This is a genomic window from Arthrobacter sp. 1088, assembly GCF_031455315.1.
GTDB lineage: Bacteria > Actinomycetota > Actinomycetes > Actinomycetales > Micrococcaceae > Arthrobacter.
Map to the genome: position 1 here is coordinate 1 of NZ_JAVDSM010000020.1, position 44,562 is coordinate 44,562.

General features: G+C 62.2%; 40 protein-coding genes. 15 read left to right on the forward strand and 25 right to left on the reverse strand.

Features of this window, described 5'->3' with window-relative positions; genetic code table 11:
* A partial coding sequence (locus J2Y41_RS21835; protein WP_309931677.1) for a SpaH/EbpB family LPXTG-anchored major pilin occupies nt 1-695 on the reverse strand: 695 nt, incomplete at its 3' end.
* A 148-nt stretch (nt 696-843) separates the two neighbouring features.
* Complete coding sequence (locus tag J2Y41_RS21840) at nt 844-3,456, reverse strand: GEVED domain-containing protein (RefSeq protein ID WP_309931678.1); 2,613 nt, start codon at nt 3,454-3,456, stop codon at nt 844-846.
* A 315-nt stretch (nt 3,457-3,771) separates the two neighbouring features.
* Between J2Y41_RS21840 and J2Y41_RS21845 the strand changes: the two genes are divergently transcribed.
* The gene (locus J2Y41_RS21845; protein WP_309931679.1) at nt 3,772-4,503 is read left to right on the forward strand and encodes a hypothetical protein; all 732 of its coding nucleotides are present in this window, start codon (nt 3,772-3,774) and stop codon (nt 4,501-4,503) included.
* Nucleotides 4,504-4,684: 181 nt separating this feature from the next.
* On the opposite strand, the gene J2Y41_RS21850 is transcribed toward J2Y41_RS21845, so the two are convergent.
* The 4 genes from J2Y41_RS21850 to J2Y41_RS21865 are packed head-to-tail and all read right to left on the reverse strand — an operon-like array spanning nt 4,685 to nt 10,033.
* Nucleotides 4,685-6,529 (reverse strand): IucA/IucC family siderophore biosynthesis protein, encoded by a 1,845-nt coding sequence (locus J2Y41_RS21850; RefSeq protein WP_309931680.1) that lies wholly within the window; start codon nt 6,527-6,529, stop codon nt 4,685-4,687.
* Complete coding sequence (locus tag J2Y41_RS21855) at nt 6,526-7,116, reverse strand: GNAT family N-acetyltransferase (protein WP_309931681.1); 591 nt, start codon at nt 7,114-7,116, stop codon at nt 6,526-6,528. Before J2Y41_RS21855 ends, J2Y41_RS21850 begins: the two co-directional genes overlap by 4 nt.
* Nucleotides 7,113-8,474, reverse strand: coding sequence for a lysine N(6)-hydroxylase/L-ornithine N(5)-oxygenase family protein (locus J2Y41_RS21860; protein ID WP_309931682.1), 1,362 nt, complete (start codon nt 8,472-8,474; stop codon nt 7,113-7,115). The genes J2Y41_RS21855 and J2Y41_RS21860 overlap by 4 nt, the downstream gene beginning before the upstream one ends.
* Nucleotides 8,471-10,033 carry an aspartate aminotransferase family protein gene (locus tag J2Y41_RS21865; RefSeq protein WP_309931683.1) on the reverse strand — a complete coding sequence of 521 codons (1,563 nt, stop codon included), beginning with the start codon at nt 10,031-10,033 and terminating at the stop codon, nt 8,471-8,473. The genes J2Y41_RS21860 and J2Y41_RS21865 overlap by 4 nt, the downstream gene beginning before the upstream one ends.
* 230 nt (nt 10,034-10,263) lie before the next feature.
* Here J2Y41_RS21865 and J2Y41_RS21870 point away from each other — a divergent pair, with 230 nt between their 5' ends.
* Complete coding sequence (locus J2Y41_RS21870) at nt 10,264-10,620, forward strand: hypothetical protein (protein WP_224094736.1); 357 nt, start codon at nt 10,264-10,266, stop codon at nt 10,618-10,620.
* A 2-nt stretch (nt 10,621-10,622) separates the two neighbouring features.
* Here the strand turns inward: J2Y41_RS21870 and J2Y41_RS21875 are convergent, their stop codons facing one another.
* From J2Y41_RS21875 to J2Y41_RS21900, 6 genes are all read right to left on the reverse strand, one after another.
* A complete protein-coding gene (locus tag J2Y41_RS21875) occupies nt 10,623-13,358 on the reverse strand; it encodes a hypothetical protein (protein WP_309931684.1) in 2,736 nt (911 codons plus the stop codon).
* Between the two features lie 215 nt (nt 13,359-13,573).
* Nucleotides 13,574-15,136 carry an RNA polymerase sigma factor gene (locus J2Y41_RS21880; RefSeq protein ID WP_309931685.1) on the reverse strand — a complete coding sequence of 521 codons (1,563 nt, stop codon included), beginning with the start codon at nt 15,134-15,136 and terminating at the stop codon, nt 13,574-13,576.
* A 171-nt stretch (nt 15,137-15,307) separates the two neighbouring features.
* Nucleotides 15,308-15,664, reverse strand: a complete 357-nt coding sequence (locus J2Y41_RS21885) for a GNAT family N-acetyltransferase (protein WP_224094728.1) — start codon at nt 15,662-15,664, stop codon at nt 15,308-15,310.
* Complete coding sequence (locus J2Y41_RS21890) at nt 15,661-17,076, reverse strand: acyltransferase (protein WP_309931686.1); 1,416 nt, start codon at nt 17,074-17,076, stop codon at nt 15,661-15,663. Before J2Y41_RS21890 ends, J2Y41_RS21885 begins: the two co-directional genes overlap by 4 nt.
* Before the next feature lie 90 nt (nt 17,077-17,166).
* Nucleotides 17,167-18,378, reverse strand: coding sequence for a M20 family metallopeptidase (locus J2Y41_RS21895; RefSeq protein ID WP_309931687.1), 1,212 nt, complete (start codon nt 18,376-18,378; stop codon nt 17,167-17,169).
* Nucleotides 18,375-19,793 (reverse strand): MFS transporter, encoded by a 1,419-nt coding sequence (locus J2Y41_RS21900; RefSeq protein WP_309931688.1) that lies wholly within the window; start codon nt 19,791-19,793, stop codon nt 18,375-18,377. Before J2Y41_RS21900 ends, J2Y41_RS21895 begins: the two co-directional genes overlap by 4 nt.
* Nucleotides 19,794-19,914: 121 nt before the next feature.
* Here J2Y41_RS21900 and J2Y41_RS21905 point away from each other — a divergent pair, with 121 nt between their 5' ends.
* Both J2Y41_RS21905 and J2Y41_RS21910 read left to right on the forward strand, forming a co-directional pair.
* Entirely contained in the window at nt 19,915-20,934 is a 1,020-nt protein-coding gene (locus J2Y41_RS21905; RefSeq protein ID WP_309931689.1) for an Lrp/AsnC family transcriptional regulator, read from the forward strand.
* A gap of 64 nt (nt 20,935-20,998) precedes the next feature.
* Nucleotides 20,999-21,415: a VOC family protein gene (locus tag J2Y41_RS21910; RefSeq protein WP_309931690.1), complete on the forward strand. Its 417-nt coding sequence runs from the start codon at nt 20,999-21,001 to the stop codon at nt 21,413-21,415.
* A 43-nt stretch (nt 21,416-21,458) separates the two neighbouring features.
* Here J2Y41_RS21910 and J2Y41_RS21915 read toward each other — a convergent pair whose 3' ends face one another.
* The 5 genes from J2Y41_RS21915 to J2Y41_RS21935 all read right to left on the reverse strand — a co-directional run bounded on the left by J2Y41_RS21915 (nt 21,459) and on the right by J2Y41_RS21935 (nt 26,818).
* Entirely contained in the window at nt 21,459-21,845 is a 387-nt protein-coding gene (locus J2Y41_RS21915) for a DUF1304 domain-containing protein (protein WP_224094716.1), read from the reverse strand.
* Between the two features lie 51 nt (nt 21,846-21,896).
* On the reverse strand, nt 21,897-22,772 hold the full coding sequence (locus J2Y41_RS21920) for a class II fructose-bisphosphate aldolase (protein ID WP_309931691.1): 876 nt from the start codon (nt 22,770-22,772) through the stop codon (nt 21,897-21,899).
* Nucleotides 22,772-24,238, reverse strand: coding sequence for a GntP family transporter (locus tag J2Y41_RS21925; RefSeq protein WP_309931692.1), 1,467 nt, complete (start codon nt 24,236-24,238; stop codon nt 22,772-22,774). Before J2Y41_RS21925 ends, J2Y41_RS21920 begins: the two co-directional genes overlap by 1 nt.
* Nucleotides 24,239-24,336: 98 nt before the next feature.
* Complete coding sequence (locus J2Y41_RS21930) at nt 24,337-25,239, reverse strand: NAD(P)-dependent oxidoreductase (RefSeq protein ID WP_224094706.1); 903 nt, start codon at nt 25,237-25,239, stop codon at nt 24,337-24,339.
* Nucleotides 25,240-25,318: 79 nt separating this feature from the next.
* The gene (locus J2Y41_RS21935) at nt 25,319-26,818 is read right to left on the reverse strand and encodes a four-carbon acid sugar kinase family protein (RefSeq protein WP_309931693.1); all 1,500 of its coding nucleotides are present in this window, start codon (nt 26,816-26,818) and stop codon (nt 25,319-25,321) included.
* Nucleotides 26,819-26,949: 131 nt separating this feature from the next.
* Here J2Y41_RS21935 and J2Y41_RS21940 point away from each other — a divergent pair, with 131 nt between their 5' ends.
* Together J2Y41_RS21940 and J2Y41_RS21945 are read left to right on the forward strand one after the other, a co-directional pair.
* On the forward strand, nt 26,950-27,753 hold the full coding sequence (locus J2Y41_RS21940; RefSeq protein ID WP_309931694.1) for an alpha/beta hydrolase: 804 nt from the start codon (nt 26,950-26,952) through the stop codon (nt 27,751-27,753).
* A 79-nt stretch (nt 27,754-27,832) separates the two neighbouring features.
* Nucleotides 27,833-28,534 (forward strand): FadR/GntR family transcriptional regulator, encoded by a 702-nt coding sequence (locus J2Y41_RS21945; RefSeq protein ID WP_309931708.1) that lies wholly within the window; start codon nt 27,833-27,835, stop codon nt 28,532-28,534.
* Nucleotides 28,535-28,605: 71 nt separating this feature from the next.
* On the opposite strand, the gene J2Y41_RS21950 is transcribed toward J2Y41_RS21945, so the two are convergent.
* On the reverse strand, nt 28,606-29,034 hold the full coding sequence (locus tag J2Y41_RS21950) for a universal stress protein (RefSeq protein WP_224094701.1): 429 nt from the start codon (nt 29,032-29,034) through the stop codon (nt 28,606-28,608).
* Nucleotides 29,035-29,208: 174 nt separating this feature from the next.
* Between J2Y41_RS21950 and J2Y41_RS21955 the strand changes: the two genes are divergently transcribed.
* Nucleotides 29,209-30,015, forward strand: a complete 807-nt coding sequence (locus J2Y41_RS21955) for an SDR family oxidoreductase (RefSeq protein ID WP_309931695.1) — start codon at nt 29,209-29,211, stop codon at nt 30,013-30,015.
* Nucleotides 30,016-30,122: 107 nt separating this feature from the next.
* Entirely contained in the window at nt 30,123-30,332 is a 210-nt protein-coding gene (locus J2Y41_RS21960; RefSeq protein ID WP_224094697.1) for a dodecin, read from the forward strand.
* Between the two features lie 54 nt (nt 30,333-30,386).
* Here the strand turns inward: J2Y41_RS21960 and J2Y41_RS21965 are convergent, their stop codons facing one another.
* Nucleotides 30,387-31,271 carry a helix-turn-helix transcriptional regulator gene (locus tag J2Y41_RS21965; RefSeq protein WP_309931696.1) on the reverse strand — a complete coding sequence of 295 codons (885 nt, stop codon included), beginning with the start codon at nt 31,269-31,271 and terminating at the stop codon, nt 30,387-30,389.
* A 231-nt stretch (nt 31,272-31,502) separates the two neighbouring features.
* Here J2Y41_RS21965 and J2Y41_RS21970 point away from each other — a divergent pair, with 231 nt between their 5' ends.
* The 5 genes from J2Y41_RS21970 to J2Y41_RS21990 all read left to right on the forward strand — a co-directional run bounded on the left by J2Y41_RS21970 (nt 31,503) and on the right by J2Y41_RS21990 (nt 36,393).
* Nucleotides 31,503-32,324, forward strand: coding sequence for an aldo/keto reductase (locus J2Y41_RS21970; RefSeq protein ID WP_309931697.1), 822 nt, complete (start codon nt 31,503-31,505; stop codon nt 32,322-32,324).
* 37 nt (nt 32,325-32,361) lie between these two features.
* Entirely contained in the window at nt 32,362-33,333 is a 972-nt protein-coding gene (locus J2Y41_RS21975) for an aldo/keto reductase (protein WP_309931698.1), read from the forward strand.
* Nucleotides 33,330-34,364: an NAD-dependent epimerase/dehydratase family protein gene (locus tag J2Y41_RS21980; protein WP_309931699.1), complete on the forward strand. Its 1,035-nt coding sequence runs from the start codon at nt 33,330-33,332 to the stop codon at nt 34,362-34,364. The genes J2Y41_RS21975 and J2Y41_RS21980 overlap by 4 nt, the downstream gene beginning before the upstream one ends.
* Nucleotides 34,365-34,479: 115 nt before the next feature.
* Complete coding sequence (locus tag J2Y41_RS21985) at nt 34,480-35,310, forward strand: aldo/keto reductase (protein ID WP_224094692.1); 831 nt, start codon at nt 34,480-34,482, stop codon at nt 35,308-35,310.
* A 33-nt stretch (nt 35,311-35,343) separates the two neighbouring features.
* Nucleotides 35,344-36,393 (forward strand): beta-propeller fold lactonase family protein, encoded by a 1,050-nt coding sequence (locus J2Y41_RS21990; protein ID WP_309931700.1) that lies wholly within the window; start codon nt 35,344-35,346, stop codon nt 36,391-36,393.
* Here J2Y41_RS21990 and J2Y41_RS21995 read toward each other — a convergent pair.
* Nucleotides 36,390-36,620: a hypothetical protein gene (locus J2Y41_RS21995; RefSeq protein ID WP_309931701.1), complete on the reverse strand. Its 231-nt coding sequence runs from the start codon at nt 36,618-36,620 to the stop codon at nt 36,390-36,392. The two genes, J2Y41_RS21990 and J2Y41_RS21995, sit on opposite strands and share 4 nt — an antisense overlap.
* Entirely contained in the window at nt 36,617-36,814 is a 198-nt protein-coding gene (locus J2Y41_RS22000; RefSeq protein WP_309931702.1) for a hypothetical protein, read from the reverse strand. Before J2Y41_RS22000 ends, J2Y41_RS21995 begins: the two co-directional genes overlap by 4 nt.
* A gap of 321 nt (nt 36,815-37,135) precedes the next feature.
* On the opposite strand from J2Y41_RS22000, the gene J2Y41_RS22005 reads away from it, so the two are divergent.
* Nucleotides 37,136-39,901 (forward strand): alpha-amylase family glycosyl hydrolase, encoded by a 2,766-nt coding sequence (locus J2Y41_RS22005; protein WP_309931703.1) that lies wholly within the window; start codon nt 37,136-37,138, stop codon nt 39,899-39,901.
* 67 nt (nt 39,902-39,968) lie between these two features.
* Here J2Y41_RS22005 and J2Y41_RS22010 read toward each other — a convergent pair whose 3' ends face one another.
* Entirely contained in the window at nt 39,969-40,967 is a 999-nt protein-coding gene (locus J2Y41_RS22010; protein WP_309931704.1) for a hypothetical protein, read from the reverse strand.
* 1 nt (nt 40,968) lies between these two features.
* Complete coding sequence (locus tag J2Y41_RS22015; protein ID WP_309931705.1) at nt 40,969-41,478, reverse strand: sigma-70 family RNA polymerase sigma factor; 510 nt, start codon at nt 41,476-41,478, stop codon at nt 40,969-40,971.
* Between the two features lie 137 nt (nt 41,479-41,615).
* Between J2Y41_RS22015 and J2Y41_RS22020 the strand changes: the two genes are divergently transcribed.
* The gene (locus tag J2Y41_RS22020) at nt 41,616-42,593 is read left to right on the forward strand and encodes a serine hydrolase domain-containing protein (protein ID WP_309931706.1); all 978 of its coding nucleotides are present in this window, start codon (nt 41,616-41,618) and stop codon (nt 42,591-42,593) included.
* A gap of 21 nt (nt 42,594-42,614) precedes the next feature.
* Here J2Y41_RS22020 and J2Y41_RS22025 read toward each other — a convergent pair whose 3' ends face one another.
* Nucleotides 42,615-43,676: a nickel transporter gene (locus J2Y41_RS22025; RefSeq protein WP_309931707.1), complete on the reverse strand. Its 1,062-nt coding sequence runs from the start codon at nt 43,674-43,676 to the stop codon at nt 42,615-42,617.
* Entirely contained in the window at nt 43,676-44,374 is a 699-nt protein-coding gene (locus tag J2Y41_RS22030) for an urease accessory protein UreD (RefSeq protein ID WP_309931709.1), read from the reverse strand. Before J2Y41_RS22030 ends, J2Y41_RS22025 begins: the two co-directional genes overlap by 1 nt.
* Nucleotides 44,375-44,562: the final 188 nt, after the last annotated feature.

Here is a 44,562-nt window from a genome sequence, read left to right on the forward strand (position 1 = left end):
TCCAGGACGTCCACGATCTTGTAGCCATCGATGACGGCTTCGTTCGGGATGTCACCGGTGATGGTGAAGTCGATCTGGTCCCCGAGCTTCACGTCGGGGGCATCCGTGACGGTCTTTTCCGCACCGGCTACCGAGTTCTTCGGGTAGACGTGGACGTCATAGATCCAGTTGTCCTTGTTATCCGGGTCGGTCAGCGGCACGGATACCAGGAACGGGGCCGAGGGCGTCACACCGGCCGGGTAGTTCGTTTCTGTCACCAGGTACAGGCCCACAGGCAATGACGTGAAAGCTGCGGTGCCCGCAGCATCGGTGGTCTTCGCCTGGGCGGCGCCCAGGGTGTAGCCCGCACCGGTGATCGAACCTGCAGCGTTGGCCGGAGCGAACACGCCCGAGAGGTTGTGCGCCGCGTCCCAGCCGGCATTGGTGGACAGGTCAATGGTGTTGACCTGCTGGATGGTGAACTCGATACCGGCCAACGGTGTCAGGCCGGTGGTGTCCACCGACGTGCCGTTGTTCGGCAGGCCCGTCGGGGTGGCGGGACGTTCGAACTTGTGGACCGTGATGGAACCGGTCTGGTCCCCATCAACCAGGGGCGCAGCCGAAGCCGGGGCCACGGAGAAGGACATCGCCAACACCGCCCCGGCGATCGTGGCGGCGGCGGTCTTCCAAAGCCGCCCGGTGTGGTGATTACTCACTGTGTTTTCCTCTTTCATCGTGATGGTTTTTCATCGTGGTGGTACTCGGACATGGACATGCACCGACCCGCCCCGCAACACGCACGGGGCTTGGGGGTAACTCTTCTTAGGTACTGACCGACTCGTGCCGGGTAGTAATGGGCCGGTGTCAGGTAGTGATGGACTCCTGCTGGCGTCGGCGGTTGGCGGCCATGGTCAGTGCGAGGGCACCGGCGAGCAGGACGGATCCGGCCGTGGTGAAGGGCCACCAGCCGATGCCGCCGGACTCGGGCAACTCCAGCGCCGGGACGTCGCGGACTGTGAGGAGGAAAATCCCGTCGCCGTCGGCGTCGGTGCTGGTCACTACCCCGCCGCCGGTGCCCTGACCTTGGGAACCCTGGCCCAGGGACACGGCACCGTTCGCTGCGATGGTGAATTGCACGGGCTCGGCCAGCAGGCTGAACCCGTCCGGCGCCGTGGTTTCTTCGAGCCAGTACGTTCCTGGCTGGATTCCTTCGAGTTGGAACCGGCCTGTTTGCCCGGCCACGGCGGTGACGACCGGGCTGGCCAACACGGCACCGGGTGCGCCGTTGTTGTCGGTATGCACGGCCCACGTGGAGCCCGCCATCGGAACCCACGTACCGCTCGAGGACTCGCCGATCTTCTCGATCAGCACCTTGCCCGGGGTGTGATGCGTCGTGGTGCAGTCAGGTCCCGGCCCTGCCGAGGCTGGCGCGCACGTCTGCGGTGGCGTGGTAGACGCTGTGCCCGTCACCACGTTGACAAGCTGTGCGTTCCAGGCGCCCGTTTTGACCACGACGCTATACTTCAGGGTGGCTGTCTGACCGGCAGGCAGCGTGAACGCTGCAGTGCTCAACAACGTGGACGGCGGCACAGGATCGGCCACAGCCACCGGTGATCCCGTACCAATCACCAGGGTCGCCGAACCGGACACGAACGTCGCGTCATCCAGGACCTCCGCCAGGTCATCCTTCAGCACGACTCCCGTGATGGTGCCGCTGATACTGGTCGCCGTCACGGTGTACACGATGGTCTGCCCCGGGCTGACGGACTGGTCCGCAGGAACCGACCCGTTGACGGTGGCGCTCTTTTTGATCTTCCACGCCGGAGGTGCGGTGACCTGGGCATCATCGGTTGCCGAGACGGGCAAGCCAAGGGGCGGGTTCCCGGTGACCTTCGCCGTGTTGGTCAGTAGCCCCGTGGTGACGTCCGCCGGGGTGACCACATATGTTGCGGTGGCAGTCACTGACTGTCCGGGCAAAAGGACCCCGGGAAGGCCAGGCCAAGTGTAGGAAAGGGCGGACATCGTGCCCGTTCCGGAGAACTGGGTCTCGGTAATGACCACCGAGGTCAGCGTCACATTGCCCGTGTTCTTCGCCACGAACGTGTAGGTTGCGGTTTCACCGGCCACCAGGGTGGTCTTGTCCACTGTCTTGACCAGCGTGATCGCAGGAGCGGACGCCGGAGCGATCGTGAAGATGTAGTCTTCCACCTCGCCGGAATTCGAGGCACCGATCGGGACCTGGATCTGGCTGGCGGTGTAGCCGATCCGGAACCGCGCATACGTTGTCCCAGCGGTGACCCCGGCAGGGACTGTCCAGGTAAGTGTTGCGGTCGTGGCGCCCGCAGCGAACGTGGCGCAGGCGCGCTCCGCGGTGTTATTGAACAGGCCGTCCTTGTTCAAGTCAATCCAGCCACAGGTCGTTCCGGTTTTGCTGGCCCCGCTGATCGCCACGGTGGTTGAGTAGCTGGTAGCACCTTGCGTCATGGGCGCCAGAGCCACGCCGTCGTCCATCAGGTCCTGGGCCGCCGTCGCACCCGCATTCGGCGACGCGGTGCCGTTGGCGACCTGAGCGTTATCCTCAGTCACGTTCGCCCCAAGGGTCACATCCGAAAGAACAGCCCTTGCGGCATTGTTTTGATCGTACGAAGCAGGCGCGTCACCGAAATCCTGCGGAACGGTCATCGCCATCAGAAAGTTGTCGGCGTTATGGCCCGAGTCCTGTGGGTCGTTGATCGTGTTGGGCGGCATAGTGCTGGTGGTTTGGGTGAAGATGGCGCTGATGTTGAACGTCAGGGACGTGACAATGCCGTTGATCCGGACGGAGCCGCACGCTGCCGTAGCCTCTGCGTCATGCTGAGGAGGCGTGCCACCGTTAACATTCGTGTCGCAGCGAATGCCAGTGTTGTCGTTAGTGGCAGTGATCGTATTTCCCACTACCGCCAGGTTTCCACCGGAAAGCCGGGTCATGGACAAACCTGTCGTTGCCATGTCCAGCACGACGTGGAATTCGGACTGTTGGTCGATCGTGCCGTCTTTGCCAATATCAAGCCATGAGGTGGCCCCGATTCCTGCAACGTTGAGCACAGGATTCCTAACTGGCTGGCTGAACGCGATCGTGACAGTCCCCAAGCCGCTACAAGGACCAGTTGCTGCGCAATTGTTGATTGCGTTGGTGGCGAATTCGACAGCTGGCGACCCGGCTGGGATTGCCGGTGAAAAGTCGCTTGCGACATAGCCTCGACTATCCATCGTTGTCCGGCCCACGAGGTCGGTTAGCCCCGATTGGTCGTAGGTCGCGGTCAGGCCCGACCCCGGCATCGTCAAAGTGGCGTCACCGCCAGTGATGTTCGCCGGGCTGGTCGCTATCTCATAGGCCTGAGCCGGTGCAGTCAGGCCGAGCGCCACCACTGAAAGTGCCCCGAGGACCACCATCAACGCGGCAACGAACGCCGTAATCTTCCCTAGCGGATACTTCAAGGGGTTCCTTCCAAAGAACAGTGACCGGCCGACCCCACAGCCGACGAGCAAAACGTTGAAGCAACGGAGGCCTCCCACTTGCGTCCTTCAAGGTGGATCTCCAGTCAATGAGTGCGGGGTGGGAAAAATTCGTGTCGCAGAAAACGAAAACTTTTTGAGAGGCAGCTCTCGGGGTCTCACAGGAAGATGGTGGCCAAGGCCCGGACTGCGCACGGAACGATGCCGAGCGAGACCAATGTCCAGTATTTGGACCAAATTGCGTCACGACTTCCGCATCCCCGGCACTTATTGGACATGGAAGATCAACTCGCTCACTTGAGAATCGAAAGCAGATCCTTACAGCTCCGTGGGCGCTGGCGACAACGTAGTGAGCAGGCCGGATGGCTGTTCCCGGGTGACTGGCTGGTTCCTGAAGTCGAGGACATGCTGAAGGCTCAAGCGGAGGGCGGAGAGCTGCAAATGTCCGCCAAAAACCTCGGGGCGTCCCGTGCCTATCATGGCGTTGGAGTCCGCGAAACCATGCAGGACCTCAGTGCCTTTTTCGACGCGGCGGGGGTACCTGCTGACGATGGCTCCATGCGGGATCTCGTCGAGGGATGGGCCATGGAAAATGAACGTCTTGAACCGTTCTCCTGCACCGACGTCTATACAGGGCTTGCAACCATGGCGCACTTTGAACGGCTGATCCATGAGATGTCGCAGTACCCCCGCGCCCGGCGTAGAAGCCACACGATAGCGACTCTTCATCTGGGATGGTCCAAAGACGGCAAGCTGCTTAGCTGGGAAATGTTGGCCGAAATGGGTCAGATATGCCGAGGGGAACTTGCGGCAGTGGAAGCCACTGCGGCCTATCATCGCGGAAGCATTCACACCATGATGACCCGCAAGCGGGAGAGCTACGAGGCACTGTTCCGCTGTCTGCAACTCATCGACGGGCTAAACCTGGGCGTTGGACGGCGAACGCTCGTGGAATTTTTGGATTTTCCGGCCTCGCCGGCAGAATGCGACCGGGCAATCGCCGGCCTCCGGCACAGACGGTCAGCCTGATGAAAGGAAAGGCAAGGGAATAGGAAAATGCCGTAATCCGCGTGCTTTTTGCAACACGATTCAGGGGTAACCAGTACTACATGGGCGTGGCAGCTGCCTGGGGTCGGATCAGGCAGCCAGCCACGAGGAGGCGCCACCGGATGAAGCAATTTTTCCCGGCGGCGCCTCCGCCAATTTTCCGCTAAGCGAACTTTGCCAGCGGGTTGGCCAGACGGCCAGCCATCTGCAATCCACCGGACGGATCCGAGATATCGAGCATCTGCTGGTTGTTCCGCAGTTGCAGCCTGTTAAGGCAGGACAACTCGAAGTCCGCAGCGAACAGATCATGCATGGCGAATTGGTCCGCTAGCTCCGGGTGGCGTTCCTGATATTCACGAACCACGGCAGCGGCAGTCCCCCAGAATTCGTCTTCCTGCAGCGTCCCTTCCTCCACAAGGATGGCCCCCAGGAAACGGAAGATGCAGTCGAACACGTCAGTGAAGATCGCAAGCACCATCTCTTCAGCGGGAATCTCGGCCTTGACGCGGGAGACTTCCGCGGGCAGGTCCAGCCGGTCCCCCATGACCACAATCTCCTCGGCGATATCCTTCATAATTGCCCGGACGGGTACACCGTCTTCCAGGATCAGGATGACATTTTCGCCGTGAGGCATGAACGCGAGCTCATACTCGTAGAGACAGTGGATCAACGGAACGAGGTAGGCCTCGAAGTAGCGGCGCAGCCACTCCGTTGGAGCCAACCCGGAGCGCTGAATCAGCGCTGAGGTCACGGAGGCGCCGGAGGAATCCACATGCAACAAGGAAGCCATGGTGGCCAACTGCTGACCGTCCTTAAGCATCGGAAGGGGACTTTCCCTCCACAGAGCCGAGAGCATCTTCCGATAAGGCGAGCCCTTCGCCGACGCAGCCTCGTAGTAGTGGTTGTGGTAGCCGATGGCCGCCGTTTCACGGATCATGGCCAAGCCCCGGTCCTGGAGCTCCTGGTCATTGCAGATCAGTTTCTGAAGCCAGTCATTAATGGCAGGCGTTGCCTTCATGTACTGCGGAGACAGGCCGCGCATGAAGCCCATGTTCAGCACGGACATTGCCGTTTTGACGTACGCCTTCTCCGGTGACGTGGTGTTGAAGAAGGTACGTATGGACTGCTGTGCCTGGTAGGAGTCCTCGCCGCTGCCCAGGTTCACGATGTGGCGCTGGGCGATTTCTGCCGCGAACGTCACGGTGAGCTTGTTGTCCCACTGCCAGGGGTGCACCGGCATTAGCAGGTAGTCCTCAGGATCAAGGCCGGAAGCGGCAAGTTCCGCGTTGAACCACGCCAAGGTTGCGGGTCCGAGTTCGGCCTCAAAGTGCGTCCGGTAATCCAAGCCTGCGCTGGACGTGAACACGGCCTTGCTGCGATGCACTGCGATCCACTGAAGCTTCACCACGGCACCGGTTTCCGGCGCGAACGCATGGTAATCGGCGATGCCGAAACCCAGCCGGCCGTTGTTGGCAACGAAGCATGGATGCCCCTCGGTCATGCTGTGCTCTATAGCCTGGAAATCGGCCGCCCGGTCCGCGCCGCGGGTGATGCCCGCAGCCAACTCGGCAGAGCTGAAAGGCTTGCCCTGCTTGTAGGCGTGGCTGGACAGCGTGCTGCTGATTTCCTCGAGGTAAACGGGCAGCATCTCCTGGCGAATGGCCAGTGACTCGTGGAACTCGGTGATGAAGTCCAAGGCATCCAGCGGCAGCTCTTCACCGCCGCGCAGCCGGGCGATCGACCCAGCGTCAACGGACCAGTGCTCAAGCTGCAGGATCCGCGCATGGAACCGGTACTCAACGGCGTCGTCGTCGCTCACAACCTTGTAGAGCCCGACGCCGTCGCCCTCCTCCCGGATCAGCTTCGGCGCCAGGATGCGCTCGTGCGAGAACTCGGCAATGGCTTTCCGGATCACGTGCCTGTTGGCGACGGCCCAACGCTCCGGGGTCAGGTGGGATACAGGTTCGGCTGCCTCGTGGAGGGTGGTGGTTTCGGCAGTAGTGGTCACAGGGAATCTCCTCTGGTCGCCGCGGCAGGCGCGGCCAGAATCGGGGTCAGGGTTGCGAGGAAATCCTCGCGCGTGCAGAAGCTCAGGAGTCCCTGCTTGTGGTCTTCGGCAGGATCGACGGCGGGAAGGGTCACCACGCCGTGCGGGCGGAAGCCCACCTTCTCGTTCAGCACATGGATCTTGTGGTTGCGGGCGTCAGGCTCGACGACGACGCGTTGGGCTGCGGGGTCAGCGAAGAGTTCCGTCATCACCGACTGCATGACGGCCGTGGTGTAGCCGGGCTGCGGGTCGCCACTTGGCGGGGACACCAGGAGGTGCATGCCCACGTCGCCGCCTTGGACCTCGTAAACGTCTGCCAACGGCGACGATTCGGGACGGTACCGCTCCATCAGGAACGCGGGCGCGCCGTCGTCGAGTCCCAGGAACGCCAGGTGGTGACCCGATTCGGCGATCCGCGAGTACTCCTCCACAACGTCCTGCTCGGTGGTCGAAACCATCCCCCAGAACCGTGCGTACTCCTGGCTGACCCAGCTGTGGAGGAGGGGTGCGTCCGCTATGGGGTCGACTGGCCGGAATGTGAAGCTCATACGGTTGCTCCAGCCGTGACCGGAATGGCAGAAGGCACTGCAGCGGGTGCACCGAACTGCTGGAACGCGATGCTCCGCTCGATCGGATAGACCTCGCGGCCCGTGATTTCCCGCAGGATGCAGGAGTTGCGGTAAGCGGCCATGCCGAGGTCCGGCGTGACGAAACCGTGGGTGTGAAGCTCAGCGTTCTGGACGAAGATTTCGCCAGGTTCGACGCCGGTTCCGTAGTTGCGCTCGACATCGAAGCGGCTCTTGGCGTCGCGGCGGATCCGGTCCTGGATGCCGGCCAGGAAGGCGGGCTCCTTGTAGGTGTAGCCGGTTGCGAGGACCACGGCTTCGGACTCCAGGCTGTAGTCGCGGCCGTGTTCCTCGTGGTGCAACTCCAGCGTGTGGGTACCCGTGGTCGCGTCCCACCTGGACGCTGTCAGCGACGAGTGTGTGTGCAACTGCGTATCCACTATGCCGGAGAGGCTCTTGGTGTAAAGGAGATCGTAAATGTCGTCGATCAGGTCCGAGTTGATGCCCTTGTACAGGTTCTTCTGGTTCTTGATCAGACCGTCGCGCTGCTCGCCCGGGAGCGAGTGGAAGTAGTCCACGTACTCGGGCGAGGTCATCTCGAGCGTGAGCTTGGTGTATTCCAAGGGGAAGAAGCGGCCGGAACGTGTTACCCAGTTGAGCTGGTAGCCGTACACGTCGATTTCCTGAAGGAGTTCGTAATAGAGCTCCGCGGCGCTCTGCCCGCTACCGACGATGGTGATGCTGCGCTTGGACTGCAACTCACTCTTCCTCGACATGTACTCGGCGTTGTGGAGGACAAGTCCGCCGCCGTCCACAATCCCTGCACACGAGTCCGGAATGTACGGTGACGTGCCGGTGCCCAGGACCAAGCGGCGGGCGCGAAGCACCTCAGCGCCTCCAGGACCCCCGCCTCCTCCAGGACCCTGCACCGAAAGGCGGTACACGCCGTCGTCGTAAGTCACATCCAGCACATCTGTGCTAAAACGGACGGACTCCAATTGGCCGGCCACCCACTGGCAGTACTGGTTGTATTCCGCCCGCAGCGGGTAGAAATTTTCCCGGATGTAGAAGCGGTACAACCGTCCGGTCTGCTTGAGGAAGTTCAAAAACGAGTACGGCGACGTCGGATCGGCCAACGTGACGAGGTCAGCCATGAACGGGACCTGCAGATGCGCGGGCTCCAACATCATGCCGGGGTGCCAGTCGAAGGATTCGCGACGTTCAAGGAAGATGCAGTCCAGGCCTTCAACCGGCTCGCTTAGCGCGGCGAGGCCCAGATTGAATGGCCCGACGCCGATGCCGGCGACGTCGTAAATCTTGCCGTTGTCCTGGGTGCTCATGCTGCAGCCTCCGTGGTGGTCGCGAGCAGGCTGGCGCCCGTCCGGCGGATAAGTTCGATGATTTCCTGGATATCCCCCAGGGAGGCCTCGGCGTTGAGGAGGGTGAATTTGAGGTAGTGGCGGCCGGCAACCTTGGTTCCGGCAATCACGGCTTCGCCCGAAGCAAAGATCGATGCGCGAATGGCCGGGTTGAGGACATCTGCTGCGTCCTCGTCCAATGCCACGCCGTCAATGGCCGGGCGGTAGCGGAATACCAAAGTGCTCAATTGGGGTGCGGCGGCGAGTTCGAACTCGGCGTCATCCACCAACAGGGCTCCAACGCGGCCAGCAAGGTCGATCGCCTCGTCGAACAACGCGCCGATAGCGTCGGCGCCCATGATGCGCAGGGTGAGCCAGAGTTTAAGGGCGTCGAAGCGCCGGGTGGTCTGGATGCTCTTGTCCACCTGGTTGGGGATTTCGGCCTTCGCGGCGCTCTCCGGGTTCAGGTAGTCGGCGTAGTAGGTGACGTGGCGCATCATTGAGCCGTTGCGGACCAGGACTGCGCTGGAGCTGACGGGCTGGAAGAAGGTTTTGTGGAAGTCGACGGTGACGGAGTCGGCCAGGTGGATCCCGTTCAGGAGGTGGCGGTAGCGGCCGGAAACGATGAGGCCGCCACCGTAAGCAGCGTCCACGTGCAGCCAGGAATCATAGGCGCGCACCAACGCCGCCAGTTCGGAGAGAGGATCGACCGAGCCGAAGTCAGTGGTTCCAGCAGTAGCCACGACCGCCATCGGTACCAGGCCGGCGTCGTGCGCTTCCGCCAGAGCAGCCGCAAGTGCGGTGGGGTCCATTCGGTGGTCGGCAGCGGTGGGCACGGAGATCACCGCGTCGAAGCCAAGCCCGAGCATGGAAGCAGACTTCTGGATGCTGAAGTGACTGTCAACGGAGGTGAAGATCCGGAGTCGATCCAGCAGGTGCGGCAGTCGCGCGTCGCCGTTCGTGGCACGCAGCCTGGCCACGGCGTGATTGCGGGCGATCAGCATCGCCTGGAAGTTGGACTGGCTCCCACCCGAGGTGAAGACACCATCGGCCGCGGCGTCAAAACCAATACGGCCGGCAGTCCAATCGATGAGGCGCCGCTCGATCATGGTGGCGCCGGCGCTCTGGTCCCATGTGTCCATGGACGAATTCACTGCCGAGAGCACGGCTTCACCAACCAGCGCGGGAATGACCACCGGGCAGTTCAAGTGTGCCGCGTAACGGGCATCGTGGAAGTAGATCGCGTCCTTGAGGTAGAGCCCGTCAAGCTCCTCAAGGGCAGCAGCCGTATCCGGCAGCGGACGTTCGAGGTCGACGGCACCAACACGGGCCTTCAGTTCTGCATGCGCGACGCCGGTGAACGGACGGGCCGTTCGCTGGACTTTGGTGGAGACAGCGTTGACTCCCTGAAGAACCTGCGCCACATAGCTGGGCGAATTTCGAGCGTTGAACAGCTGGTTTGTGGCAGCGAGGGCCAGTTCCACCTTGGAGCCAAAGTCCTGCTCCTGAGCGATCCGCTCTTCGACACTTGGTGACGTCACGTCAGCTTCCTTCCATCATTGGGCGCTAGTTAGCAAAGGCAAGCCTTACTTAGGCTTGCCTTTTCGTCAAACTTTTGTGACCTATTTCGCCCAACGTACGTATTCTGGCCGTTTTGTGAACAGGGGAAGCGTCATTGACTTTCATTGGAAGCTGACGCCGTGGAAAATACCCCGGCTCTTGCCAAGGGCTGTAGAGTCAACGGCACAGAAACTCTACGGTTGGGGGACCAGTGGCTGACGACATCCACGAGCGGATCGGATTCCGCGAGATCGATGAACACGGGAATGCGGTGCGGGCAGTGAATCCGCATGCCCCTGAAGCCCCCGAACGGGCACGGCGCCGAGTACTCGTGAACCCGTTCGTCGCGGCCCTCTGGGTGCTGGACGCTGGGTTGGCGTGGTTTTGCATCTGGGCTTTCGACTCGGTAGCGGCAATGACCGGTCCGACGGCGACAAGTCCCCCATCCCAAGTGAATTTCATGGTCCTGCAGTCCGTGCCCTACGTCCTTCCTGGCGCCATTCTGGTCACGGCCGCCCTTCTGTTCTGGCATGCCGCGCAGTGGCAGAAGAAGCACGCCACTACCTAGGTCTACGGCTGGTTCCGGACAGTTTTGCGGCGTCCCATCAGGTAGAGGACGAGACCCGAAAAGATAAGGACAGCGACCGGCAGAATGGAGAACGCGACTCCCGTGTTGGCCAATGCTCCGGCTGACGAATTCGAAGTAATCACGGACTCGCCGGGCTGAACCGACCCGCCGGGCTGATTGGGAACGGGCCGATTCGAAGCGGGCTGATTCGAATCGGGCCGCGAGGAGGCCTCGTGTCCCGGTTGCGGTGCTATCCGCAGGAAAGCCTCTTCGATCTCCTTCTGCCCTGTCCACGGAAAGGCCACGGCGGTTGTGGCAGGATGCGTTGATACGAGCACACCTGCCGAAGACGTCCCCATAGCTGTTGCCGAGTTAGCGACGTTGCCTGCCTTGACGTCCCACCACGTGAGTTCGTAGCTTGCGGAAGCCGTCACAGATTCACCGGGCTGCAGTTCACCCGCGGCTCCGGGCCATGCGTAGACCAGTGGCCCGGGTCCTCGCGCGTGATCCACAATGGCGACGTTCTTGAGGGCGGTGTTTCCGGCGTTCTTCGCCGTGAAGTGATAGGTGATGACCTGGCCCACCTTTGCGGGATCACCCACCGCAGAGGCATCTGCGGTGGTGGAGAACTCAAGGCGCGCATCCGGTGACAACGGTGTATCTGTAGTCACAGGCAACGAGGCCGTGAGGCCGCCGGCGCCGGGAACACCGGCGAGCGCAGCGGAGTTGGCGACCCGACCGGCGTCGAGGTCTGTTTGGGTGATGCTGTAGGCAGCGACAGCACTCACTGTTTGACCCGGTAGCAGCTGGCCGGGGATCCCGGGCCACGAATATGCCAGCTCCGGGAGTCCGGCAAGAGTGTTGTTGATGACCACATCAGTCAGTGGCACGTTCCCACTGTTCGTTGCCCTGAAGATGTAGCGAATCACATCCCCTGCCTGCGCTGGCGAGTGGACAGCGGAGGCATCAGCGCTGTGGGTAAACCCCAGGCCGGGAAGGGGCGCAGCGGCGCCAGTCAAAATGCACTGGATGTTTGCGCCGGCGACGGGCGTCAGCGCAAAGGGTCGGTCAACCGCCGCTCCTGCGGGCAAATTCGGCTGCAGGCCAGCTGTGTCCGTACAGGTGATGTTCCGGTGGTAATTGGATGGGATGCCGCCGGCTTCCGTGAGGTAGTAGGTAGTGCCTGTGTTGGCCGTCGTCTGACCCGTGACACCAGAGCCCGCTGCGATACCTGCTACAGATCCTGAGGTAGTGGAATGATTAGTGGCATTTATCACTGGACCGGTGGGAGACCCTGCACGGATCTCCATGGTGAATTGGTCGGAGACCGCAGCGCGGGCGGTGGTCAGCGCCTTGCCCAGCGTAATCCTGGGAGCCCGGACCACCAGGGAAGCCGCTGCCGGAGGGTTCAAGTTGGTTGCAATGTCGGTAGGTGCGCTGGAATACGTGCCCTCGGCCGAAACTGTCACATCCACCACCACCGTGCACGAGGCCTGGCCTCGGCTGAGGTCGCCGCCGGAAATCGAAAGCGTTCCGCTGCCGGCATCTGCCGAGCGAAGGAATGGGTTGGTTCCGGGAACCTGAACGCACGTTCCCCCGATGTTCGGATCCCCGGCGATCGTCAGTCCGGAAGGAAGCACCTGGTTGATGGACCAGTCATGCTTCGCGTTGAGTTCGCTGGTATTGGTGACGGTGAGCGTGAGGGTGGAAATCCCGCCGGGGCCCACCACGGCAGGAGTGAAAGATTGCTTCAGTTCTGGAGTGACGTCAAGCAGGCGCACTTCGTCAAAGGCGCCATCGTTCCCGTTGGTGGTGCCGTTGTTATTCCACATTTCAAGCCCCAGGGAATTGCCATTGGCCCGGATCGCCGTGTTCGACGTCATCGAGTTGACGTTGACGGTCCTGGTGACGGTTCCCGGGGTTCCGCCGACGTCGCTGGTGACTTGTTGCTGGACCGAGTCCACGTTGGGATCGTCCCAGGTCTGGCACCCATTGAGTGGGTTTCCAACCGGTGTGGCTGTCCCATCGCTGTCAACGACGGCGAACTGATAGGACGGATCGCCCGCAGCCAGGCCGCAATTCATGTACGCGGTGTTGAGGCCAAAAGCGTAATAGTGGCCCGCTGTCACCGGGATTGGGCGGGTGGTCCTGAACATCACCCCATCAGCGGGCCCGGACGGGATGGCATCGCAAACTGATCCGGTGGAACTGGTAGACGGGCATTCGGTGTAAGAGCCGTTGACGTGATTGGTGGTGGGAGAGGCGGGGGTGAATTGTTGCCCCATGCCCAAGGCCAGCATGCGCATGTACTGATAGCTGCGAATATCCGCGAGCTCGGCACACCTGTTGCTTTTGCCTTCGGCCGCGGTTCCGGACTGTGCCCATGTGGGGGTGTTCGAATTCCGGTAGCTCAGGATGACGCCATTGCATCTGGCAGCGTCGATCCAACCTGGAGAACCTGTGTACGCCTGGCCGCCCTTGCCAATGTACTGCTTTGACCCGGGAGCCGAGTAAGACTGCGCGCCAAGGGCGGAGTTGGGGCTGCCGTGCTCGAAATTCTCCGAGAACACCACAGTGCCAGGCTGGGTAGCATCAGGCGTTGAGGATGTTGAAGGCATAGGTGGCGTTGACGGCGTTGTCGCCTGCGCAGGGGCAGGTTGAAGGCCTCCCAGCGCCGAGGTAGCAGCAAGGGTGGACAGCAGTATCACCAAAGTTCTGGCCAGGAGAGAATTCTTCACGGCTGTTGCTTGTCTTTCCATCGTCCCCAAGCGCCCCAGGCTCAAGACCCAGGCAGTTGCGCTTGGTGCTTCCGCTTCCAAGGAAGCCGATGCGCACAGATATTGTCAGCCTCTTAGTGTTGGCTAAAGCGGAATCGTGACGGAGAAAACAGAAAAAGATTGAGGCCCTATTCGAGCTGGCCGGCGCCGGGTGCGGCAGGCGAAAGGCAGCGCGACTAGTGAAAACTACTGGCGAAGGACTTGGTAAGGATGTGTTGGCCGCTGAACTGATAGTTCAGCGTGCTGCCCGCTTCTGTATTCCGAAGGGAAACGCCGAGCTCGAACGCAAGGCTGGCTGACTCGATGGACACCGTGGTGCAGTGGATCAATCGATTGTCCGCAGCGGGATCCGAGCACGACCATCCGGCCGGTGCCGAGAATTTCCCCGGGATGAACGTGGCATTCTCCGGCAGGCTGAAGATTGCTTCACCAGAGCCTGGCGCCCGATCTCCGATGAGTGAAAAGCCAACACTGACATCGCGATCGAGTAACCCGCTGCCGGCTTCCATGCCAAAGAAAGCCTCGACCGTCTGTGACGGGGCAGCCGTTGGAGGCGTCGCCTCGGTGGTTGAGGACATCGTCCCCGAGTTCGTGACAACTGCTGCCCGCTGCCTGGCAATTTCCTCGGTGACCGGAAGCGGCGGAACCTGTACGGGTGCAAAAGGTTGCGGCAATTGCACCGCAGTCGGAGCTGGGGAGGGGACGGTGGGCACGTCAGCTGCAGCACTGGACGCCGGGGGTGATGCCGAGGCACTTGGAGCATCACCGGCGTTGCTGACCTCCGCTTCAGGCTGCCCGAACCACGCGGCAAGACCAAAAATCGCCACGCCTGCAGCGATAGCCGCAGCAACCTTCCATATGTGCCCGGGCGATCGAATTGTTGCAGGGCTCTGCCCGGTGGCGCCGGACGGATTCGCTGCCGCGAGCAATCCCGCAACCGCGCCAGGAGTCAACACGATGCCCGTCACCAGGGGGAAGAGAGCCGCCCGCATGGCACCTTCGATGTGGTTAAGTTCAAAGAGAAGCGCAGTGCACTTGGAGCAGGTCTCCAGATGCGCACTGACCTTTTCGCGTGAGGTCCGTTTCAGGGCGTTCCGTGCATATTTGCCCAACTGGCCGGAATACTCCGAACACTCATCGTCGGGGGCCACCACCACGTGGTTTTGCAGATACGCCTGGCGGAGCCCCTCCCTTGCCCGGATCAGCAACGAGGACACTCCGTTGGGGCTGACACCGATGAACGGCGCAGCAGCAGCCGGCTTCATGCCCTCAATGTCCACATGCCAAAGCACCGCTTGCCAGCGCTCGGGAAGGGACCTGAATGCCGACGCCACAGCCGAGGATTCGAATTCCCTCAAGACGGGGTCGGCGTCCACGACGGCGGTATCCAACATCGCGTCGTCAGGGGCGGACTGGGTGAGCCTTGCTTTCCGGTTCCGCGCATGCGCTGTCCGCTGCACGACCGTCAGCAGGTAGGCACGAAAGAATTCCCGTGGTCCTTTGCCGCCGCTAAGGGCCTGGAACACTGATGCGAAGGCCTCGGCAACGATGTCGTCGGCGTCACTCGGGTTATCGGTATTCGCCCGTGCGACGTATTGCGCAGCAGCCAGATGCCGCCGGTACAACGAGTCAAAGGCCTCGTTGTCACCTCCTCGGACCGCCGCAATGATTTCCTGATCGCTGACAGGTCCAGCGGTGATGGTTCCGCTGCTGGAACCAGTATCAAAATCGCTCCCCATAGGCCCAGTGTGACAGCAAATTCCGGGATGACTTGAATCGCAGGGTACTTAGGACTACGGGGTTAAATTACTTGGAATTTCCGCGACACGATCCAGCAGAAACGTGCACTAATCAGTTGGGAGGCGTCGCGTATCAGGCCGCCCTGGAGGCGCCAAAATAGCCCGCGAACCCTACTCGTTGTCCGGTTCGCCTACAGGTTTCTCGGCGGGCCAGTCGACGTCCTGCTCGTAGCCCTCATGCTTCTGCAGGTATGCCGCGATGTACGGGCAATGCGGAATGATGCGCTTGCCGGACGCCACCACATCGTCCAAGGCGAAGTGGGCCAGCACCTTGGCCAGCCCTTGGCCTTTGAACTGTGGCTTTGTCTCGGTATGCGTGAAATCGATGTGACCGGGCCGATCGATGAATTGGGACATCACCGCCAACTCACCGTCTACGCGGAGTTCATAGCGGTGGAACTTATCGTTGCGCACTGTGGTGACGCCAGCGCGGAATGAGTCTGCCAATGATTCAGTGTGCTCGGTCATGATTCGAGATTGGCACGTAAACCGGGCGCTGGCAATGTGGACCGTTTTCCCCCGCGTGTTTGCCTCCCGTCCGGGCCCGGTGGCGGCAGCACCGGCGTCGGGACCCTGCCAAGCAGCAGTACCGCGAGCGCGAAGCATGCCGCTCCCCCGCCCAGGAGCGCCAGCGTCAGGCCGTTGAACGCGGCATCCGCAACGGGGACAAAGACCACGACGGCGGCCGTCACCACAGCGGTGCGCGAGGGACCCCGCGCGTGGCTGGCCGCCGTCGGACGGTCCTCGAGGCGACCGAGGAGCAGCACGACCGGCAGCAGCAGGGCTACGACGGCGAAGAAGACGGGGATTCGCGCCCACCACCATTCCGCTGTGCCGTCGGGGGGTTTGGGAAAGTCGGTGAGCAAGAGGAGTCCGGACATGCCCACCAGGAGAGGAAGATGCCAGAGGTAGACGGTCATGGACCGGCGGCCCGCCACCGCAATTGTCGCCTGGACCCAGCGGACAGAGGCGATCCAGCGTATGCCTTTGCCCAGAAGTTGGAGGGTGGCAGTCTGTGAAATCGCCAGCAGGAGCAGGCAAAGGTTGGGTGGGTTGATGTTCACCACCATGTTGCCCGGATATACGGCCACGCCGGTCACCAGCCCGAGCAACACGTTGCTGACTATGATCGCCCCTACCAACCAGGTTCTGCTGCGATGCTCAAAAAAGCCGTCCGCCATGAGGAAGCCGAGCTGCTGGACTGCGCACCAGACAAACACCATGTTGACGAAGGCAAGAACCGGGACAGCGCCGCGGAGGGAGTCGACGGTAATGATCAGCGCCACGAGGACGCCCAACGTAGGCAGCGGGGCACGTTGATGAAGCCGGGCCATGAGCGGGATGCTGAGTTGGGCCGTGAGGTAGGCAGCCAGGAACCAGAGTGGCATCGCAGCCCCGGTGGTCATCAACTGGATCACCTGGGGGTCAACGCCGCTGAGCAGAGCCAGCCAGAGCCCCGCCCACATGATGGCGAGCAGGGCCATGGCTGGCCTGACCAGACGCAGCAGTCTCAGCTGGGCGAAGTCGAAGCCTGTGCCGCCGCGTGCTTGCAGGCGTCGCCACGACTGCAACCCGGTGACGCCGCCCAGAACGAAGAACAACGGCACGATCATGAGCACCCAAACCACGGGCGTGAACCAGCTTTGCTCCATGAGGGTGTTTTCCGTGGTGACTTTCCCATCCCTGTGCAGGACGGGACTGACCATCATGCAGTGGGCCGCGACCACCAGGAGCAGGCAGATGAAGCGGACGAGGTCGATCGCTGGATCACGCTGCACAACCGGTTCACGATGCACAGCCGGTTCCAGCCGCGCAGCCGAAGCCGCCGGCACAGCCGTGCTTCGGCTGGCGCCTGGATGAACCGGCTTTCCCCGCTGCATGGCCCTCCCCACGAATACACGCTCCTGCGTGTTGACTCCATTGTCCGCCCCGGGTGCCGTGGGGACCAGCGGTGCCGGCGTTGGCAGGTGCTAGCGGCGCACCCTGGCCAGTAACCGCCCTCGTTCCTCCGGGTCCAAGGCACCGGCGCACGCTGCCGCGGCCAGGCCGTACGATCCGTCAAGTACTGCCTTGTCGGCGCCGGCCGAAGCGCCGAAGGCCGCGAACTCTGCTGTGTGATGGGCTGCGCCACGGACGTCGTAGCCAACCATGGGGTGGATGGTTGGCACCAGTTGGGAGACGTTGCCCATGTCCGTGGAGGCCACTGGCTCGGTATTGAAGACGACGTCCCGTCCGATGGCCGTCATGGCTGCCCGGTAGGCATCCGACAGGAACGGGTCTTGTCGGAGTTCGGCGTAGTCATTGCCCGCTGGCGTGACATCCAGGGTGCAACCGCTGGCGTGGGCGCCTGCTTCGAGGCAGCGCCGCACCTTGTCCTGGATGATGCGCAGCTTTTCGATGCTCGGAGCCCGCATCTCAATGCTCGCCCTTGCGCGCTCGGGGATGACGTTGACGGCGCTTCCGCCTTCGGTGACGATCAGCGAAATGATCGACCCGATCGGGAGCTGTTGCCTGGCCAGCGCGACAGCCGTCTGGGCGACGACAAGTGCGTCCAGGGCGTTGACTCCTTCCATCGGGGCGGCAGCTGCGTGGGCCGGCCTGCCTTCGAACAACACGTCCCACATGGACATCGCCAGCGACGAACCGCCCACCACGTCCTTTGCCGCGGCATGGGCCATCATTGCCAGGGACACGTCGTCGAAAAACCCTTCGTCAATGAGATCGACCTTCCCACCGGTGGTCTCCTCCGCCGGCGTTCCGAGCACCTTGACAGTGATGCCGAGTTCGTCAGCGACTGCCGCCAGGGCCAGCGCTGCTCCCATCGCGCTGGCCGCGTTCACGTTGTGTCCGCATGCGTGGCCAATGGCGGGCAGGGCGTCGTACTCAACGCACAGCGCCACAACCAGGTCTCCGGTTCCCAGCCGCGCACTAAAGGCGGTGGGTTGTAGTGGCTGGCGATCATCGAAGCGGAAGCCCGCCGCATGGAGTAGCCGCCTGATCCGCTTGACTGCACGGAACTCCTGCCCGCCGAGCTCAGGATCGGCGTGGATGGCGTGGCTGAGGTCCAGCAGGTCCGGTTTCCACCGCTCTGTGGCAGCCTTCAGCCTGGCCTCGATGTCGCTTTGGGATACGCGTACGACGGCGGCCCCGCGGCTTAGGCTGTTAAGTCCAGTGGCGGTCATGCGGACACCCCGGCGTTTTCGCGCTTTGGGTAGCGGGCGCTTGCGGCCGCCGCGACGAGTGCGGCCACAGCAAGGGCTCCCCAGATGCCCTGCAGCCCGGACTCTGAAATGTGCCCGGACTCCACGGACGCGGAGGAGATCAGCTTCACCACGGCCGCGCCCACCGCGATCCCGACGGACAACGCGAGCTCATTGAGCCCGGCAGCAGTTGAAGTTTCCTCCAATGGGACTCCTTCCACGGACAATGCGCGGGTTCCGGCCTGGTACATTCCCAGGCTTAGGTTGAACATCGCAAAGCCCAGGCAATAGCCGGCGAGGGAACTGTGGGCCAGCATCATGACCAGGAATCCGACTGCGAGCAAGACACCGGCAAACACGAGCGTGGCCCGCTCACCGAATTTTCGCAAAGCCCGGGCCGTGAGCAGCGAGGACAAAAGGGACAGCACGGAAGCCAAGGCCAGGACAATGGCGATCATCAGGGGGCTCAGGGCAAATCCGTAACCCGTCTTTTCAGGATTGGAGTGCAGGAATATCCCGTTGGTGCCGAAGTAGCTGATGGACGCGAAGCCAAAGAAGAAAGTAGCCAGTGAGATGGAGCGGATCCGCGGAATGGCCAGCATCCGCAGGTCCATGAAGCGCTTACCCTGGTTTGCGCTGTAATCACGCTTGGCCCAGTAGGCCAGCAGGGATACTCCCAGCAGGCCAGCGGCCAAGGTGCGGGCATCCAGCCAACCCCATTCGGGCGCCATCGAGAGCGCCACAACAAAACCAATGAGACCGAGCGAGCAAGCCAGCAACGGCCCAAGGGCGATGCCCTCGCGGGTCGGCACACCGGCGTCGGGCAGTAAGAAGGAAGAAATGAACGCGACCACCGCGAAAGGAACAGCCACCCAGAAACCGAGCGTCGGGCTGGTGACCCCAACGATTCCGGCAAAAAGCCCGCCCGCTCCCACCATGATCATGAGCATCCCGATCATGACGCTCACACCAGTGCGCGTATGCCCAGGGCTGCTAACGCGCAGGATGCCCATCATGAGGGGGATGAAGCCCACCACGCACGTAAGCATGACCACGCCGATCGTCACCGTCCACAGCGAGGGCCACAAGGCCATCTGAAGAACTCCTGCCGTCACAACCCCTGTGGACCAGCGCAGCACCAGCCTGTACCCGTAGCTGTCTCCGAGCCTTGAAATGATCGGGGTGAGGACTGCAAAGCTCACGTTGGAGATCAGGAAGATGCCGTTGATGGTGGGGTCGTCAATCTCGAAGACGGGTCCGAGCGCGGGGAGGATGGGGTTCAAGTACCCCTGGGTGACCCCGCTCAGTGATTCAATCAATGCCATTGCGAAGATCATTCCCGCAATGGACCGGCGCGTCGTTCCAGACGCCGCCGCTGGTGCTGTCTTGCTTCCCATGTGCTTCCTTGTGGTCTTGGCCTGTTGAGGGTGCCGCCGATTAGTGATGCGAGTCACGACGATATTGCCCTCGTTTAGACTGGCTGGGAAATTGTTTGAAATACACACAAGGAAGGCCTCAGTGAACGAATCAGCCATAATTTCCGAGCTGGACCTCGAAATCCTGAATGCCCTCCAAATCAATCCGCGGGCAGAGTGGAGCCGGATTGCCGACGCCCTTGAGCTGTCTGCGCCCACAGTGGCAAGGCGATGGAACGCTCTTGCCGGCCAAGGCCAGGCTTGGATCACACCTGCACCCGGACAGCGCTATCTCAGTGCCGGGTGGTCAGCCTTCATCCATCTGTCATCCTCGCCCAGCGAGAGCGAGGCGCTGATTGAGCAGCTGTGCTCCGAACCTGCATTCGGCACAGTTTCTCTAGTGACAGGTGCGCACGATCTCTTCATTGACTGCTTTGCATCCAGCCATGAAGAGTTGATGGATATCGTCACCGGCGCCTTTCCAAGGCTGCCCGGCGTCACGCATCGTGAGGTCGTTTTCGTCACCAAGTTGTATCGGCAGGCCTCAGAATGGCGCAGTGGCACGCTGGAACCCGCGCGCGCAAGGCTCGTGTCAGCGGAACCCCTGCCCGAGCAGTCGGCCTACGCGCCGGACCGGCTTGATGCAGCGTTGTTGGAGGAGCTCGCCAAGGATGGCAGGGCGAGCTGGGCGGAACTGGGTGCCGCCTGCCGCGTTTCGCCCCAAACAGCCCGACGGCGGGTGGAACGGTTCCTGGCAACCGGCTACATGACGCTGAGGTGCGATGCGTCCAGCTCCGCCCAGCAGGGCCTGAGGGAAGTGACGCTCGTCCTGAACGTTCCAGCTGAGTTCGTTGACGGTGTGGGCAGCTTCTTCGCGTCGTTGCCCAATTGCCGGTTGAGCGCCCAAGTCCTTGGCGCACAGAACCTGCTGGTCACTTTGTGGGTCCGGGACTATCTGGAGGTCCAGGCTTACGAACGTGAACTTGCCCAGCGGGCTCCAGGAAGTGCAGTCATCTCAAGGCAGGCGGTGGTGCGGACCTTCAAGCGGTTGGGCCACGTCCTTGACGAAGCGGGTCGCAGTCGCAGCGTGGTGCCCCTGCCGCTATGGAGGGAGACTTCGTAAGCGTTATCCACAAGGTCATACGGTGCTCTGGACGGAATGGCGAAACACCGGCAGGATCGACCCCATGACTACGTCCATTTTCGTGAACCTGCCCGTCAGCGACCTCGAGGCGTCCAAGGCGTTCTACACTTCCCTCGGTTACGCCATCAATCCAAACTTCACCGATGAGACTGCCGCTTGCGTGGTCTTTAGCGACACCATCTACACAATGCTCCTGACTCACGACAAATTCAGTCAGTTCACCGATCAGCCCATCGCGGACACCCGGAGCTCGGTCGGGGCAATTGTTGCCATCTCTGCCGACAGCCGCGAAGGTGTTGATGCCCTGGCCGCCAAGGCGGTCGAGGCCGGAGGTTCCGAGACGTACGACCCCAAGGACCTCGGGTTCATGTACAGCAGGGCGTTCCGTGACCTCGACGGCCACCACTGGGAAGTTGTGTGGATGGACCAGGCCGCGCAGAGCGGCCCGCCGGAGCACTAAGCAACCGGAGCACTAAGCAACCGGAGCACTAAGCAAGAGCGCCCTAAAGGACAGCCAGCACGCCAAGCACGACGGCGAGCAGCGGCGTTGTCCCTTGGAGAACCGCAGGGCGGAGGTACTTTTTGCCACTCGCTGCGAGCACCAGTGCCGCAAGGAGCATGGAACCGCAGCAGCTGAAGACGAGGGTCCAGCCCACCTGCGGAGCACCCATGGCCACTGCGATGATGCCTATCAATGCGCCGATGGCCAGGAAGAGGTTGTAAAAACCCTGGTTGTAGGCAAGTGGCTTGGTGGTTTCGGCGTCGGCCTGCGATGTCACGCTGAATCGCTTCCATGTAGCTGGCTTGGTCCACGTGATGGATTCCATGGTGAAGATGTACACGTGGAGCAACGCCGCAAGCAGGGCGAAAATCAGGGAGGCCAGGATCATGGTCTGATCCTAGCCTCCCCATGTTACGACGCCCGTGAGGGCGGGGTTGTGTCAGTCACTCAGCATGGCGAGTGTCGCGCCTGCGAAGGACCACGCGGATCCGTTCCATCGCGCCAGCAAGCCTTGGAGGTTCTCACCGTCGGCCCGGTGGGCGGCGGTTTCAGCTTCGAGGGTCGCCAGGATTCCGGTGCGCAGCTCGGTATTGAAGTTCACCTTGCCAACCTGCATGGAAGGAGCCTTTGAAAGCTGTTCAGCGGGGATGCCGGAGGCGCCGTGCAGCACCAAAGGAACCTCCGTCCGTGCAGCAACTTCATGGAGTACATCCCAGCGGATGTTGGGCTCGCCCTTGTACTTTCCGTGGACGTTACCCACCGCAACGGCGAGCAGTTGCGCTCCGGTCCGCGCAACGAACTCGGCCACCTGCGCCGGGTCAGTGAGGCCGGCGACTGAAGTACCGGCGTCGTGCGCTGAATCTTCGGTACCGAATGCCTTGTCCTCGTCGCCCGCCAGGCCACCCAGCTCTGCCTCGATTACGACGTCGGACGCTCCTTGCGCATCCAGCGCGGCACGGACTTCGCGGACCAAGGCGATGTTGTCCTCGAACGGCAAGGACGAACCATCCGCCAGCACGGCATCGGCACCGGCAGCCACGGAGTCGCGGATGACCTGCAGGTCCGAGGCGTGGTCCAGTTGGACGGACACGGGGATGCTGGCGTCGTCGGCGAGGCCGCGAAGTGCTGCGATGAGTCTGAGCCCGTTGGGGGTGGAGGCCGTCTTCGGAGCTACGAGCAGGATCACGCCGAGCCGGGCTTCTTCCGCCGCCGAAACAACGGCCAGCGCGGTCGTGAAGTCGTAGCAGGTGAAGGCTGGAACAGCAGAGCCGTCAGCGAGCGCGGAAATGACCAACTGATCCAGTTTGGCGCGCATTAGTGGGCCAGGCCTCCCACCAGGATCCAGGCAACATACGTCAGCGCGAAGCCGGCCAGGCCCAGGATGGTGGTGAGGACCGTCCAGGTCTTGAGGCCGTCGGTGACAGTAAGGCCGTAGTAGCGGATCACGGTCCAGAATCCTGCGTCCGTCACGTGGGACAACCCCAACGCGCCGAATCCGATGGCGATCACGATCACGGCGATCTGGGCGGGCGTGTAGCCGCCTTCCATCACTGCGGAAGTGAGCAGGCCGGTAGTCGTGACAATGGCAACGGTGGCCGAGCCCTGGGCGGCGCGCAGTGCAAGGGAGATAACGAAGCCGAGAACGATCACCGGCAGGCCCAGGCTGTCCAGGGTGTGGGACAGGGCTGCGCCGATGCCGGAGGTGCGGAGGACTTCACCGAACACGCCGCCCGCGGCGACAACCATGAGGATGGACGCAATGGGAGGAAGGGCGCCTTCGAAGATCTCGCCGGTTTCCTTGAGTGACCAGGTGCGGCGGACCGCCAGCAGGAAGAAGGAGAGGGCTACCGCCACGAGGAGCGCGAAGAACGGGTTGCCGATGAACGCGGCCACGCCGTACCAGTAGTTGTCCTTGGCAATGGTCAGCGTCCCCAGCGTGCCTACGAGGATTTGGACGATTGGAGCGGCGATCAGGAACATGATCAGGCCGGGACGCGGAGGGGCAATGGCGCGGGCGCCGGGACCGTCAGAGCCCACGTGGACCAGGGACTCGGAACCGAATTCGTCCACCTGCGCCTTGACGACTGGAAGCAGTTCGTAGTCCTTGCGGTTCATGATGCTGGCAACCCAGTAGGACAGGAAGCCAAGCGGCACGCAGATGATCAGCGAGATCAGGGTGATGAGGCCAATGTCAGCGCCGAAGACGCCGGCGCCTGCAACGATTCCCGGGTGCGGCGGGACTGCCACATGGATGGACAGCATGATGCCGGCCATGGGCAGGCCGAATTTGATGGGGTGAACGTTCGCGATCTTGGCGAAGGCATAGACAATCGGGACGAGGACGATGACGCCCACCTCGAAGAACACGGGAATCGCCACGAGGAAGCCCACGGCCGTCAAGGCGATGGCAACACGCTTGGCGCCCAGCTTCTCAGTGAAATGGGTGGCCAGCGACTGCACGCCGCCGGATACCTCGATCATGCGGCCAAGAATGGCGCCGAGGGCAATCAACAAAGCAACCTTGCCCATGGTGCTGCCAACGCCGTTGGCCACCACGGTGAAGATGTCCTTGAGCGGAATCTGGGCTGCCACGCCTACCAGGATGCTGACAGCCAACAGGGCAACGAAGGCCTGGATCTTGAAGCGGATAATCAGCACCAGCAGCAGGGCAATGCCCGCAGCAGCGATGGTCAGCAACAGGGGTGTTCCCAGTTCCACAGCCGGTTTGATGGCGGGGGCATCAGCAGCCCGGACCACCAAGGAGTTGATGAGGGGATTCATTGGGGGTGTCTCCTTTGACATACCAGTCTAGAGAAGACCGGCGGGAGGTGGCGACGACGGCGAAGGGGGGACCGCCGTCGTCGCGGGTTTTTATTGGGTTAGTTGGTGCGCTTTGTGGGCGCGACAACCTTGATGACGGCGGAGTCGTCGGCGGCGGCGAGGCCTTGGGCCTGGCCGAGAAGGTAAAGCTGTTCTGCAGCGGCGGCAACGGGTGCAGCAAGGCCGGCAGCGCGGGTGGCTTTGCCGACGATGCCCATGTCTTTGACGAAGATGTCCAGGCGGCTGAGGACCTCGGCTCCGTCCTCGGTGTAGGCCTCCAGGATGCGGGGGCCGCGGTTGGACAGCATGAAGGAACCGGCAGCTCCGGCTTCCAGCGCGGCGAGGGTCTTGGCCTGATCGAGGCCGAGGGCGTCGGCAAGGGCCATGGCCTCTGCAGCTGCGGCGATGTGCACGCCGCAGAGCAACTGGTTGACGGTTTTGAGTGCTTGGCCGTCGCCGGGCTTATCGCCAACAATGCTCAGGGTGGAAGCCAACAGTTCCAGCGCGGGCCGGGCCTTTTCAAGCGCCTCCGGCTCGGCACCAACGACGATGAGCAGATCGCCTTCACCCGCACGTTTCGGTCCACCGGACAGTGGCGCGTCCACGAGTGAAACACCGTACCCGGCCAGTTTTTCGACCGTGGCGGGGATGGCTTCGGTGCCCACCGTGCTGCCAAGGATCACGACGGCGCCCGGCTTCAGAACCGAGGCAACGCCGTTTTCGCCGAACAGGACATCGTTGAGCTGCTCACCATTGCGAACGGCCAGGAGCAGCGCGTCGGCATCCTGCGAGGCTTCGCGGGCAGAAGCAAAAGTCTTGATGCCGGCTGCCGCGGCAAGCTCCAGGCGGGGCTCGGCGATATCGAAACCGTGGACGGTCAACTCGGACGCGAGGCGGGTGGCCATGGGCAGGCCCATGGCGCCGAGGCCCAGAACGGTGATGGTGTAGTTGCTGCTGGTCATGGTGTTCTCCGATAAATAGGGGCCACGCTTGCCGGGTTCCCTGGCCGAGCTTGCGAGGTTAGGGGGCAAGTGGGGATGGTTAGAAAGTGGCGCTGAGTTTGCGGGTGACCTGGGCGAGGGACTGGTCATCGCCCACATTGCCGGCGAACACGATGTACGGGATGCCCTTCGCGGGGCCATCCACCGGTTCCCAGAGCGAGACGATGCCCGGCAGCATCGGTCCGCGGACGATCGCGTGCCGGATTTCCAGTCCGTGGGCCGCAACATCCGAGGACGTGATGCCACCCTTGGCGATGACGAACCGCGGCGGGAAGGTTTTCAGCGTCCGGTTCACTACATTGACGACGGCGGCCGAGACGGTGCGTGCGATCTTCAGGCTCGCGGCGGCGTCGTCGGTCTTGATGAGCAGGCGGCTGGTGTGGACGATCACGTCGCCCTGGCGGAGTGCGTCGACGACGTCGGACACAACGGTTGCGATGTAAGCGTCGGCCTCCGGTTCGGTTTCGGCTGCGAGGAGCTTCTCGACGTCGATCTCGATGATCCGCGCGGAGCTGTGCTCTGCCGTGAGTGCGTTGAGCTGGCGGGTGGTGACGCCAACGTGCGAGCCAACCACGATCAGGCCGCCGGCTGTGGAGGGAGTGTTGCCGGCGTAGGCCTCTTCGGAGGTGAGTGCGGTGCGGATTTCCTGGCCAATGCGGCCACGGACGAACGGCGGGCCCACGCGGTAGAGGAGCTTCTTGCCGCGTCGTTCGGCTTCTTCGAGGCCCAGGGCCAGAGCACGGAAGTCGTTTTCGGTGACGATGTCGGCCACGATCGGCGTGGAGTTGGTAGCGGAATCAATGGTGTCAGCGATGGCTTTCGCGGAAATGGCCGGGTCCTGGGCCGATGCGCCGGCACGGATGATGTTGAGGTCAAGGACGATTACATCGCTTGCCGGGAACCGGCCCTTCGACTTCTCCTCCACATACTTGGCCATCTCGGAGTTGGCGAAACCGAAGGACGCGTCCTTCGCGAATTCCGTCTCGGACACCGGGGTTAGGGTGCCGGCTTCTTCCCCGGTGCCGCGCATGTAGTGCACACCTCCGATGGTCACGCGACCGGCGTCGGGGAATGCCGGAACGATGACGACGCCGTCGGTGACCTCACCGGTTTCGGCGGCGACCGTAGCGGCGATGACGTCCGGCTCGAGCGGGTAGTGGCCGCGCAGGGTGGAGTCGCTGCGGCTGACGAAGCCAAGGCTGATCTTCCCGGCCGCTGCTGCCAGCGCATTCCGGACGATGTCCTCGTTCCGCGCCGCTGCTTCTGCAGGGTCCAAGCTGCGGGTGTTGGTGAGGACGTAGACGGCGGGCTTGGTCTGGCTCTCGCGAATGTGATTGAAGGCCCAAGTGAAGTCCGCGACGTCCCAACGGGTGAGAACAGCGAGATCCGCGACCGACTGCGTTCCCGTGGGGTCGTCGTCGAGGACTACCAGGACGCGGGGGGACGCCGCCGAGGATGTGGCAACGGCGTCCGCAACCAGCTGGGCCGGAATCTGGACCTCCGCCGGGAAAGCGGCCAGAACGTCTGCTTCAAGGGTCACGGTGCACTCCATCGTGGGAAATCTGTGTAGCGGTTTAGTGAATGTAAGATGTCAGACATCTAACATTTCATAGCCAGTGTGACACAGCGCTCTTCACCGCGCAAGATGCCGTGCGTCACTAGTCTGGAGACATGGCCGGCACCGCAATTCCACTCCCCTTCGTGGACGTGAGAACCCCCTCGCCTTCCCCCGGCGGGCAAATCCCCGTTGTGCTCATCCACGGCTGGGCTTCGGGATCCGTGTACTGGGAGCGGCTGGCAAAGCTACTGCTCGACGCCGGACGCGAAGTGTGGATCCTCGACCTCCCCGGCTATCACCCCGGCGAGGACACGCCACCGGACTTCGAGTGGACGCTGGACTCTGCCGCCGCTTCCGTCGCAGCAGCGATCCGCGCCCGCACGAAAGGGCCGGCGCACCTGGTGGGGCATTCGATGGGCGGCAGCGTGTCACTGACCTTGGCGGCAAAGCATCCGGAACTAGTGGCAACAGTGACGCTGGTAGGAATGGTTCCGGCACCTCCAAACGAGGCCTTCAAGAACCTCCTGGTGTCACAGTTGGAGCAGGGATACTTCGACGCGGGCACCAAGCTGAAGCTCATGAACGCCTGGTACGGGCACCTCTCCCCGGAAGACATGGAGTTGCTCAGCAAAGGATTCGATACGCCGTTACATGTTCTGTCCGCCAGCGCCTGGGCGGCCATGACCGGCGTCGAACCTTCAGTGCCCAGCCGCGTTCAGGCGCCGCTGCTGGTCATCGCTGGAACGGGCGACCGCGTCCGGTCAATCGAGCAGATGACGTCGTTCGTGGCGGCAAGCCCGACGCGCACCCTGAAGGCCATTCCCGACGCCGGTCACAGCGTCCACTGGGAGCAGCCGGAAGAATGCGTCACGACTTTGTGTGAATTTTGGAAAACGAGCTGGCCACCGCCAGCGTAAGATGTCTGACAACCATCCGCGCCTGGAGGAAAACATCCATGAGGTGCGGGAGGGTATGAATTACAGGAAATGGGGATACATGGCACGCAAGTCGCTGGTGGGCGTCGTTGCTGATGAGCTGCTGGACCGGATCATCGCAGGCGAGTTTCCGCCCGGGACAATTGTTCCGGGCGAACTGGAGCTCAGCGCCCGGCACGAGGTGAGCCGCATGACCGTGCGCGAAGCCATGAAAACGCTCGAGGCACAGCGGATCCTCAGCGTGGAACGTGGCCGAGGAACATTCGTCAATCCGCTGAACCAGTGGGCATCCCTGGAGGCCGTCCTGCGTGCTGCTTCCGAAGGAACAAAAGACGCGGCCGCTGCCATTCAGCTCATTGAGCTACGCCGGATGCTGGAGACCGGCGCCTGCGAACTCGCAGCGGAACGTATCTCCGACAACGAGCTGATCGCCCTCAAAGAGCACGTTGAAAAGATGCAGGCCGCACACGAAGTCAATGACGTGGCCGCCTTCGTGGAAGCCGATCTCGCTTTCCACGATGTCATCCTCCATGCGTCGGGCAACGTCTTCGTGGCCGTACTGTTCGAGCCGCTGCATCGTGTACTCGAGGCACGGCGGACGCAGACCTCAGCTTTCGCTGACATCCAGGAGCACGCGATCGGCCATCACCGGAAAATTGCGGCGGCCCTGGAGTCTCGGAATCCGCACGAGGCCCGGCTGGCCATGGACGCCCATATGCAGCAAACCCTGGACGACCTGAAGACGTACGTCCTGGAGGCTTAACCCAGGCAGGGGACAGCAACCGTGCCAATGGAAGCCCATTGGCACGTCTACTGTCCCCCGTTTAGTCGGGTTTAGTCGACGTCCGTGTTCACGATGTAGACGTCGCACGGAGCACCGTGTGCCACGCTGTTGGCGATGCTGCCAAGGACACGGCCCAGGCCCTTCATCCGCTTGTTTCCCACCACGATCAGCGAGGCGTTGTTGGTCTCGGCGTAGTTGATGAGCGCGTTGGCCGGCGTACCGCGGGCCGCGAAGTACTTGATGTTGCCGCTGGGAACATCAAGTTCCTCAGAGACCTTGCGGGCTACGTATTCTGCGGAGTCGGCCGAAGAAACCGTGATCCTGTCGCTGCCGCTGCCAAATTCTTCAATGCGGTCATCGGAGAACCCGCTGATGACATGCAACTCGGCGCCAAGGGCTGTGGCAAGCTTCGCTGCTGCCACGGCTGCGCGCTTGGCCGTTTCGCTGCTGTCAACGCCGACGACAATAACTTCAGACATGAGTACTCCTGGTTGTGGGAATTCACTGGTGGTGCTGCTAAAAATCTACACTCCATCACCATCCGCCGCCGGGATCCGCGAAGAACCGGCATCTTCCAGCCTCCGTGTTTACGATCCGGCGTGTCCGGGTAGGGATAAGTCATCGGAACCATCACGCGACCGAAAGGCAAGGACATGAGCGAGGCATCATTTTCCCCGCAAACCGCCATCGTCACAGGATCTGACTCAGGGATTGGACGCGCCACGGCGGTTGCGCTGGCCAAGGCAGGCATGGATGTCGGCATCACCTGGCACACGGACCAGCAGGGTGCCGAGGACACTGCGGAAGAGGTCCGCGGCCTGGGCCGCAAGGCGGTGGTACACCATCTGGACACCACGAACGTCTCCGAAACCGCTGCCAGCATTGACAAGCTGGCCGAGGAGCTCGGCGGCCTGGACGTGTTCGTCAACAACTCCGGAACGGGCGATGGCACCAAGTTCCTGGACCTGGATTACGACACCTGGATGTCCACTTTGGACACCAACCTCAACGGCGCCTTCGTGGCCATGCAGGCAGCTGCCAAACGCATGGTCAACGCTGGCCGCGGCGGACGCATCATCGCGGTCACCAGCGTCCACGAGTTCCAGCCGCGGGTCGGAGCCTCTGCCTACGATGCCTCCAAACACGGCCTTGGCGGGCTCATCAAGACCATGGCGCTGGAGCTCGCGGAGTTCGGCATTACTGCCAACAATGTTGCTCCCGGCGAGATCGCAACACCCATGACCGGGCAAACGGACGAGGACCCAAGGCAGAAGGAGCGGCCTGGCGTGCCGCTGGGCCGTCCCGGTGACGCACGCGAAATTGCGGCCGTCATCGCTTTCCTGGCCTCCCCGGATTCCAGCTACGTCACTGGCGCCTCGTGGCCCGTGGACGGCGGAATGCTCCAAATGGGACCGCACGCAGGATCGCACATCACAGGCAATGACTGGCGCGAAAGCTGAGCCTGCCGGACCTCTGGCCCGCACGGACGTCCGTGGGCTAGTCTGCATGAACGGCCTGCCGAGCGGGCCAGCATTTTCAAGATTCAGGGACGATGATGAGGAGCACCATGGCTGACCACACATATAGCGTTTCCGAAATTGTTGGCACTTCTTCCGAGGGCGTCGATGCGGCCGTCAGGAATGGCATCGCCGCTGCCGCCCAGACGTTGCGTAACCTCGACTGGTTCGAGGTGAAGGAGATCCGCGGCCACCTGGAGAACGGCGCAATTGCCGACTGGCAGGTAACCATCAAGCTTGGCTTCCGCTTGGAGCGCTGATCCCTTCCTCCGCGAGATGACAGTTAATGCCAATGTTTCAGACGAACATTGGCATTAACTGTCATCCCGGCGGGCGGGTTCGGGGGCCGGGATGGTCTCCGCCGATACCTCGCCAAAGCTGCTGAGCAGCGTCAAGGCGTCCGACGACGGCGAACCCACCTTCGCGGAATAGACCCTCAGGTGCTGGTCGGGATCGTCCGGGAGGCCCAGGGTTTCAAAGTTCAGTTCAAGGTCGCCCACCACAGGGTGGTGCAGGCGGACAATCCCGGCAGACCGTGTGGCCACCCTGTGTCCCGCCCACCATTGACGGAAATGCTCGCTGTGCACGGCAAGTTCGCCCACGAGCTGGTTGGTCTGGGGATCGTTGGGGTGCCTGCCCACGTCCATCCGCAAGGCGCCCACTGCCTCGGCGGCCACGGTTTTCCAGTCCCTGAACAGGTCCTTGGCCGCAGGATCCAGAATGATCCAGCGGGTCAGGTTCCGTTCGGCCGCGGGTAGTGCTGTGAAATCCGTGAACAGCAGATGCGCCATCCGGTTTCCGGCCAAAACGTCAGCGCGTCGCCCCAGGACCATTGAGGGAACATCCCCGACGGCGTCCAGCAGCTGCCGCAAGGCAGGGCGCACCTTTTGGGCGGGGCCCGGATTGCCGGCCGAACTGGCGCAGTGCTCCAGCAGGTCCAACATGTGCGCATGCTCCCCCGCGTCCAGGCGCAACGCCCGTGCAACGGAATCGAGGACGGCCTTGGACGGATGGATGTTCCGGCCCTGCTCCAGGCGTGTGTAGTAGTCCGTGCTCACGCCGGAGAGCCTGGCCACCTCTTCGCGGCGGAGGCCCGGAACCCTGCGGGAGCCGTTGGACTGCGGAGCCCCGGCGTCCTCGGGCGAGAGGCGGGCACGCATGACTTTGAGGAATTTTCCGAACTCGGCGCTTTGACCCATCCGTCCATTCTGCCGTTATCGCAGCTGGAAGGACCAGAGCAGGACCACCATTTTGGGTAGGACTACCAGACCTAGGAAAAACAGGATCAGTCTGGATTGCTGACTCTGCGACGAAAACTGAATAGGCTCGGTACAGAGCCTCCCGAAAACGCTTTCTGGCAACCGGCGCAGCAGCCGAACCCACAGGAAGCAGCGGCCAGGCCCAGAAATATCTACCTCGAAGGAGACCTCATGCCAGAGCTGACCCTAAACAACGGCGTCACCATTCCCCAGCTCGGATTCGGTGTTTTCCAGGTGCCTCCGGAAGAAACACAGAAGGTGGTGGAAGACGCCTTGGAGGCAGGGTACCGGCACATCGATACCGCAGCTGCCTACCGTAACGAGGCAGGCGTGGGTGCTGCCATCGCCGCCTCGGGCCTTCCCAGGGAAGACCTCGTCATCACCACCAAGCTCCGCAACGGCGAGCAGGGTGAGGCGTACGACGCCTTCCAGCGCAGCCGCGATGCCCTTGGCCTGGAAGCAGTGGACCTTTACCTGATCCACTGGCCCGTCCCTTCGCAAGGGCTGTACACCCAGGCTTGGAAGGAGATGGAGAAGCTCCACCAGGACAAGCAGATCCGGGCCATCGGCGTCTCCAACTTCCTCACAGACCATCTGGATACCTTGCTGCGGGAAGCGGACATAGTGCCCGCCGTAAACCAGATCGAGCTGCACCCCACGTACCAACAAGGCGATCTGGCAAACAAGTGCCGCGATCTCGGCATCGCAGTGGAGGCCTACAGCCCGCTGGGACAGGGCAAGGACCTGAACGCCGAGGTAGTGGCCTTGGTGGCCGCTGCACATGAAACAACTCCGGCACAGGTAATTCTGGCGTGGCACCTCGCGCAGGGAACCATCGTGATCCCCAAGTCCGCCGACTCTGCCAGGATGCGGGAAAACCTCGGCGCCGCCGATCTCACCCTTACCCAATCCGAACTGGCTGCCATCACCGCCCTGGAGGCCGGAGCCCGCATAGGTTCCGATCCCGCCGTCGCGGCTTTTACCCAGTTCTAAACAGACACCGTAGTTCTAAACAAAAGGACACAACAGCATGCAGTACACCCACCTTGGCCGTTCCGGCCTGAAAGTTTCACGCCTCTGCCTCGGGACCATGAACTTCGGTCCCCAGACGGACGAAGCCACCGCGCACTCCATCATGGATTGTGCACTGGATTCCGGCATCAACTTCTTCGATACCGCCAACGTCTATGGCGGTTCCGGCCACCGGGGATGGACCGAAGAAATCATCGGGCGCTGGTTCGCAAAGGGCGGCGAGCGCCGGGAACGGACAGTGCTGGCCACCAAGCTGTACGGCACCATGACGGATCGCCCCAATGAGTCCAAGCTCTCCGCCCTGAACATCCGTCGTGCCCTGGATGCCAGCTTGAAGCGGTTGCAGACGGATTACATCGACATCTACCAGTTCCATCACATCGACCGCCAGACACCGTGGGATGAGATTTGGCAGGCAATCGAGGTGGCCGTGCAGCAGGGCAAGATCCTGTATTCGGGCAGCAGCAACTTTGCAGGCTGGCACATTGCCCAGGCCCAGGAAGCCGCCCGCAGGCGCAACTACACCGGACTGGTCAGCGAGCAGTCCATCTACAACCTCTTCCGGCGCGAACTTGAGCTTGAAGTCATCCCCGCGGCGCAGCAGTACGGACTCGGTTTGATCCCGTGGTCTCCCCTGCAGGGCGGCCTGCTGGGTGGCGTGCTGAAGAAGGAGGAGCAGGGCGTCCGCCGCACGGAAGGCCGTGCGCTGGAGACGCTGCGCAAGCATGAGGACCAGATCCGTCAGTACGAGGATTTCGCGGACGAACTCGGGCAGAAGCCCGGGGACGTTGCCCTGGCTTGGCTTCTTCATCAGCCTGCCGTGACGGCGCCCATCGTTGGGCCACGCACCCAGGAGCAGCTGGACGCCGCAATCCGGGCCTTGGATGTGACCCTCAACGAGGATGCCCTCAAACGGCTGGATGACATTTTCCCGGGACACCGCCCCGCCCCGGAGGACTACGCCTGGTGAGCAGCCTCCTCCCCGTCGGTCCCGGAACGGCGGACACGGTCTCGCCGCGGAACATCCTGTTCATCGGGGGTACCGGGGTCATCAGTGCGGCGGCGGCTGACCGCGCCGTTGCGCTGGGCCACCGGTTGACCATCCTCAACAGGGGACGGTCAGCCGGTCGGCCGGTTCCCGAGGGCGCTGAGGTACTCCATGCAGACATCCGCGACAGCGGGGCAGTGCGGGAGGTGCTTCGCGGAAAGGAGTACGACGCCGTAGCGGACTTCATCTCGTTCACTCCGGCTCATGCGCGGGCCGGCTTGGAGATGTTCCGGGGAAAAACGGGCCAGTACGTTTTCATTAGTTCCGCCTCGGCGTACCAAAAGCCACCCAGTACCCTGCCCATCAGGGAATCGACTCCTTTGAAGAACCCCTTTTGGAAGTACTCGCAGGACAAGATTGCCTGTGAAGAGTTGTTGTTTGAGGCCTACCGCGAGCAGGACTTCCCTGTGACTGTGGTCCGGCCGTCCCACACCTACGATCGGACCAAGATCGCGTTGGTGGGCGGTTGGACTGACATTCACCGCATGCGCGCGGGAATGCCCGTGTTGGTTCATGGGGACGGGACCTCCCTGTGGACGCTGACGCACAGCCGTGATTTCGCCAAGGCCTTCGTTGGGCTCTTGGGAAGGCCACAGGCTGTCGGTGAGAGCTACACCATTACTTCCGACGAGTTCCTGCCATGGAACCAGATCTACCGTCTCTTCGCCCGGGCAGCCGGGGTTCCTGAGCCCGAGCTGTTCCATGTTTCCTCCGAGACCATCGCCGCCCACAGCAAAGAGCTTGGCCCCAACCTTTTGGGGGACCGCTCGCACTCCGTGGTGTTCGACAACTCCAAGATCAAGGCACTCGTGCCGGATTACCAGGCAACCATCCCTTTCGCGGACGGTGCGAGGGAGATCATCGACTGGCACGATCAGCATCCCGGGCTGCAAGTTGTTGCGGAAGACTTCATGGAACTGAGCGATCGGCTCTATGAGTGGACGGCAAGATGAGTGGTCTGCTGGATCAGTGGTCTCGGCGGCAACTGTTGCCAAGCAGCCAGTGGCCAGCGTAGAACAGCAAAGAGACCCGCCGGTCGAGATTCAAGCATTAGAGGAGATCATGCTCATGACACTTGCCCCGCTCATTGAACTCAACGACGGCTACAAGATCCCGCAACTGGGCTTGGGTACGTGGCCCCTTGATGATGCCCAGGTTGCCGATGCCGTGGTGGAGGCTGTTTCCTGCGGCTACCGACACATTGATACGGCGGTCAAATATGGGAATGAGGAAGGAGTCGGCAATGGTATCCGTGCCTGCGGTGTGGACCGGAGCGAGCTCTTCATCACTACCAAGCTCGACGGCGGATTCCAAGGCTCGGGCAAGGCAACCGCTGGGCTCGATGGCTCCCTGCAACGACTCGGGCTGGACTACGTTGACCTGCTGCTGATCCATTGGCCGCTCCCCCGCCGCGGCGAGTTCGTCTCCACGTGGAAGACGTTCGAGGAACTGCAGGCCTCGGGCAAGGTACGATCCATCGGCGTTTCCAATTTCAAGCCTTCGCACCTTGACCGGCTGTTCCGGGAAACGGATGTTGTTCCAGCGGTCAACCAGATCCAGGTCAATCCCGCCATCCCGCGTCCTGTTGCCATCGCGTTCAACGAGCAGCACGGGATTGTCACAGAATCGTACAGTCCACTGGGCGCCAGCAGCGACCTCCTGAATGCCCCGGTTCTGGCGAGCATCGGCAACAAGCATGGAAAGACGCCCGGCCAGGTGGTCCTGCGTTGGCATGTCCAGCAGGGCCTGGTTGCCATCCCCAAGACCGCCAACCCGCAAAGGATGCGGGAGAACCTTGACGTCTTCGGCTTCGAGCTGGACCAGGATGACCTCAGAAGACTGCAAACCCTCGACGCCGGTCCTGATGCCGGCGTCGACTCGGACGTTCAGGGACACTAGGGGACGGGAACACTAAACGTGGGGGAACTGAATATGGAAACAGCAGGCGCAGAAACATTGATCTGGACCGGGTCCTACACTGCGGACCGGAATGGAAATGGCGAAGGTATCGGCGCCATCACCGTGGATGCGGACGGGAACCTTACTTCGCTTGGCTTGGCTGCGGCGGCGAACTCGCCGTCCTTCCTCGCCATTCATCCAGGCCTCCCTGTGCTCTATGCCGTTGCCGAGGAAGGCAAGATGGTACGGGCGTACCGCCGTACCGGCACCGCTGAGCTGGAAGAGATGGGTAAACCATGGCCGGCAGGGGAGGCCGCTTGCCACGTCGCGACGGATCCGCAGGGACGTTTCATTGTGGTCACCTGCTGGGGTGATGGCCAGGTCATTCTCTACGAACTGGACCACGACGGCGCCATCACCTCGCGGACCAGCGCGGAAGCCGCCGTCGACCCCCATCAAACCGGACCCACCGATGAGCCGCGTCCAAGCCGCGCACATTCAAGCCTCATGCTTCCCGATGGTCGCGTGATGACCACGGACCTCGGGCACGATCTTGTGAGGGTTTGGCGGTACGAGCCGGGCCAGGGTCTGTTGCCCGACCACCACGTGATCCTGCCCAAGGACTCCGGCCCGCGTCATATGGTGCGGCATCCCAGCGGTACGGTTTTCATCGATACGGAATACTCGATTGAGGTTGCAGCTGTCAGGGCCGAACCCCAGGGGGTCTACGAACTCACGGCCGTGGTTCCCGCCAGTGTCAACAAAGCGTTCGACGGCGACTCCGCCGCGGAGATTGCAATGTCCGCTGACGGTCGGTTCGTCTATGTGGGCGTCCGGGGCTCCAACCGGATCTGCATCCTGAAGGTGGGCGCCCAGGGCACGGACGTCACTCCCCTGGCCGATGTGCCAAGCGGGGGCGACTGGCCACGGCACCACCTGGTCCACGGCGGCTGGCTCTTGGTGGCCCATGAAGGTTCCAATGACGTCCTGACTTTCAGGCTCGACCCCGAAACCGGCCTGCCCGACGGACCCGTAGGCCGCCTGGCGACAGGGTCCCCGAGCGTTCTGGTCCCGGCGGGTTAGGCCGCCCAGACCTGGACGTCGTCCGTTCCGCAGAACAGCTTGCGGCCCGTGGGTTCAAGCACCACCCACAGCAGTTCCTGATGGTGGGAAACGTCGTCGACACGGCCCGCGCCGGCACCCCACGCGACGTCGTAGATCCAGACGTGATCGCCGACGCTGAGCTCAGTCCACTGCGCTGCCGGCACGTGCCGGTAGTCGCTGGGCCGGTTCAGGATGGAGCTGGTCATGCTGTGACGTCGCCAGCGGTCCGGCGCCGCCAGACAGTGGGCACTCCGTTGTGCGCCGGTAGGACGTGACCTTCCGCGAACACCTGGACGGCGTCAGGCTCAGAGTCCGGGCTCCACAAACCCGAGGCCGGGCAGTGGGAACCGGTGGGCATGACACGGGTGGCTCGTTCGCGCAGGAGGGCGATGCTCTTCATCGTTGAAACTCATCCTTGGGTAGTTCAGGGCGCTGCATGCTGTGAAGCAGGGCCTGGTGTGAAGCAGATCTCCTCAACCCTATGCAAGTCATGGACGGTTCGTTATAGGCAATTGCATAGCATTTCCGCACAGTGTCATGCAGGCGAACAATAGGAATTTGGCTCAATCTGGACTAAAAGTCCTGCAAGCGCTTCCAGTATTGAACCCGCAACAGCGCTTCACTCTCAGAAAAACATCTATTTCTATGGATCAAATCCGCGCAAGCGCTTACAGTTGTGAGTTGCCACACAGCAGAGTCGCTTAGCGGAAGGTTTCATCACTTGCTATCTCGCAGCTATAGATCCATTGTCCCCGCCGTCGTACTCGCCACCGCAGTGGTGACGGCTTCCACCGTTCTTCCCGCGAGCGCCGCCACCACCAAGAAAACGCCGCCTGATCCCGCCGGCCAACACTCAGTCCGCGGCGGCGTCAGTGATCAGAACTTCTACTTCGTCATGGCTGACCGCTTCAACAACGGCACAAAAGCCAACGACGACGGCGGGCTGGGTACGGATCCGATGGTGTCCGGCTACGACCCCACCCGCAAGGGCTTCTACAACGGTGGTGACCTGAAAGGCCTCCAGGACCGTCTGGACTACATCCAGGGTTTGGGAACGAGTGCCCTCTGGCTTACACCGAGCTTCAAGAACAAGGCCGTCCAAGGTGACGGGTCAGTGGAGAACAGCTCCGCGGGTTACCACGGGTACTGGGTCACGGATTTCACGCAGATCGACCCCCACCTGGGCACGAATGCTGAACTGAAGACGCTGATCGATGCCGCCCATGCACGCGGCATGAAGGTCTATTTCGACATCATCACCAACCACACGGCGGACGTGATCCAGTATCAGGAGTCCGAGTCAGCGCCTTACATTTCCAAGGAAACAGAGCCGTACCGCACGGTAGCGGGCGAGGCCTTCGATGACCACGACTATGCCGGCACACAGGACTTTCCTGCACTGGATCCATCAACGTCCTTCCCCTACACACCGGTGGTCCCCGAAGCCGAGAAGGACGTCAAGGTTCCCGCGTGGCTCAACGACTCCACGCTGTATCACAACCGTGGCAACACCACCTTTTCCGGCGAGGACGCGCTCTACGGCGACTTCTTCGGCTTGGACGATCTGTTCACGGAGAATCCCCGCGTGGTCAACGGCTTTGTTGATATCTACAAGAGTTGGATCCGCGACTTCGGGATCGACGGCTTCCGCATCGACACCATGAAGCACGTCAACGATGAATTCTGGCAGCAGTTTGGCCCGCAGGTCCTGAGCTACGCCAAGGAGCAGGGCAAGGACGAATTCTTCATGTTTGGCGAGGTCTTCGATACCTCCAAGAGCGTCACGTCCAAGTTCACCACCAGAAACAAGATGCAGGCTGTTCTCGACTTCGGTTTCCAAGGAGCTGCGCGCAGCTTCGCTTCCCAGAGCAGCAAGGCCAGTGGTTTGGCCGAGTTCTTCAATGGAGATGACTGGTACACCGACGCCGACTCCAACGTGTACCAACTGCCCACCTTCCTGGGGAACCACGACATGGGCCGTATCGGCACGTTCATCGCCCAGGACAACGCCGGGGCGCCAGACGCCGAACTCGTCGAGCGTGATGAACTCGCCCACGAACTGATGTACTTCGCGCGCGGCAACCCGGTTGTCTACTACGGCGACGAGCAAGGATTCACCGGGGCAGGTGGGGACCAGGACTCACGGCAATCCATGTTCGCCAGCCAGGTTCAGGAATACCTTGATGACGACCTTCTGGGCACAAGCGCGACGCATGCAACAGACAACTTCGATACCGGGCACCCGCTGTACAGGAAGATCAGCGAACTTGCTGCACTCACCGCCGAGCACCCCACCCTCCGCAGCGGCGCGCAGCAGAACCGCTACGCCGCCGACGCCCCGGGGATTTACGCCTTCTCGCGTATCGACGCCAAAGAGCAACGTGAGTACGTGGTTGCCGTGAACAACAGCGAGAGTGCGCAAACAGCGGAAATCCCCACGTATGAAGCGAAGCAGCCGTTCAACCTCGTTTACGGCGACGCTGCAGCCGACGCAAAGACTGACACCCAGGCCAAACTGACCGTTTCAGTTCCTCCGCTTTCCACCGTGGTGTACCAGGCAGCGGGGCGACTCGCGCAATCCAAGGCGGCACCCGGCGTCGTTCTCAAGAAGCCGGTCACCGCTGCTGGTGACGCTACGCGCATGAAGGTGACGGCCGACGTCGACGGTAATTCTTTCTATGAAGTCACTTTCCAGGCGCGGACCGCGGGCGGGGAATGGGAGTCGATCGGCACAGACGATAACGCGCCGTACCAGGTCTTCCACGATGTGTCCGCGATGCAGTCCGGCGCGTCGGTGGAGTACCGTGCCGTGGTGCTGGACAATGCCGGCCACACGTCGGCGAGTGAGCCGCGCAGCGGCGTGGTGGGCGAGCCGGCCCAGCCCGAAACCGTCACCGTGGCCGGCAGCCTCAACACCGAGCTTGGCTGCACGGAAGACTGGCAGCCGTCGTGCGAGCAGGCGTCGATGACTTACGAACCAACGCACCGTCTGTGGCAGCTGAACGTCCCGAACCTGCCGGCCGGGACGTACGGGTTCAAGGCTGCGCTCAACGGTTCGTGGGACGAGAACTACGGAGCGGATGGCGTTCCGAACGGTCCCAATGTGGTGTTCACTCACAGTGGCGGCGCCGTCACGTTCCTCTACGACCACGCAACCAACGTGATCAGCGCCGTGACCGCCGGCCCGCAACCCGCCGCTGTATCCGTTCCCGGTAGCCTGAACTCCGAGCTCGGTTGTGCCGGCGATTGGATGCCTGATTGCCCTCAGGCCCAGCTTGCCCTGGACCCTGTGGATGGTATCTGGAAGCTATCCGTGCCGGACCTGGCAGCGGGTAGCTACGAATTCAAGGCCGCGATCAACGGCTCCTGGGCTGAGAACTACGGTTTGGGCGGCGCCCCGAACGGCAGCAACATAGCCCTGAAGCACGACGGCGGACCGGTCACCTTCCGGTACGACCCCGCCAGCCATCTACTCACCACCCGCTAGCCCAAGTAGGTAGCAGCAGTGCGCGTTTTGAGCGCTCAAAACGCGCACTGCTGCTACTCAGATGGGCCTAGTTGTAGCTCACGCTCAGGAGCATGGCCTTCAGCTGTGAGTACTGTTCACTACCCATCCAGGCCTTGGCCGCTTCAGGGGTGGCGAACGTGGGCTGCTTGTCGAGATCAAATTTCACGTATGCGATCATGAACCCGTTGGGCATCCTGATCTGGTTTGTGCCGGATGAGGTCTGCCCGGATTGAAGCTCGGAGGACAGCCGGATGTCCATGACGTAGACCGGAGGAGAGTCGGAACGCCCACTAGCTGTGGGCATCCCTCCGCTACCGGAGTTGTAGTCGATGTTCATGATGTAGTTCAAGGAGAACCCGAATTCCACCTGGTTTCCTGCTGTATCCGTTACTCCAGGAACCACGGCACGGTCCAGAACTGTCCGGTCCACCAGCCCGGCAGTACCGTCGCCGTAGAAACCGCTGCTCATAAAGGCGACTTCAGCGCCCGTGCTGTCCAGAACGGTGGCTCCGTCGGAAGGACCTTGTTCCGGGCGAACAGTCCAACCGGCGGGGTACCTGAACGAGACGTGTCCATCAGGGAAGGTGAACGTCTGGATCGTGGGCACCTGGACCGGCGGCGCCACGGGTGCGGTGGTGGTCGCAGCTGGTGCGGTGGGGGTCGGCGCCTGACTGGCTTCCGGCGTCGGAGTCGCAGTTGGCGTTGCTATTGGCGAAGGAGTGGCGGACACGCTTGGCGTTGGCGTTGGCGTTGGCTCAGGGGTGGTGACGGTGACTGCCGGCGCCGGCGTTGAGCTTATTGACCCGAAGTTGGCGGCCACGAGGACACCGGCAGTGACAGCGGCAGCTCCCAGCAACAACGCTCCGGCAATCCGGACCTTCCGGTTCCTGCGCTCTTGGAGCGAGCTGACTCCAGCCGGCACAGTGTCACTGAAAACCCGAGGACCTGTCAGCATACGGGCCAAGGCTTCTTCGCCGTTGATTTCGGCCTCTGGTTCGTGGGCAAGAGGGTCGATCGAGGAAATCTGGCTCTTGATCTGGTCCATCTCAGACTCCCATCTTGTGTGTAGTCGTTTCGACACCTGCAGGCATCTGTTTCCGGAAAGCACCGCGTGCGCGGTGCAAGCGGACCTTCGCTGCGGATTCGCTGCAGTTGAGTACGCGTGCGATTTCGGTGGAACCCAAACCGTCCCAATACGCCAGCTGGAGGATGTCCCGATCCTGTTCGCGGAGCCGGGCCATGGCATCCTGTACCACGACGTTCTCGGAGTCGTCCCCGAAACGCTCTACCGCCGTCGTGCGTAGCTTTTCCTGCAGTGCCTGTTGGCGGTCACGGCTCCTGTAGGCATTGCCGACGAGATTGCGCGCAACAGTGAGCAGGTACGGGACATCGGGTTGGGAGTTGTCGTCCCATTTTTGCCACACGACGCGGAAAACGTCCGCCGCGATTTCTTCGGCAATTTCCGCCGATTCCACCCTGCGGCGGACAAATCTGAAAACGGATGGATAGCTGTTTTTGTGAATGGCGATAAACGCCAGTTCGCGCTCGGAAAGCACGATTTTCCCCCTGAATGTAGTGTCCTGAACTGCAGGATACTTCTATAGTTTCCGGCCGACGTCCCACGGTTACACGCGGCTTGGAGAATTTTCGATAGATTCGTCCCACCGAACCCGAGCGAAAGTGTGGAAGTCACATGGTGGAATCAGGTCCCGCAGCAGACTGGGCCCGCAAACAGGTGGATCAGGGGCGCGTGCCGGTGGCCGTGCTGGGAATTGCATCAAGCCACGGCATCTCCGACGTTGTCGCCTTTGGGCACGACGACGGCCGGAAGGCGACCACCGATGACCACTTTGCATTGTTCTCAGTCACGAAACCCATCAGCGCACTGACGGTGATGCGTCAGGTTGAGCTGGGGAAATTGTCGCTCGGCAATTCATTGACAGACGCGCTCCCCGGCTTCGGCGCCGGCCGCACGGACACGGTGACCCTCGAACACTTGTTAAGTCACCGCTCGGGAATCATGGATACCCAGCTCGACGGCGGCACGCCCCTCCGCGAAGACCTCACCACGGCGGAGCAAGCCTTCTATGCGGGATCGCTGGTCCAGTACTGCAATGTGGCTTTTGAGGGTGCTGCCGCGATGGCTGAATGGGCCGATGGTCGCCCGTTCGAAGAGCAGCTCAGTTCATTGGCCAACGACACCGGCGCGAAAGGCCTCACGTTCCACACGGACTGCAATCCGCACACAGTCCGTGGCGCAGAAGAGCAGGGGCTGGACGTTGAGGGGATGTACAAGAAGAAGCACCCCGGCGCCGGGCTGTTCGGCACCGCCACGGATCTGCTCAATCTCGGCACCGAGTTGCTGCGCAATGCCGGCAAGGCCGTGCGGCCCGCCACGCTTGCGGCCATGCGCCGGCCAAGGACCACCGGGATTTCCCACATCAGTGTCCGGCCCAAGCCCTTGCGGCACACCGGCCTTGGTTTCCAGATGCCAGCCAACGAATCCGAGCTGATTGCCAAGGGGATCTACGGTCACCCCGGGTGGTCGGGCACGGAATGGTGGATGTTCCCGGAGCAGGACCGGTGCGTCGTGTTCCTGACGAATGTCCTGGACACACCGGACCTTGGCGTGGACATCAATGAGCTTTTCAACGCGGTGGCTGCCTCCTGAGCCCTGGCTCCAACGGTCCGGTCAACTGCGCGCTCCAAGTGAGCGGGCACGCCACGCGGAAACAGCCCATGCGATCAGGAACAGGCCCACAAGGAACAGGCCTGCGTCGCCAAGGTCGATCCCTCCAAGCCACGTAGTCAGCGGGTCCTCGAGTTCAAACGCCGCGTTGACGAATCCCCCGAGCGTGATCACGGAGATGAACAGCGCCGACACAGCCGAAATTCCGGTGATCACCACGTTGAAGCCGAGCTTGCGCTGGGGGTCGTTGATGGCGGAGTTGTACATTTTCATCATGGCCACGCCGTTGATGGAATCGCACAATGTCATGGCCGCGGCGAACGCGAACGGCAGCGCCATCAAGGCGAGCGGTGAGACTCCGGCGATTGACGCCGTCGTGGTGACAACCAGTAGTCCGATGGTGGTGGCCGTATCGAAGCCGAGCCCGAAGAGGAAACCGATCACGTAGATGTTCCGCGGCCGCTCCACCTTTGACAGGGGCTTGGCCAGCAAACGGGCAACAAATCCTTTGGCCTCGAGATCTTCTGCACTGATCGCCGCACCGGCCTTGACGCTCCAGTACACCTGCGTGGCACGCATGAATGCCGAGCCGTTGAAGAGCCCCATCCCCAGGAGGAACAAACCGGACACTCCGCTTCCGATCAGGCCCAGCACCTTGTTGCCCGCCGTGCCGTCCTCCATGAATTGGCCTATCAACGTTGCGCCCGCCACCACGAGGAGCCCCGCCAGGATCACCACGGAACTGTGGCCCAGGCTGAATGCGAAGCCGACGCTCACAGGATCCTTGTGCTGCGCAACAAACTTGCGCGTGGAGTTATCGATCGCAGCGATGTGGTCCCAGTCGTAGCTGTGCTTGATTCCGGCCACGTACGCGGTAATCACCAAGCCGAACGCAAGCGGCTGGGCCGCCACCAAACCCTGCAGTGAAAGCGAACCCAGTAGCGAAAGCACGACGGCGGCAATGTGCAGGGCGGCCACCGCACCGAACGTGAAAAGTAGCCGGGTGCGCAATGGCAGCTTCTCCCGGTCCCGGTACATGGCGGCGAACCCGGTCAGCGCAGTCATTAATACTTCCTCAGGTTCAAGGGCTCCTGCCCGTGCCAGCGTTTGCGGAGAACGCCGGTGCAAGAGCCCAGCAGATGATTTAGTTCGTCGGTGCTGTTTGACAAGGATCTCAGCACAAGCCCCGTCGTGCCGCCAGCACTTTTGGTCAGGGAAACGCCCGTGTGGGCGTCCAGGTGGCGGGTGAGCTCGTGCAGCTCATCGGCAAGCTCCTGATCCACTTTCTGATCCACCACGATCAACGACCCCAGGTGACTGAAGCCCTCCATGAACCCCATGCCTGCCACATCGTTGACGGGTGGGAGAATCAGGAGGTTGTCGAGAGCCAGCAGTTTCGCTCCGTTTTCGTCTTCGATCCAGATCTCGTTCCGCAGTCGCAGTTCTTCGTACTTGAAGGATGCGCCGTCCGGCGACCACCCTGGCGTGATGACCTCGGCCATGACAAGGCTCGACGTCGGGTGGAGGCTGATGCGCGAATTCTGCCGGTAACACGCCTCCCGATAAGCAATCAACTGGTCGGGCACGAACTCCAACCGCGCCCCCTCCCCCAGCCGCACACGCATCCGCTGCTCAGCAAACGAGCCCGGAGTCCGATAAACCTTGGTGGCAGACTGCGTAGTCAACAACAGCTCCGCCCCCTCTTGCACGTGAACATCTACGAGGAACAGATCGCCCCCAAGATAAGCCCCGCCAGGATTCACGATGACGTAGCAAACCAGCCCGGACCCATCCAAGTAATGAGGCCGCAAAACCCGCAAGGCGCCCTCATGAAACTGATGGATGGCAACGGATCGGGGACTGTCCGATTTTCGGTGGATCCACGGTTGGCATTTAGTTGATTCTTCCGTCGAAGCTGATGGCGAAGGCGTTCAGGGCCGGCTTCCATCGT

What these genes read in the sequence shown, in the direction of transcription:
- J2Y41_RS22010 (WP_309931704.1), bottom strand. Translation starts at nt 40,967, where the DNA reads ATGGACCAGATCAAGAGCCAGATTTCCTCGATCGACCCTCTTGCCCAC.
- J2Y41_RS21960 (WP_224094697.1), top strand. Translation starts at nt 30,123, where the DNA reads ATGGCTGACCACACATATAGCGTTTCCGAAATTGTTGGCACTTCTTCC.
- J2Y41_RS21945 (WP_309931708.1), top strand. Translation starts at nt 27,833, where the DNA reads ATGGCACGCAAGTCGCTGGTGGGCGTCGTTGCTGATGAGCTGCTGGAC.
- J2Y41_RS21965 (WP_309931696.1), bottom strand. Translation starts at nt 31,271, where the DNA reads ATGGGTCAAAGCGCCGAGTTCGGAAAATTCCTCAAAGTCATGCGTGCC.
- J2Y41_RS22020 (WP_309931706.1), top strand. Translation starts at nt 41,616, where the DNA reads ATGGTGGAATCAGGTCCCGCAGCAGACTGGGCCCGCAAACAGGTGGAT.
- J2Y41_RS21885 (WP_224094728.1), bottom strand. Translation starts at nt 15,664, where the DNA reads ATGACCGAGCACACTGAATCATTGGCAGACTCATTCCGCGCTGGCGTC.
- J2Y41_RS21855 (WP_309931681.1), bottom strand. Translation starts at nt 7,116, where the DNA reads ATGAGCTTCACATTCCGGCCAGTCGACCCCATAGCGGACGCACCCCTC.
- J2Y41_RS21900 (WP_309931688.1), bottom strand. Translation starts at nt 19,793, where the DNA reads ATGGGAAGCAAGACAGCACCAGCGGCGGCGTCTGGAACGACGCGCCGG.
- J2Y41_RS21860 (WP_309931682.1), bottom strand. Translation starts at nt 8,474, where the DNA reads ATGAGCACCCAGGACAACGGCAAGATTTACGACGTCGCCGGCATCGGC.
- J2Y41_RS21985 (WP_224094692.1), top strand. Translation starts at nt 34,480, where the DNA reads ATGACACTTGCCCCGCTCATTGAACTCAACGACGGCTACAAGATCCCG.
- J2Y41_RS21930 (WP_224094706.1), bottom strand. Translation starts at nt 25,239, where the DNA reads ATGACCAGCAGCAACTACACCATCACCGTTCTGGGCCTCGGCGCCATG.
- J2Y41_RS22000 (WP_309931702.1), bottom strand. Translation starts at nt 36,814, where the DNA reads ATGAAGAGCATCGCCCTCCTGCGCGAACGAGCCACCCGTGTCATGCCC.
- J2Y41_RS21970 (WP_309931697.1), top strand. Translation starts at nt 31,503, where the DNA reads ATGCCAGAGCTGACCCTAAACAACGGCGTCACCATTCCCCAGCTCGGA.
- J2Y41_RS21990 (WP_309931700.1), top strand. Translation starts at nt 35,344, where the DNA reads ATGGAAACAGCAGGCGCAGAAACATTGATCTGGACCGGGTCCTACACT.
- J2Y41_RS21890 (WP_309931686.1), bottom strand. Translation starts at nt 17,076, where the DNA reads ATGCAGCGGGGAAAGCCGGTTCATCCAGGCGCCAGCCGAAGCACGGCT.
- J2Y41_RS21895 (WP_309931687.1), bottom strand. Translation starts at nt 18,378, where the DNA reads ATGACCGCCACTGGACTTAACAGCCTAAGCCGCGGGGCCGCCGTCGTA.
- J2Y41_RS21925 (WP_309931692.1), bottom strand. Translation starts at nt 24,238, where the DNA reads ATGAATCCCCTCATCAACTCCTTGGTGGTCCGGGCTGCTGATGCCCCC.
- J2Y41_RS21915 (WP_224094716.1), bottom strand. Translation starts at nt 21,845, where the DNA reads ATGATCCTGGCCTCCCTGATTTTCGCCCTGCTTGCGGCGTTGCTCCAC.
- J2Y41_RS21920 (WP_309931691.1), bottom strand. Translation starts at nt 22,772, where the DNA reads ATGCGCGCCAAACTGGATCAGTTGGTCATTTCCGCGCTCGCTGACGGC.
- J2Y41_RS22025 (WP_309931707.1), bottom strand. Translation starts at nt 43,676, where the DNA reads ATGACTGCGCTGACCGGGTTCGCCGCCATGTACCGGGACCGGGAGAAG.
- J2Y41_RS21955 (WP_309931695.1), top strand. Translation starts at nt 29,209, where the DNA reads ATGAGCGAGGCATCATTTTCCCCGCAAACCGCCATCGTCACAGGATCT.
- J2Y41_RS21975 (WP_309931698.1), top strand. Translation starts at nt 32,362, where the DNA reads ATGCAGTACACCCACCTTGGCCGTTCCGGCCTGAAAGTTTCACGCCTC.
- J2Y41_RS21940 (WP_309931694.1), top strand. Translation starts at nt 26,950, where the DNA reads ATGGCCGGCACCGCAATTCCACTCCCCTTCGTGGACGTGAGAACCCCC.
- J2Y41_RS21950 (WP_224094701.1), bottom strand. Translation starts at nt 29,034, where the DNA reads ATGTCTGAAGTTATTGTCGTCGGCGTTGACAGCAGCGAAACGGCCAAG.
- J2Y41_RS21910 (WP_309931690.1), top strand. Translation starts at nt 20,999, where the DNA reads ATGACTACGTCCATTTTCGTGAACCTGCCCGTCAGCGACCTCGAGGCG.
- J2Y41_RS21880 (WP_309931685.1), bottom strand. Translation starts at nt 15,136, where the DNA reads ATGGGGAGCGATTTTGATACTGGTTCCAGCAGCGGAACCATCACCGCT.
- J2Y41_RS21995 (WP_309931701.1), bottom strand. Translation starts at nt 36,620, where the DNA reads ATGACCAGCTCCATCCTGAACCGGCCCAGCGACTACCGGCACGTGCCG.